This window comes from Campylobacter lari (assembly GCF_004357905.1).
In the GTDB taxonomy this organism is placed as follows: Bacteria; Campylobacterota; Campylobacteria; order Campylobacterales; family Campylobacteraceae; genus Campylobacter_D; species Campylobacter_D lari_D.
This window is the reverse complement of the sequence record NZ_SMTT01000010.1, coordinates 1-44,100: the sequence shown is the minus strand read 5'-3', so window position 1 is coordinate 44,100 and position 44,100 is coordinate 1. Positions and strand designations below refer to the sequence as shown.

Sequence of the window (44,100 nt, the reverse complement as noted above, 5' to 3'; positions counted from 1 at the left end):
ATCAAGATTATAATCATAAACATCATTATTATTAAATTTGTGCTGTTTAATAATATAAGCATTAGAAGTTTTATCATAATTTGCCTGGGTGGCAGCTTCTAAAGAGTTTAAGGAAAATATAGTGAGTAAGAAAAATTTTAATATCATGCAATATTTTCTCAAAATATGACTGAACAATATCCCCCCCCCTAAGGTTTAAATTAAAAAATAATCTTTTCATGGTATTTAAAATACCTCCTAGAAATTTTATATTTTCATAAAAAAGTTATACTACTGCTATGCATATAAATTTAAGCTTAAATTAAGAATAAGATATAAAATATCTCATTTTGAAAAAAATTATCAAAATGCTTGCTTATAGGCTTTTAGGTTAATTATTTTAATTGGGTATTTTTGTAACATACCAAACAATCAACATACAGCCTATCAATAACATTAACAATATATTTGCATTTTAGAGTACATAAAAAATCACTTAAAAAAATAATTGCAAATTTTATTTTTTAATTAAAAATAAACTTAAAAAAGTTAGCAGTAGTTATTGTAAAAATTTAATTTTATTTTCTAAAACACTTTTTGGAGTAAGTCCGATGAATTTTTCATTTATTTTGCCTTTTTCATCATAAAAAACTATCACAGGTACACCATAAATTCCACCCACGGCCTTAGACAAAAATGAGCTTGCTTTAGCTTCATACATAAGTGGTAAATTTAACTTTTTTTCCAAAAGAATTTTTTGGGCTTCTTCTTTTGATTTAGCTCCATTTAACACCGCTAAAATAGGAAAATTTCTTTCTCTATAAAGTTCATTTAGCATCGGAATTTGTGCATTACACGCACCACAATCTTGCGTGAAAAAAAATAAAGCATAAGCTTGATTTGCATTTTGTGTTTTTAAGGTTTTTTCAAAACCATCGTATTTAAAAGTATAGTTTTGACTTGAATTTAAGGTTTGAAATTCATTATTTGAGCATGCACTAAAGAAAAAAACACTTATTAAAGCCAAGAAGCAATAGAAGCTTTTAGTTGTGACCATGGTTTTTCTCCTATAATTTTATCTTGCACAACTCCATCTTTAATGACAAAAGTTGTTGGTACTGCAAAAATGTTAAATCTTTGCCATGATATATCTAAATCATCTTGCAAAAATATAATATTTTTATAATCATATTTTGTAGCAAATTCTTCAAAATCTTTCCCCTTATCCACAGAATCAAGTGCTAAAATAGTGATTTTTTTAGGGTATTCGTTAGCTAGTTTTTCCAAGAGTGGTAAGTCTTTTAAACAAGATGCACAACCTTGCTCTACAAAGGTTAAAACAATGAGATTATCAAAATCAGCTAGTTTGATTTTCTTACCTTCTAAATTTTTAGCTGCGATTTCTGGTGCTTTTAAGCCTACTTTGCCGCCATTTTTATTGTTGTTTTCAAAACATGCACTTAAAAAAACTAAACATAAACAAGCTAAAATTATACTCTTAATTTTCACTTTTCATCACTCCATGGCTTAAAATGATAGTTCTATCAGCAAAAGTAGCTAAGTCTGGATTGTGAGTGATTAAAACTATGGTTTTACCATCTTGTTTTAATTTACAAAAAAGCTCTAGAATATTTTTTTCATTTGCCTCATCTAAATTTCCAGTTGGCTCATCTGCTAATAAAATTTCAGGATCATTCACTAAAGCTCTTGCTATACATAGCCTTTGTTGCTCCCCGCCACTTAATTGGCTAGGTAAATGCGTAAGTCTGTGTGAAAGCCCTACTTTTTCTAGTGCCATTATAGCGTCTTTTTGTTCTATACTTGAGTGATAAAACTGAGCTAGCATGACATTTTCTAAAGCATTTAAATAAGGTATTAAATGAAATTGTTGAAAAATCAAACCTATTTTTTCTCTTCTAATTACGCTTTTTTCTTCTTCACTTAAATTTCCAACTTCTTTATCATCTAAAAAATACTCCCCACTACTTTGAGTATCCATTAAAGAAAGTATATTTAAAAGTGTTGATTTACCTGAACCTGATGGGCCCATAATGGCTAGCCATTCGCCTTGCTTTACTTCTAGGTTGATATTTTGCAAAGCTTTAACTTCATTAAAATTACGATTTAAATTTGAAATTTTTATAATATTTTTCATCACTCACCCTTTAAATTTTCACAAACATTGATTTTTAAAGCTTTTTTTAGCGGTAAGATACTTGCAAAAAATGCAAATACTAAAGAAACAAGCACTGCAAAAAACACCGAAAGCAATCTAAAATCTATACTTGCATTAAAAATCAAATACCCAAAAATATTTGCTAAAAAATATCCGCAAAAAGCGCCGAGCAAACTCGCACTCAAGCTTAAAATAAACACTTCAGCTCCAAAAAGTTTAATAACTTCTTTATACTTAGCTCCTAGTGCAAGGTGCAAGGCTATTTCTTTTTTTCTTGAAAAAATCACTGCACTAAGAGTGGTATTTACACTCAAAGAACTAATGAGCAAAATAGTTAAACTAATCAAAGCCATCAAAGCCTTGATCTTTTCTAAAATCACACCTTCACTAATGGATACTGAAGCTATGACTTTGGCTTCTACATTAGCCTTGCTAAGTTCTTTTGCTTTTTGATCTAAGCTTTCATAATCACCTAGTAAAATAGCTTGAGCATAATTTATCACTTCTTTAGCTGCTAACTCTTGAGCTTTTTTTAAAGAGATGATTAAAACCCCATCTTGCTCATCATTGCTTCTTAAAATAGCTTTGATTTTTACTTTGACTATTTTAGATATACTTGGGTTATAAATTTGCAATTCTTGTCCTATTTTAAGCTCTAATTGTTTAGCTAAATCAGCCCCCACAAAGGCACTATCTTCACTAAAATCACTCAAAGAAAAGCTTCCTTTTAAAACCTCCATAAAAGGCTTGGTAAGCTTTAAATTTGCAAAATCAACCCCAACAACTACCGCACTTGAACTTTCAAGATTATAAAAACCATATAAAAATGGGGTTAAAGCCTTTGCTTTCAAGTTTTCTTTGGCTTGATTAAATTCATCCATGCTTAAAAACTCATCATCTTTTGGCGTGATGATAAAATTAGCTCCATAAGCTTTTAATTCTTTGGATAATTTTGTGTCAATATCAAAATAAATATTAAAAAACGAAGCACTTACCATAGCACCCATGAACACAGCTATAAAAATAATACAAACTCTTTTATAAGAAAAAATAAGAGATTTAAAAACCTCTTGCATAAAAAAATTATTTCCCATATAAAACCTCTGAAGTAGAAAGTTTAGAAATTCCTTTGATAGAAAACAAGCATCCTAAAAATACTATAAGCACTGCAAAAAATAAACAAATTGGTAGGATAATCCAAGAAATTTCAATGGTATGTTCAAATATACTCAAGGCGATAATCTCTGACATACCTATACCAAAAGCAAAACCCAAAACAGCCCCAACTAAAGCTACCACAACCCCTTCTAACGCAAAAATCATATAAATTTGCAAAGTGCTAGCACCTAAAGCTTTTAAAAGCCCTATTTCACTTTTTCTTCTAAAAATATCCGCACTCATTAAAGATGATATAGCTATGGAAGCTACGATTAAGCATATAATGCTAACTACTGCCATTAAAGATTGAATTTTAGATACTATCAAACTTTCTGCATCTGAAATCGCACTCACTACTTTTGTGCTTGCACCTTTAAAATCTTCTGCAATTTGATAGGCAATAGAACTTACATAAGCAGTGCAATACCACTGATCATACTCAAGCTGATCAAGACTATCTACATCGCGTCTTGCTTTTTGCGCTAAATCATTTTCAGGTATAGTCAAAGCTGAAACTTCTGCTTTTGAGAATAAACCTTCTTTTTTAGAAAGCTTTTGTGCTAAAAGTAAAGAAGTGATGATTTTATTTGAAAAAGCTTGAGTTAAATCCATAATACCAACAATTTTTACTTTAAAAATTTGATCATTTTGCACAAGGGTGATTTCATCATCTATTTTTAAATCATACTTTTGTGCTAAATCTATTCCTAGCATTATTTCATCTAAACTATCATCTTTTGGGTAATTTCCTTTGATTTGACTATATTTGTATAATTCTTTAATACCTGCATAAAAATCATCATCATCTTGAATCTTTATAGCCTTATCAAAATAAGTTCCCACTAAAGAGATATTTTCATAATTTGCATTTGGAGTTTGAATTTTTACCTGAGTATCTAAAAATGGCGCAAAGGCATTGATATTATTTCTCCAAAAAATTTCTTTTATAGTATGGAGCTTGTTTTCTTCTAAAAAATTTTGATTTTTCAATGGCTCATAAATTTTATTACCCACTTCTACACTCAAACTTGCACCTTTAGGTAAAACTAAAATGTTTGATCCATAACTTCTTAATTCTTTTGTAATTTCATTACCTATACCCAAAGTAAGATTTAACATAGTAGCCATAAGTAAAGTAGCTAAAAAAATCGTTAGTAAGGCTAGAGATTTTTGGATTTTATTTTGAAAAATAGAGTTTTTTACAATCTTAACTTGCATAGTCATTTCCTAATAAATTATGAATTCTATATTTTGAAGATTTATTCATATCAATGTATTTTAAAGGATCGTTTTTAAACTCTTCATAATTTTTTTCATTAGCAAAAAAATATGTTCTTCCTTTATAAACATAAGATCTTGGTGCTTTTAAGTTAATAAGCTCGGTATGATCAATAGGATCATAAACTTTCTTTTCTACTACTTGAGTGAAAAAATTTACCCCATCTAAAATTTCTGAAAAAGGTATGATAACTTTACCATTTTCAAATTTATATTTCATAGGGATAGGATTACACCCACCTGCCTTACCTACACTTGGTAAGAAAATTCTAACATTACATGAAATACAAATTAACTCTCCACCTTTTTTAACATACCCCATATCTCCACATATACTACAAGCATCAAAAACTGCTACTGGAGAGTCTTTATCTTCTCTTTTGTTAATTAAGAAAAATCTTACCACTTTACCCTCATCGCTAATATAAGCAAAGCGATGTAAGTTATTATCTCTTAATATTGCCACATCAAAAACAAATTCATTATTTTCATTTGGCTCTACATAGGTTGGCTCGTCTATGGTGATTGGTCTTGAAGCATGCAAGTCATAAAAGAGAAAAATACAAAGACTTAAAATCATAGCACTAAAAATACTTGCACTAAAATTAGTTATAGTTGAATTTTTTGCTTGATTTTTTCTAAATTCTATATCAAAATCTTTTTTCTTGCTGTTTTCACTCACTCTTTGCTTTAAAGCTAAAACTATACAAATTCCTAGCAATAAAAACCATATATATGTATAGAATTTAGCATAATATACACTTTTTGCCACATAGCTTAAATATAAACTTTCTGTTTCTATCACACCTTCTCTCATAAGGTGCAATAAAATTTGTGCTAAAGCTTCATTTAGATAAAAAATCACGATAATGAGTAAAAATAAATTTAAAAACTTAAATTTAAATTCCCTTAGCCATCTTGTAAAAAGATAAACCCCAAAACACATCACAAAAGCAAGCAAAATAAGCCCAAAAGAACTAATCGCTAAAGAATCTAAAAAATTAGTGCTTAATATAGGAAAGTCGATAGAAATATGTAAGTATTTTATACCAAAAGCAAAAGATAATAAAAAAAGCAATATTGCTTGAATTTTTTCTTTTAAAAAATTATTTTTTATAAAAGAAAAAATGATAACACTTAAAAACAATAAAACAAATAAAACATCATTAGAAAAATACAACAAATCATAACTTAGTGTTTTAGCGCTAATAAAAAAAGCAAAATAAGAAAAAACAAAACCCACAAAAGCAAGTTTAAACACTAAAGAATTTTTTAGATTATAAAAAAATAAAGCACTTAAAAGTGCGTAAGAAAAAAATACTCCAAAAAAATGTACAAAATAAATCGACATAGGCTCTTCTTTGATAGAATTTATTTATAAAATCAATAATTTTATAAATAAACCCTAGCAAAAAGCTAGGGAAAAAATCACTTAGGTTTTCCTGTGTATTTAAAGTTGTATTTAACTGAAAATGGCTCAAACCATTTACCAACACCCGTTTCTTTATCAACATGGCGTCCAAAACCTTGTTTTTCTGGGCTTTCTATTAAAAATACTAACTCGTAATTTCCAATACCTGTATCCATTTTTAAATTTGCACCATAGTGAGGGCCATCATCTGCTACCATAGGCATAAGAGTTCCTGTTTTTACTTTACCATTGTCAAGATTAGTTAGCTTATAAGCTATAGTTAAATAAGGAATCCAAAAACCTTCTGGAAAGCCGTTTTTATTGCCCTTTAATGCATGAATATCTGCTTCAAGGTGAATATCTGCTAAACTTGCTGCAAGATCAATCCCTCTTGGCTCCATTTCGATTGGCTGTAAATAAACTGCTGCTATTTCCATACCATTTAATTCATAAGGATCGCCAATTGGCACCTCTGCTGCAAAAACTGAACTAGCTAAAATACTAGCTGCTGCACCTAAACTTAATAAAGTTTTTTTCATATTTTTTCCCTTTTATTTGAAATTTGCTTTGTTATAAAAATACCCATAATGAGTAAGATTAAAACCATAAACTGAGGTATAATGCTCTCATAGTAAGGATAAATTCCAAGCCATAAAATTCCTTCAAAATCAAAAGGAAGCAAGCTTGGGGTAATAACCTTAGCTTCTATGAGCTCACCAATGCCTTTGCCTGTAAAGACAAAGACCATATAAAAAATAATGTATGAAGTTATATAGAAAAATTGTTTTACTGGTATTTTTAAAGCACCAGCTTTTAATAAATAATAAAGTATTATAAGTATAATTAATCCACTAGCTAATCCTATAAATATAAAACTATAATCTGTGCTTGTTTTTGCATCAAATAATAAAGCTTGATAAAAAAGAATAGTTTCAGCACCTTCTCTGTATACAGCTAAAAACACACTAAACCATAAAGTTTTTGCTGAATTATTTGAGATAGCTTCAACTGCTTGAGTTTTTACATAATTTGCCCATTTTTTATTTTGCGCATTTGATAAAAGCCAAAAACCGACATAAAATAGTAATACAACAGCCACAAGCATAGTAATGCCCTCTAAAAATTCTCTACTTTGCCCTGCTTGTTCTTTAAAAATCCATGAAATAAAAAATGCAGTTACAAAACTTAAAAATACTCCACTCCAAAGTGCTGAATATACTATACTTAAACGCTTTTTATTGCCACTTTGAACTAAATATGAAACTATGGCTACAACAATGATTAAAGCCTCTAAACCTTCTCTTAAGATAATACCCAAAGCCCATATAAATAAAGACATAGGTGAAGATTCTTGAATTTTATCCAAAGAATTTTCAATTAATGCACCAAGCTCATCAAAATTCTGTTTTAATTCTTCTTTAGAAGCACTTGCTTTAATAAGTGCAACACCTTTTGAAAAATAACTTTCTATTTTTAATTTTAAAGCACTATCAATAGCACCAATTTTACTTTCCATACCACTTGCTTCAAAAATATCCAAATAAACATTTTGTAAAGCATCTATGCTATTTAAATTAAAACCATCATAATTTTGTAAAATATTATTAAGTGCAATTTTTATATCATCATATACTTTAGTATAGTTTTTAGTACTCATAACACTTTCATTAAAGCCTTTAACCTGAAGTAAAGCTAATTCTTCTTTAGGTAAAGCTAGGAATGCTTCATATAATAAATCTGATATGTCTGAAATTTCATCTCTTATAGCTTTTTCATCCAAAGTGTTATTGTTGATTTTTCTTATTATAGTTCTAAGTTTTGTTTGAATTTTTTTATCCATACCCGCTTTTGTGTATCTTGCTACTAAAACTTCTACCTTTGAATTTCTATAATCTTCGAATAATGCTGATTGGATTAAATCTTTAGCTTTTTGGTAATCTTTATTTACAAAAGCCAATGCTGCTTGATCAAGTTTTGAAATCATTGAATCCATTAAAAATTGTAATCTTGCATCCATAGCTGAAGCTTCTTGTAAGGCTAATAATGTTTCGTCTTTTTGGATATTTTGCTCTTGAGTAGTTGAATTTTGAGTCAAATTTGATGATGTTTGTCCTTTAACATCCTCTCCAAGTAAAGATGCAAACATAGCTTCAGCTTGCGCTTGACGCTCTTTTTCTGCTTTTAAAGATGAGCTTTCAGCTGCTTTTTTATCATAATTTATATCACTAGCTTCAGCTTTTAATTGAAATCCTTTTTCTAATATAGGAACGACTTCATCTAAATCAAAATACAAGCTACTAATTAAAGCTTCTATCTTAGAAATATCTTCTTTATCTTTATACATTTTTCTTAAATTAATAAATTTACGCTCCATCACAATGACTTTTCTACCGACATTACGACCAATAGAGCCTTCCATGGTTTCAAAATGCTGAAAATATGCATCTTCAGCTTTTTTCTTAGCTTCTAAATTTTTATTATCTTTATATAACACCATGCTTTCATTCAAAATTTGCTTAATATTTTGACTTTCTTTTTGATAATCAATATCCCTAGCAAGTGTTAAAGAACAAAATAAAAAAATCATTAATAAACTTATTTTTTTAAACACTATTTTACTCCGAAATGATATTCATTTTTAAAATCATAGTCACAAGTATAGTACTAGCTTTCTTAAATTTAGATAAACATTATCATTATTTATTTCATAATAAATCATACAAAAATACTACAAAATGCTACTTTTATCTACAAAATAAGATAAAAAATTATTATTTTTAGCTTTTATATTTATTTTTTATTTATTTTAACAATAAAAATAAGTTTTTCTTTGCTAATATGTATCGTTTTTTAAAATTACAAGGAGTTTTTTATGCTAGTTATTACTCATGAAAAACCAAGCAAGCTCAAAAAAATGTTAAAAAATTTAGGTTTTTGGGTGATTATAGGAATTATAGCTGGTATTTGCCTTGGCTTATTAGATAAGGAATTTGCATTAGCTAGTAAAATCGGTGTAGATTATTTTATACAAGCTTTAAAAATTCTCATAGGTCCTATTATATTTTTAACTATTGTTTTAGGTGTTATTAGTCTTGAAAGCTTAAAACAAGTTGGAAGCATAGGAGCTAAAGCTTTGCTTTATTTTGAAATAGTAAGCACTTTTGCTTTAGCTATTGGCATTTTTATGGCAAACATTATGGGACCTGGTAAAGGAATGAACCTTGATCCAAGCACTCTAGATCAAGAAAGTGTAGCTCAATTTGTTAATAAAAATATAGAAATAAGTGCACAAAATGAAATTTTGCATATTTTAAAAGATGCTATACCTACTGATATCATAGCTGCTTTTAGCGAAGGAAAAACTTTGCAAATCTTAGTTATAGCTCTAGCTTGTGCTTTTATTATTTCGCTTATGAGAATTGATGAGAGAAAAGCTATACAAAAAACCTTAGAAATAATGCAAAGTTTTGTTTTTAAAATCTTAGAAATCATTATGTATTTTTCTCCCATCGCCGCTTTTTCTGCGATGGCTTTTTTAGTGGCAAAATATGGACTTGATTCTTTATTAAATTTGGGTTATTTGCTTATTGTTATGTTGCTTGCTTCTTTGCTTTTTATCTTTGGAGTTTTAGGGCTTATTTGTTTTATTGCTAAAGTCAATATTTTTAAATTTATGCATTTTATCTCAAGAGAAGTTTTAATAGTTTTTGCCACGAGTTCTAGCGAATCAGCATTAGCTCCGCTTATGAGAAAACTTGAAAAAGCAGGAATTTCAAAAGCCACTGTGGGCTTGGTATTACCAACTGGATATAGTTTTAATCTTGATTGTACTAATATTTATTTGGCTATGAGTTTAATTTTCCTTGCTCAAGCTTTTAATGTAGAACTTTCTTTAACTCATGAAATTAGCATTTTAATAGTGCTTATGATAGCCTCAAAAGGTGCTGTTGGTGTGACTGGATCAGGTTTTATTATACTAGGAAGTACACTTGCGGCTTTATCTAATATGCACATTGCAGAAGCTAACAATGGCTTAGGAGCAAGTTTGGGCGAGGTTTTACCTGTGGCTGCCATTTCTATACTTTTGGGCGTGGATAAATTTATGTCTGAAATTCGTGCTGTGGGAAATTTATGTGGTAATAGCGTAGCAGCTTTAATCGTAGCTATTTGGGATAAACAAATAGACTGGGAAAAGTTTCACTACGCTCTAGATAATCCTAAAGAATTTACTAATGCGGGTTTTGATTAAAAAACCTCTTTTTGAATTTTTTCTACATATTTTTCTCTTAGTTTTTGGGTATAAAAGCCCACCTTACCATCATTAATTACCTTACTATCTGCTTTTATAACACCTAAAATCAAAAAAGTAGCCGCAGAAATAAACACCTCATCAGCCTCATACACTTCTTTCATACTAAAAGCTCTTTGATCTACTTTAAGATCAAGTTCTTTTGCAAATTTTAAGATATTTTTACGGCGAATTCCTGGTAAGATTTCATTAGAAAATGGCTTAGTGATTAAAGTTTTATCTTTTATAATAAAAGCTGAACTACTAGAAGCTTCCGTTACTAAAGCATTTTCTACCATAAAAGCTTCAAAAACCCTAGCTTTAACAGCTTCTTCTTTTGCAAGACATTGAGCTAATAAAGAAATTGATTTTATATCCCTTCTTTTCCACCTTAAATCAGCTGTTGAAATAACACTTACTCCATTTTTAGCAAACTCATGCTCAATCACCTTGCATTCAAAAGCAAAGGCCATAATAGTAGGTTTTAACCCCTTTAAAAGAGCAAAATTTCTACTAGCAACCCCTCTGGTAATTTGCATATAAAGCCCGCCTTCTTTGAGAGAATTTTTAATGATTAATTGCTTTAAAATATTTTCAAATTCTTCTTTTGTATAAGGAATTTGTAGATCAATTTGGGCTAAACTACGCTCAAAACGCTCCCAAAATTCTTCCTTATCAGCTATTTTTGCATTTACCACAGGAACTACTTCATAAATTCCATCTCCAAAGATAAAACCTCTATCAAAAATACTCACTTTAGCTTCGCTAGCTTTTATAAATTCATCATTTAAAAATACTATTTCCATCTCTTGCATAAACTCTCCTTTTAATCAAATAAATTAATAATATCTTTTGGTAAATCAAGCTGATTAGAATAATAAAAATACTTAGCTAAAACTAAAATTCCTATATAAAATTCTATCTTTTCATCTAAAAATTGCTCTATATAAGCATGAGCATTTTGTATGATTTCTTTTGCTCTATGTGGATTAGCTAAATAATAATCAAGCAAAGCTTCTACATTTTCATAATCATCATCAATCAAAGCAAAATGCTCATTTGGAACTAACTTTCCTTCCATAAACCAAGTTTCATAACGCATTTTTGGGGCTAAAACTAAAGAATTTGTTTTCATCGCCCACTTTAAGTTGCTTGCTACATCATTACCTTCCAATGAAAGTAAAAATTTAAACTGCGTTTGATAGGCTCTGCTAATTTTAAAATTTAAATTTTTAATCCATTTTTCGGCTTGAATTTTTCTACCGCCAACATGAGCAATATCACAGCAAGGATTATCAAAATATTTTTCAAAAAATTTAATACGATGAGGTTGATAAATTGCACCTCTAAAAAAGAGTAAGTCTTTTTTATCTTCAAATTGGTTTTTATCTTGTATAAAATCAAAATGTCTGTTTTTGTCTAATTTTAAAATGATATTATTAAAGCCATTTTCAACTGGTCTTGATTTAGCTATGCTTGGATATTTAAGATTATAACTAATATCTCCAAAACCTTCAATCCATAAAAAATCATCATTAAAATATTTACTAATTGCATAAGCATCATAAGCATAAGAAGTTTTTTTAAAGGGAAATTTTCCTATTTTTTCATAATTTTGAAAATTTTTTATATCAAAAAAATCATTTTGCAAATTGTAATAATTTAAGCGAGTAATAATATTATCTATATTTTTTGATTTTAAAAGCTCTTTGAAAATATTTTGTAATTGATTTTGATAAATTTTTCTAGGTATAAAACTTTTAGCTATGCCTTTTACATTCATCATAAATCTAGAATCTGCCATCTTTTTCTTTCTTTATATGCAAAAATAATGTAAATTTTAACACAAGATTTCATTTACAAGACTTAAAATTTATCTTATTTAAAAACAAAAATGCTAAAATCACAAAAATCACATACTTACTAGGTAAAACAATGAAAATACAAGAATTTATTTTAAACTTTATTTTTAAAGTTTCAAATCAACCTGTTAATTTAAAAGATTTATTAGAAGCAAATGCCTTGTTAAATGAAGGTATGATGATAGATCCTGCGAAATTAAATTTTAAATTTAAGGTATTCAATTCTTATCTTATATATACCCTTTTTTGTATAGCTATTTTAGTTCCTATGCTTATCATCAGCCATTATTTTTTAACAATTATTGATTTTCATATTAGTATCTTAAGTGCTATTTTTGTTACCGCTTGTGTTTTTGTTGGCTATGATATTTTTAAAATTTATACTAGAAAAGTAATAAGCAAAAGATTATTGAAAAAAGCCTGGACTTTACATTTTCCATATTTTGCTTATGAAAAATATTCAAAAATAGCAGAAAATATTTATAACCAAGCCATTAAAGAAGAAATTCCAAAAAATCAACTTGAACAATATGTTTTGGAGAAAATCATTCAAACACAAGATTAATCTAAAAAGTCTAAAACTTGATTTTGAAAATACAATGCTTCAAGCTGTCTTTGAAGCTCTTTGTTTTCTTCATCTAAAACTAATTCTTGCGATCTTAAATCTGCTATTTCTCTACTTACATAATAAATTTGATTTCTAATATAAATTTGTGGGAAAAATATCAATAAAGCAAATGCTATCATCAAACCTGCGTATAATAAATTTTTAGGGGTTAAATTTTTATTTTCCTCACTTACTATGCTATCTAAAAGTTCGTATTTATCTTCTTGATTATATTCTTGGTTTTCTTCAAGCCTTACTTTTTCTTCTAAAATTTTTTGCTCTTGCTTAGCTAATCTTTCTTTTTCTTTTAATTCTTCTTGAGCTTTTTTTATTTTTTCTTGTTCGATTTTTTTTTGCTCTTTTAATTCTTGTTTGAGTTTGATTTTTTCTTTTCTTTTTTCTTTTAAATCTTGAAATTTTGAAGTAACAAAGACATTACTTTGAGTAAGAATTTTAGATATTTGAATAGAATCTTTTTTTTCTTGTTGTATTTTTTCTACTTTTTTTACTTCCTGCAAAGTTTTAACATTTTTAGATGGCTTAAGATTTTTATCATTTTTTTTATCAAATTTTTCTTTTTGCTTTTTGAAAAAATTGAGTTGTAATTTAAAAGGCTTTTTTTCTTCTAATTTAACATTTATCAAATCTTCTTTTAAATAAATAGCGGATTGTTTTTTAGGTTTTTCTTTATATTCTTCATCAAAGTCTGTAAATTTAGGTCTTTTTTTACGCTGTATTCTATTTTTTAATATGCGATCGCTTTCATTGAAATTGTGCTCATACTCTTCATAAGGTCTACCTTCTTTAATAGCCCTAGAATATTTCAACATTTTTTCGCGTATATTTTGTTTTTCTTTTAAAAAATCATCTTCAATCATTATTTACCTAAAATAAAAAATTCTCATTTTTGCACAACTTGATCTACTATTATAGCTTATTTCTTCTTTGGAGGCACTTATAGCTTTTTTACTTAAAATTTTACCAAGACTATGTCCTTTACCGCATTCGCATTTTATAGCTCTTTCATCACAAATGCAGTCTTTTTCCCATCTTTTAAAAGTATTTTTTACTATTCTATCCTCTAAAGAATGAAAGCTAATAATAGCTAATTTACAATCTTTTAATTTTGCTTTCTCTATATTTTCAAGTAAGGATTTTAACTCACCAAGTTCATTATTTACTTCTATACGCAAAGCTTGAAATACGAGCAAAGCTAAAGATACATTGCGTCCTTTTAACTTAGCATTTCCTATAATTTGACTTAATTCTTTTGCACTTGTAATCTCTTTTTGACTTCTTGCATTGATAATTTTTTGAGCGAGCATTGAAGCAACCGGCGCTAGATCTCCATAGTCTTTAAAAATTCGTTCTAAAGCTTCCTTGTTGTAAGAATTTACTACTTCTTTAGCACTTAAAGGATTATTTTGATCCATTCTCATATCTAAAAAATCAGAATTTAGTGAAAAACCCCTATCATTTTTATCAAGCTGCAAAGAAGATACACCAATATCGGCTAAAATTCCTCTTATGTTTTGCGTTGAAATTTGAGTTAAAATATCTTTAAAACCTATATGATTAAAACTTATTCTATCTTGAAAATTTTTTAAAAACTCTTTGGAAAAACTTAAAGCCTCTAAATCTTTATCGCAAGCAATTAATCTTAATTTTTCATGAGCTTGCAATAATGCTTTAGAATGCCCTCCATAACCCAAAGTACAATCTAAAAAATCTCCGCTATCAAAATCATCAAAAGTATTTAAAACTTCTTGTAATAAAACAGGAATATGTGGACTTTGCAAAATATACCTTTTAATATTTTTTAGTATAATACCTTAGCTAAGTTTAAAACAAGGTTTTTAATGAATAAAGAAAATATTATTTCCCAAATTCAAATTCTATCCTCATCAATGTTTAAAAAAAATTTTTTTGGAATTTGCCATGGTTCTGTTTCAGCAAAACTTTCACAAGGCTCATTTATTATCAACAAAAGCAATGCTTTTTTGAATCAATTAGATGAAAAAAATTTAAGTATCTTAAAATTTGCAAAAGATTATAGCTGGGATGAAGCAAGCAGCGATAGTGAAATACATAAAAGCATATATGAAAATATACCTGAAGCTAAATTCGTATGTTTTGCTTATCCAGCTTATACCTTATCCATGAGTTTAAATCATGATTTCATAACACCTCAAGATTATTTTGGAGAAATTTTTTTAGAAAAAATTCGAGTTTACAATCCTAAAAGTTATGAGGATTGGGATGATAGATCGCAAACTGAAATTTATCGTTATATGTTAGAACAAAAACAAAATTTTGTCGTTGTGAAAGGATATGGAATATTTGCTTATGGAAGAACAAGCTATGAACTTGGAAAAATAATAGATTTAATCGAAAATTCTTGTAAAATTATCCATTTAGCAGAGACAAATTTATCATAAAATCATAAAATTAATTTTTTATTAATCACAAATTACCTATAATTTATGGTTTAATTTAATTAATTATGGATTGGGGTAAAAATGCTCACTTGGATGCAGCATCATAAAAAATATTTAGTTATTACTATTTGGATTAGTGTTATTGCTTTTGTTGGAGCAGGTTTTGTTGGCTGGGGAAGTTATGATTTTAACACCGATAGATCAAATTCTGTTGCAAAAGTAGGCGATGAAAAAATAAGCTATGATGAATTCAATCTAAAATATTCTCAATTATTTAACTACTACTCACAATTAAACAATGGCAATTATACACAAGAACAAGCACAAAAAGATGGCTTAGATACTCAAGCTATCAATGAACTTATACAAGAAAAACTTCTGCTTTCTTATGCTAAAACTTTAGGTTTAAATGTAAGCGAAGAAGAAATTGCTTATGATTTAGCGCATCAAAAAATCTTTCATAATGCTTCAGGTGTTTTTGATAAAGATTTATATTATAATTTACTTGCAAGAAACAACTATACGCCAAAAGCTTATGAAAAAATTATCCATGATGAATTATTGCTTAAAAAAATCAATGCTATTTTAAATTTACAAATCAAACAAAATGAGTTTGATATGTTTGGTGCAAGTTTTTTAATGCAAGATAATTTAAAAATTCAAATAATAAAACTTGATAATAAAAATATTCCTATTGATGAAAAAGAACTAAAACAAACTTGGGAAAAAAACAAAAACCTATATAAAACACAAAAAAGCTATGAGCTTGCAACTTATTTTTTAGATCCTAATACAATCACAGTTGTTGATAAAGAAATTCAAGCTTACTATGAAGAAAATAAAAATGACTATAAAGATTTTGCAGGAAAAATTCTAAGCTTAGAACAAAGCAAAGATAAAGTTATAAAAGATTTAAAACTTTCCAAGCTTAAACTTAAAGCTAATGAAAGCTATGTTGCTTTGAGAAAAAACGAGCTTAGTTTTGACAAAAACATCACAATAAGCGATGCTGATATTTATTACCCTTTAGAAAACATACAAAAAGCTAAAGAAAATGATTTTATCAAACCTTTTAAATTTGAAAACGGCTATATGGTTGCAAAACTTATAAAAATAAATCCTATACAGACTATGACTTTTGAGCAAGCCAAAAATGAAGTGAGCAAACTTTACATCAGAGAAAAAACTAAAACTTTATTAGAAGAAAAAGCAAAGCTTGCACTAGATAATTTCCAAGGCATAGATATAGGAACTTATAGTCGCGACTCAAGTAAAGGAGCAAAAGTAGGTGAAATGATAAATGATGCTGAATTTAGTGAGTTTTTAATGCATGTATTTGACTCAAATAAAGCTAAATCTTATGTTTTATTTGATGATAAAGCAATAGTTTATGAAATTACAAAGCAAACTCTAGAAAACAAAGATAAAGAAGAAATTTATAAATTTATCATAGAACAAAGTGCCAAACAAACTAAACAAGCTTTACTTAAGGAAGAATTATTAAAAAAACTTATAGAATTATATCCAATCCAACGCTATTATAAAGGAAATACAAATTGAATATTTTAGGAATTGATTTAGGCTCAATACAAACTTGTGCTATTTTGGCACAAAAAAGTGAAGAAGGACTTAAAATCATTGGTTTTGGAAAATCAAAATCAAATGGTATAAAAAAAGGAGCAATTACCAATATAGAGCTTGCTTCAAAATCTATAGAAGAGGCAGTAGCCGATGCACAAATGATGTCAGGTGTGCATTATGATAAAGTAATTGTATCTATTTCAGGTGCTTATGCAAAAAGTGTAGACAGTATAGGTGTAGTTAATATACCAAATCATGAAATAGGTATTAAAGAAATTCACAGAGCAGTAAGCACAGCAAAACATACCGCAAATATACCTAGTGGATATGAAATCATTCATGTATTGCCTTATAATTTTAAAGTAAATGATCTTGAGCATGTAGAAGATCCTTTGGGAATGAGTGGAAATCGTCTTGAAGTTTCTACACATATTGTAATCTCGCAAGAAGTGCATATTAAAAATCTAAAAAAAGCAGTTGAGCTTGCTGATCTTAGAGTAGATAATATCGTTCTTTCAGGATATGCTTCTTCTATCGCATGCTTTGATGATAGTGAAAAAGAACTAGGTGCTATTTTAATCGATATGGGTGGAGCGGTTTGTGATATGGTCATTCATGCGGGTAATTCTATACGATATAATGAATGCTTACAAATTGGTTCAGTAAATATCACTAATGATTTATCCATAGCTTTGCATACCCCACCAAAAGAAGCAGAAAAACTAAAATTAAATTATGCATCTTTAGCACAAAATGAAAACTCAATTATACAAATTCCATATATGGGGGATGAAAAAAGAAAAAATGAAGTTTCAGTAGAAGTTATATCTAATGTTATTTATGCAAGAATTGAAGAAACTATTATTATTTTGGCTAAAATGCTAAGTGATAATGCTTGTGCAAATCAAGCAGGAGCAGGCATAGTATTAACAGGTGGAATGACAAAATTTGCAGGACTTGACAAACTTGCTTCAGCTTATTTTGATAATAAAGCTGTTAGAATAGCGACCGCAAAAAAAGATACTATGGATGGCTTTAAAGAAATTTTTGAAGATGCAGAAAATAGCTGCGCTATAGGTCTTTGTTTATATGGTGGTGGACATTTTACTCCTTATGAATTAGATTCTAATGAAAAACTAAGATACAAAGGAGAGCCTGAATTTATCAACAAACAGATAAAACAAAATCTCACCATAAAAGAACATGAAGAAGAAAATAAAAATTTTGAAGAAATTTTTCAAGAACAGAGAGATTTTGAAGATGAAAAAACAGAATTAACAAAAGTTGAAACCAAAAAAGATAAAAAATCAAGTTTTATGCATAATTTTTGGAATAAATTAATAAACCAGTTCTAATAGGAGATACAATGAGCGAATATCTAGTAGAAGAAATGCAACACGCAAAAGGTGCAAAAATAAAAGTCATAGGCTGCGGTGGTGGTGGTGGTAATATGATAGATCATATGGTAAATATGGGCTTACATGATCTTGATCTTATCTCAGCAAATACTGATGCACAAGCTATAGCAAAATCTTTAGCAAAAACTAGAATTCAACTAGGTGAGAAAAAAACTAAAGGTTTAGGTGCTGGAATGCAACCAGAAATTGGAGCAGAAAGTGCAAGAGAAAGCTTTGAAGAAGTAAAAGCAGCTTTAAGTCAAAGTGATATAGTATTCATTTCAGCAGGACTTGGTGGTGGAACTGGTACAGGTGCAGCTCCTGTTGTAGCACAAGCTGCTAAAGAAGTAGGCGCATTAACTGTTTCGGTTGTAACTATGCCTTTTGCTTTTGAAGGAAAACAAAGAAAAAAATTAGCTGAAGCTGGCTTGGCTGAATTAAAAAAAGAAAGTGATTCTATCATTGTAATCCAAAATGAAAAACTTCTTAGCATACTTCCAAAAAAAGCAGGTATAAAAGAAGCATTCAAACTAGTTGATGATATCTTAGCTAGAGCTGTTAGAGGTATGGTGTCTATTCTTTTAGAAGATGGCGATATCAATGTTGACTTTGCAGATGTTAGAACTGTTATGAGCCATAGAGGTTTAGCTTTAATGGGTGTGGGTCATGGAGAAGGTGAAAATGCTATCATGGACGCATTATCAAGCGCTATAGAATCTCCATTATTAGATGGTATGACTATGAAAGGTGTTAAAGGCGTAATCATCCATTATAAAATTGGACCTGAATGCTCATTGATAGAAATTTCACAAGCTACTCAAAGCATTAGCGATATAGCAGATGAAAATGCAAAAGTAATCTTTGGCGCAACTACCGATGAAAGCATGGGCGATCGTGTTGAAGTAACTATTATTGCTACAGGTTTTGAAGATAAAGCTGAAATAGAAAGTGCTAAAGAACAAGAAGAAAGTAAAAAAAATAGCTATATGAATTTGCGCAAAGCTAGCGGTGGGTTTGATGAGGAAGTGATTTCTCAACTTGATGTTCCTGCTTTCTTGCGTCGTCAAATGGATTAATTTGTAAGTAAAAATCCTTATATGAATTCTTCATTATTATGTGATTTTTACGAACTAAGTATGGCTTATGCTTATTTTAAACAAAATATGCATAAGCAGATTGTTTATTTTGAAGTTTTTTTTAGAAAAGCTCCTGATAGTGCTTCTTATGCTATTTTTTGTGGATTAGAACAAATCATAAATCATATTAATCATTTTTCTTTCTCTAAAGATGACATAGATTTTTTGAAAAATACTAAAAAATTTGATGATGATTTTGTAAACTACCTTTCAACTTTAAAATTTAGTGGAGATATACTAAGTGTTAAAGAAGGTGAATGTATTTTTGCTAATACACCTTTAATGATCATCAAAGCACCTATAATAGAAGCTTTATTATTAGAAACTTTCATACTTTTAACCCTAAATCATCAATGTCTAATTGCCACTAAAGCTAGCAGAATTGCTCAAATTGCAAAAGAAAAATTACTCTTAGAATTTGGCTCTCGCAGAGCCCATGGAGAAAGCGCAGCTTTAAATGGTGCTAGAGCTGCTTTTATAGGTGGTTTTCATGCAAGTGCTTGTACTTTAGCTGGGAGAAAATTTAATATTCCTATTAGTGGAACCATGTCTCATGCTTGGGTACAAATGTTTGATGATGAGCTAAGTGCTTTTAGAGCATATTGTCAAATTTATAAAGATAATATAAGTCTTTTGATTGATACATATGATTATAAAAAAGGTATTGAAAATGCTATTTTAGTTTTTAATGAGTTAAATACGCAAGATTCTATGCAAAATTATTCCATCCGTATTGATTCAGGAGATTTGCTGAAAATCTCTAAATATATTAGAAAAAAACTAGATCTTGCTAACTTAACAAAATGCAAAATCATAGCTAGCAATGCCTTAGATGAGTTCATCATAGAAAAATTACTAAAAAACAAAGCTCCAATCGATGCTTTTGGTATTGGAGAAAAGCTTATTACTTCAGCAAGCTCGCCTATTTTTGGAGCTGTTTATAAGCTTGTTGCATTAGAAAAAAACAATCAAATCATCCCTAAAATAAAAATCAGCGCAAGCTCAAGCAAAACAACCTTGCCACATTTTAAAAAACTCATAAGGTATTATAAAAACAATAAAGCAAGTTTTGATATTTTATATACACATGATGAGAGTATCAAAAATTATCAAGGTTATACATATAAAAATTTACATGAGCTTATTTTTAAAGATGGAAAATTAATCTATGGGCTTCCTAACTTGAAAAATATTCAAGAGTATCATAAAAAAAGTGTTGATAGTTTGGATTTTAAACTAAAAAAACTTCAAAATCCAAGTATTTATAAAGTAAAAATTTCTAAAAAATTACAAAATATGCAAAAAACTTACTTAGAAAAAAATTAATCTTTTTCTCTAAGTTTTACTTCATCTTCTACTTCAAGTAAAAATCTATCAACAAGCTCATCTTCTTTTAATTTTGCCACCACTTCACCATGTCTTATAACTAAACCTTGATTTTTTCCAAAAGCAATAGCCACATCAGCACCCTTAGCCTCACCCAAGGCATTTACAACACAACCCATAACACTTATATTTAATGGTTCTTTTATATGTTTAGTTTTTTCTTCTACTATCTTAATCGCTTTAATCAAATCGCTTTGAATTCTTCCACAAGTTGGGCATGAGATGATATTTACTCCACTCTTTTGCACTCCACTATCTTGCAAAATAGCCCTTGCTACCTTAATCTCTTCTTCAAGCTCCCCTGTCATAGAAACTCTCATTGTATCGCCTATACCTTTTAAAAGCAAATTTCCTAAGGCAATCGAACTTTTAACAGTACTATGAAATTTAGTTCCTGCTTCAGTAACCCCTAAATGAAACGGATAATCACAAAGTGGTCTTAGAGCTTCATAAGCTTTTATGGTATTTTGCACATCTGAAGTTTTCATAGAAATTTTAATGTCAAAAAAGTCTAAATCTTCTAGTAATTTTATATTATATAAAGCGCTCTCAAGCATAGCCTCTATATTATAACCATATTTATCGCTAAATTGCTTTTCTATAGAGCCATGATTTACCCCTATTCTAATAGGAATTTTTCTTTGTTTACAAGCTTGCACCACTTCTTTTATATTTTCTTTTGAGCCTATATTTCCCGGATTAATTCTCACCCCATCGATAAATTCAGCACAAAAAACTGCTAGCTTATGATTAAAATGTATATCCACTATTAAAGGCAAGGGACTTTTTGCTTTGATTTCTTTTAAAGCTCTTGCATCTGCCATGTCCAAACAAGCTAAACGCACTATATTTGCACCGGCAAAATAAAGCCTATTAAGTTGCTCTAAACAACCTTCAATATCTCTTGTTTTAGTAAAAAGCATGGATTGCACAGAAATAGGTGCATCACCACCTATTAAAACATCGCCTACTTTTATTTGTCTTGTTTTATATCTTGTCATTAAAATCACTCTAAAAATATTTTTAGAGTATTATAGCCCAAAAATGGGCTATATCATTAATCTTTTTTATTTTTATTAAGAGATTTATATTTTACATCTGTATCTCTTGTTAAAAGGGTAAAAATTTGATTTGTTAAATCTTGGGTAAGTTTTTTAGCTTCCTTTTGATTTTGTAATGAAAAATCAACTAAAATTTGCTTTGCTTTATTCTTATCTTTTTGATAAAGACTTAAATATTCTTTTTCCATAGCTTCTTGTTTTAAAGATGTGTCTTTTTCAAATTTAGCATAAGCATTTTTTACAATAGGTGCATACTTATTATAATCACTCATTACAAGAGTTTGTAACTTGCGATAAATCCAATAAATTGATTCATCATCAGCTTCATTTGTTCCTTGTTGATAACCTGCAATAAATTCATCATTACCAAAATAATAAGGCAAATACACACTCAAATCGGCCATTCCTATTGCGACATAATTTAACCTGCCTATCTCTTTAGGAAGCCACGGTCTAACTTGCATGATATGAGATTCATAAGTTCTAAACACACTCACAACACGATAAATATTTTCATCTTCATTGAAATTTGAGTATGGATCATATTTTGTTCTATCATAGTGCGATCTTAAAGCTTTTTTTAAATCATCCACACTAAGTTTTTGTTCAGGTTCTAAAAACACATTAAAATTAGCACCATTTTTTACATCTTGATTTAAAGATGGATTAAACATTTTTTGTATCCACCAAACTCTAGGATAATTATAAGTTAAATCTCTATCATCATTTCTTGTGTAAACTTTAAAAAAATCAAAATCCTTATCTACTTTAGGATTATACGCTTTATGAATGACGGCAAAATTTATTAAATTTTTAGAATGCAAGGTATTTTCATCGTTAAATTTTAATTGCTTCAACCTACCCTGGTTTGCGCTAACAAAATACGAATTATTAGGAATTTTTACAGCCATCCACTGATGTGCTGTAGCACTTTCTAAATACCAAATTTCTTTAGAATCCACAAAAGCTACTCCAAAACCCTCAGCAGCACCTTGTTTTTCTATAATATCGCCTAATAATAGAACACCTTCTTTTGCACTTTTAATTCTTGGAAGCAAAACATCTAAAATATCATCTTCACTAATACCATTTTTCTCATTATAAGGATCAAATTTTAAAAGCTCATCTTTTGCATAAATTGATTCAGTAGCACTTATCCCAACACCCTTTTCATTAAAACCAGTAGCACCATGTAATTTACTTTGCCAATTAGCTATAGTGCTATATTGAAAAGATTTAGCAGGTAAAGGGTAAGTAAAATCATTCATTCCTTGATGTGCTTTAGTACTATAAATACCTTTTTGGTTTTCAACTCTTGGATGGATTAAAAAAATCTGTGCTTTATCTGCTTTACTATCAGCACTTCTTGCAACCAACATAGAGCCATCTTTGCTTGCTTCATTTGGTACTAAAATAGTAGTACAAGCTAAAGCATTATTAAGCAAAGCACCAAAAAGTACACAGTTTGTAAGAAAACTAAACTTTTTCATTTTCTCTCCTTTAAATTTAAGAAATTAAAAAAGTATATTCTTATCAAAATAAATTTAAAATTAAAAATAAAATATTGTTTTTATTATAAAATAATAATTATTTATAAATAAATATATTTTTTAAGAAAAATCAACTGGATCTATATCGCAAGTAATATTTTTAAAATTTAAGGCAAAATGCTCAAATTTTACAAGTTCTTGATGAGTATTAGCACGCAATAATACATAAAAACGCCATTTCTTATTTAGCATTTCAATGCCACAAGCACCATGTCCTACTAATTGCACTTGTTTTAATTCTTGAACTTTATTAGCTATAAATTCACATAAATTTAAAGCTTTGTTTTTATCCTCATCTTCAACAATTAGCCTTAAAAGTCTTTTAAATGGAGGGTAAAGCTCACTTCTAGAATTTAATTCATCTTTTAAAAAGCTATCATAATCTTGTATATATTTTTCAAAAAAAGATCTATTCTTAGTTTGTAAAAACACCCTACCCTCGCCTTTACGACCTGCACGACCTGCTACTTGCATAGCAAGAGCCAAAGTCTCTTCCAAAGCTTTAAAATTAGGTCTGAATAAATACTCATCAAGACCTAAAATCACACTCAAATCCACATTGTGATAATCATGTCCTTTAGCAAGCATAGAAGTGCCTACTAAAATATCAATTTTTTCTTGGTTAAAATCTTTTAAAATCATATCAAGCTTTTTTACACTGCTAATCTCATCACTATCAAATCTTTTTATGATAGGATTAAACTCAGCTAATTCTCTTTCTAAAAGCTCACAAAGCTCTGCTGTGCCCATTTTTTTAGCTTCAAGCATAACTCCATTGCAAGTTGGGCAGGTTTGATCGATTTCTTTAGTAAAATTGCAATAATGACATTTTAATGCATTTTTATTTTTGTGCAAACTCAAAGCAATAGAACAAAAAGGGCATTTAATGGTATTAGCACATTCTTTACATAAAATTTGTCTAAAATTTGCCCTTGTAGGTAAAAATACCACAGCTTGCTTTTTATTTCTTAAGCTAATTTTTAATTCTAAAAGTAATTTTGACGAGACACTAAGCTCGCTCTCATCATATAAAAACTGCTTTTTGCTTTCAAAAAAGGTTCCTTTAAGTCTAAAACAAGGATGTTTATAATAACTTACAACACTTGGAGTAGCCGAACCTAAAAGAACTTTTATATGCATTTTTTTTGCTACAAATAAAGCCAAATCTCTTGCATTGATTTTTGGATTATTAGAAGCTTTATAAGAATTATCATGCTCTTCATCAATAATAATCAAACCCAAATTCTTAAAAGGTAAAAACAAAGCCGATCTAGCTCCCACCACCAAAAGAGCTTTTGAATTTGTTAAATCTTGCAAGTATTCTTGCTTTTTTTTCTTAGTAATTTTAGAATGCCACAAGAAAAAATGCTCACCAAAATACACTTTTAATCTTTTTTGCATTTGCGGAGTTAGAGCGATTTCTGGCATTAAAAGCAAAACTTGCTTTCCTTGCTCTAGATATTCTTTTATCAAACTAATATAAATTTCAGTTTTACCACTTCCTGTATCGCCAAATAATAAACTAGTTTGTTTAGTTTTTATAAATTCCAAAGCCTCTTGCTGGTTTTTACTTAAACTAGGTGCTTTTTCTATATGAATTTTTTCATTTTTATACTCTTTAATGCTTTCAAACATACCCAAAACAAAAGCTATTTTACTAGCATAATAATAAGCAATAAATTGAGCAAGTTCGTATTGGTATTGCGTTAGTTTAAAACCTGTTTTTTCTTTTATAGCTTGGGTTTTAAAATCAGGCTTTGAACATTTTTGTAAAATTATAGCTTTGAGATTTTTTTTCCTTGCAAGATCAACTATCACTTCATCTAAAATTTCAATTTCTTCTTCACTTTCATAAATTAAGGTATCTAAATAATATCCTTTTATAGCAAGTTGATAAAAATTCAAAACCCATAATCCTTACAATTTAAACTCACACATTCTAAAAAAACTTTTTCACCATTATAAGAAAAATCTATGTAATTTTTAGCATTTATAAAAAATCTATATTGAGTATTTGCTATTTTCATCCATGATTTTTTACTTGAAACAATTGGCTTATCTAATACACTATATGTACAATGATTTGTTTTTTTGTAATTTTGCAAACTATCACAAAAAAATAATTTTTGATTTTCACTATTTATCAAAGCTTCATCTAAAATGGCTGGAAAATCCTTACTTTCTTTAAATAAAAACTGATTTTTGAGTAAGGCCAAAGAAGCATTGATGAGCTCTACCTCACTTTTTGCTTGGATAAGTTTAGCATCATTTTTTCCAAAAGAAAAATACGGATAAGCAATTGTGCTAAGAATAGCAATAATCATCATACAAAAAATAAGCTCTACTAAAGTAAAAGCTTTTTTTACTTGCATTTATTGTATTTCTTCATCGATAGTGTTTATAAGTTTGTTGAGTTCTTTTTTTAAGATATAGTTTTCGTAGCTAAGTTTTACAAAAGCATTAATGAAATTTGCAAGTTCTATCTTACCTGTGCCTCCAGAAATTAAAGCAATCTCATCTTCAAGATGATTTGCAAATTCATTACTGCATGTTACGACAAAGTCTTTTGCATAGACATTGATTGTAACTTTTCTTTGATTATTGTTTGCCAAGAACTGCCTCTATTTTTTTGATCACATCTTCACTTTCAATATTTTTATTTTTAAGCTCTTCTTCCAAACGCGCAATTTGATTGTTTTTAGCTTCATTTTGTGCTTTTACGCTCACTAATTCATTTCTTAAATTTTCATTTATTTCACATACTTCATTATATTTAGCCAAAAGCTCATTTACTTTATCTGTCATTGTGTTGATTATTCTTTCATCATACATAATTTTTTGCCTTTATTGATTTTATATTTTAGAGTATTTTAAACACGTATTGTAACAAAAAAAAATTTAATTTTGCATAGCTTTTTGTTTTAAAATTTAAATTTTTAGAAAAAATTTTGTGTAAAATTAGTAAAAATACAAGTTAGGAAAAATTATGTTTGAACTTACTAGCGAATTTAAGCCAAGTCCTGATCAAAAGCAAGCTATTGATGGTATAGTAAAAAGCATTAAAGCAGGCAATAAATACCAAACCTTGCTAGGTGTTACAGGTAGTGGAAAAACTTTCACTATGGCAAATATCATTAAAAACTTAAACATGCCTACTCTTATCATGAGCCACAATAAAAGCTTATGCGCGCAACTTTATAGTGAATTTAAAGGCTTTTTTGCAAATAATCATGTGGAGTATTTTATAAGCTATTATGATTATTATCAACCCGAGGCTTATATACCAAGAACCGATGTTTTTATAGAAAAAGACAGCTCTACTAATGAAGACTTAGAAAGATTAAGACTAAGCGCAAGTGCTTCGCTTTTAAGTTATGATGATGTTATTTGCATAGCTAGTGTTTCAGCAAATTATGGTTTGGGAAATCCAAGTGAGTATGTGGGTATGGTTTTGATTTTAGAGCTTAATATGCAAATAAATCAAAAAGAACTTTTAAAAAAACTTGTAGATATGGGTTATAAACGCAATGATAATTTCTTTGACAGAGCTGATTTTAGAGTCAATGGAGATATAGTAGATATATATCCAGCTTATTATGAGGATGAAGCTATTAGACTTGAATTTTTTGGCGATGAACTTGAGGCGATGTATCATTATAATATCTTAGAAAATAAAAAAGGTAAAGACTTAAAAAAATTTATACTTTATCCAACTAGTCAATTTAGCGTAGGTGAAGCTAGACTTAAAGAGGCTATAAAAGGTATAAAAGCTGAATTAAATAAACGCCTTGCTTATTTTGAAAATGAAAATAAACTCGTAGAAGCACAAAGACTAAAACAAAGGGTAGAATTTGACCTTGAAATGCTTCAAAGTACTGGTATGTGCAAAGGAGTTGAAAATTATGCCTTGCATTTAACAGGGCTTAAGAGTGGCGATACACCTTATACGCTTTTTGATTATTTTGCCATTAAAAATCAAGATTTTTTAGTCATTGTAGATGAATCTCATGTATCTTTACCACAATTTCGCGGAATGTTTGCAGGGGATAGAAGCAGAAAGCAAACTTTGGTTGATTATGGTTTTCGCTTGCCAAGTGCCTTAGATAATAGACCTTTGATGTTTGATGAATTTATTAATAAAAATTGTAAATTTTTATTTGTTTCAGCCACACCTGCACCTTTAGAACTAGAATTAAGCAAAGAAAATATTTTTTATCAAATCATGCGTCCAACAGGGCTTTTAGATCCTAAAATAGAAATCAAAGATAGTGAAAATCAAGTAGAAATTTTATACGATGAAGCTAAAAAAGTTATAGAGCGTAATGAAAGAGTTTTAATAACCGTTTTAACTAAAAAAATGGCTGAAGAGCTTAGTAAATACTACTTGGAACTTGGCTTAAAAGTAAAATACATGCACTCAGAAATTGATGCAATTGAGCGCAATGAAATCATCCGTGGCTTAAGAAGTGGTGCTTTTGATATTTTAATCGGGATTAATCTTTTAAGAGAAGGACTTGATTTACCTGAAGTTTCCCTTATAGCGATTATGGATGCAGACAAGGAAGGCTTTTTAAGAAGCACCACTGCACTCATTCAAACGATGGGACGCGCGGCTAGAAATGTCAATGGAAAAGTATTGCTTTTTGCTAAAAAAATCACAAAATCTATGCAAGAAGCTATCGATACTACCAATGAAAGAAGAACCCTACAAGAAGCTTATAATAAAAAGCACAACATCACACCAACCTCAGTAAAAAGAAACATAGAAGAAAGTTTAAAACATGAGCTTGAACAAGGAGAAATTTATCGTAAAGGCAAAGAACTTGAAAAAATGCCTGCGAAAGAACGCGCTAAAATAGTAAAAGAATTAAGAAAACAAATGCTAGAAGCAGCTAAAAATCTTGAGTTTGAGAAAGCGGCAATGCTTAGAGATGAAATTAATAAATTAAGAACTTTATAATCCCTTAAATAAGGGATTATTTATTTGCTCTTTCTATATACTCTCCACGCACAGTATCAACGCGGATTACTTCCCCTTCTAATACATGGAAAGGAATTTGCACTACTGCACCTGTTTCTAAAGTAGCTGGTTTTTTGTTTGAGCCTTGAGTATCGCCTTTAAAATTTGGTGCCGTTTCAATAATTTTAAGTTCCATTACTTGAGGTACTTCCACACCAATTGCTTTTCCATTGTGAAATAAAACATCTACCATGGTTCCATCAAGCATCCATTTTTTAGCTTCACCCACATCTTCATCGCTAATTGCAACTTGCTCATAAGTTTGGGTATCCATAAATTGACAATTTTCACCATCATCGTATAGATATTGCATTTGTTTTTCTTCTAAATTTGGAGATTCACATTTATCCCCTGCATGGAAAGTTTTTTCCAAAACCTTACCATCGATAAAAGATTTAATTTTAATACGAACAAAAGCAGGACCTTTTCCTGGTTTTACATGTTGATATTCTACGATTTTAAAAGGAATACCATCAATTTCTATTTTTAAACCTTTTTTTAAATCTCCCATTCCATAAGAAGCCATATATTTTCCTTAATTTTAAAATTAAAAAATAATTGTAACAATTAAGGCTTATAAAAAGCCTTAAATTTCTGCATATTCTGCAAAAATACAAGCATCAATAGCTCTTAATTCCTCAAGCAAAGCTTTTGAAATTTTCGTATCAAGCAAAATTACAGCCAAAGCTTTTCCAAAGCCATTTCTACCAAGTCTAAAATCAGCTATATTGACATTATTTTTGGCTAAAATTCCGCTAACATTAGCAATAACTCCTGGTATGTCATTGTTATTTAAAATTATCATTTTCCCTTTTGGTTTAAAATCTACATCAAAACCATTTAATTCTACTATTCTTTGTTCATTTTCACCAAAAATAGTTCCTGAGATAGAAAGGTTAGAATTATCTGTAATTACTTTTATAGTGATTTTATTACTATAACCACTACTTGGTAGAATACAAGAAGAAAGTTCTACGCCCTTATCTTTAGCTACAAAATGTGCGTTAATATAATTAATATTCTCACCTAAAATTCCTCTTAAAACACTCACTGTTGCAAAAGTTAGTAAAGACTCATTATACTCGCTAATTTGTCCTTCGCTCTCAAGTTTAATAGCCTTAATAGGAGTTTTATCAAGCTGAGCAGCCAAAAAGCCCATTTTGGAAATAAGCTCAATATAAGGTGCTACAAAACTTGGTAAATCTTCAGTTTTAATCGGTAAATTTAAAGCATTAGGATAAGAAATTCCTCTTGCAGCATTTAAAGCTTGCTCGCATGCTTGGATAGCGATATTTTCTTGACTTTCTAAAGTGTTTGCACCAAGATGAGAAGTAACAGAAACATTTTCAAAGTCTAAAAATGGATGATTAGTTGCTGGTTCTTTATTAAACACATCGATACCAAGCCAAGCTATTTTACCACTTTTTAAACCTTCACACAATGCATCTTCATTATAAAGACCACCTCTGGCACAATTTATCAATCTTACCCCATCTTTCATTTTAGAAATTTCTTCAAAAGAAATCATATCTGTTGTTTCTTTTGTTTTTGGCGTATGTATGGTAATAAAATCACTTTGAGTTAAGATTACATCTAAAGAATTCACACACTCTATACCCAAATCAGTCATTTTAGAAGCTACCACATAAGGATCATAAGCTATAACTTTCATACCAAAAGCTTTTGCACGTACAGCCACTCTTGAACCTATATTACCAAAACCTATAACTCCTAAAGTTTTATTCATAAGTTCAACACCATACCACTTTTCTCTTTCCCATTTTCTTTGTATTTTTAAAAAATTATGAGCATTTACAAAAGATCTTGCAGAGCATAATAAATGATTCATAGTAAGCTCAACTGCTGCTATGGTATTAGCCGTTGGTACATTCATTACTATAATGCCTTTTTTAGAGCATTCATCTATATCAACATTATCAACCCCAACGCCTGCTCTAACTAAAGCTTTTAAATTAGAACATGCATTGATAAATTTCAAATCCACATCCGTTGAACTTCTAGTAATAGCAACATCTACATCATTTAATTTTGTTAAAAGTTTATCTTTAGGCAAATGTGCTGCTTCGATAAGCTCAACATCATCAGCTTTTCTTAAAAGTTCTACGCCTTTGTCTAATATCGCATCACATACAATAATTTTTTTCATAACCAAACCTCCTTTAATTTTGCATTTATGTTATAAATTTTTAATTTGTCGATCAGTGTATTTAATACTTTTTCATTATTTGTATCTAAATAAATTGCCACTTCATCTTTACTCTGTGTTAAAGTGTATTTGATAAAAAAAGAATGCAGAGTTTGCTTTAAACAAAACATAGAATAAACATCATTTTTATTTACATCGAGCATATAAAATTTTTGTTTTGGCTTTACTACAGAATCATCCATATTAAAACTCATATAAAATTCATTTGCTGCTGGAGAAAAATCATTGATTTTAATATTTGAAAGTTTATCTTGCCAAGTTTGTGGTAACTCTTTTTTTATTTCATCAAAAGAATATTTAACATTTTGTGAGATAGGTAAATTCCCAATATCTACATATCTCACCATAAAAATAAAAGCAATAAATAAAATTAGGCTTAAAAAACCTAAAATACCATAAAGGGTATATTTTTTCATTTTTTATTATAAAAGTTGATCTTTGATAATATCACCTAAAGTTACTTTGTCATTATCATTGATTTCATTTAATGCTTCTCTTTCTTTCATTCTTGCAAGGCTTTTTACGCTTAAACGAATTCTATTTTTCTTTTCATCAATGAAAACAATCAAAGCTTCTATTGTATCACCTACTTTTAAACTTGAAAAATCAATATTACCTAAATCCTCTTTATGAATAAGCGCATCAACGCCTTCTTCAAGCTCTACAAAAACTCCAAAATCTTTAATATCTCTAATTTTACCAGAAATAACATCATTTACTTGGTGTTTTTGAGCATAAACTTGAACAGGACTTTTTTGTAATTCTTTAGTACTTAAAGAAATTTTTTGATTTTCTTTATCTAGTTTAATGATTTTAACTTCTACAACATCACCAACTTTATACATATCTTTACATTTATCACTTCTATTCCAAGAAGCATCTTCATTATGCAATAAACCTTCTAAATTAGCAATTTTTATAAAGGCGCCAAAATTAGTCACAGAAGTAACGCTGCCTTTTAGCACATCACCTACTTTATATGATTTTAAAAACTCATCAAAAGGTTTTGCTAATAAATTTTTTAAAGAAACTCTAAGTCTTCTTTCTTTAGCATTAATTTCAATCACTTCCACATCAAGCTCTTGACCTTCGTTAATATAGTCTTTTGGATTTTTAGCATTTTTATCCCAAGAAATTTCACTTATATGTAAAAATCCTTCTATATCATTTCCTAAATCTACAAAAGCACCATATGGTTCTATATTTGAAACCGTAACTTTAATAGTATCGCCAACTTCTAAACCATCTTTAATTTCATCCCAAGGATCAGGCATGGCAAGTTTTATAGATAAAGAAAGATGTTTTTTATCTTTATCATATTTAATCACTTTTACAGGAACTTTATCACCTTCATTATACAACGAACTAGGATTTACTGGTCCTTTATAAGAAATTTCGCTATAATGAACTAAACCATCAACACCACCTACATCAACAAACATACCGTAAGTAGTGATTTTTTTAACAACACCTTCTATAATTTCTTCTTGATTTAATACATTTGAAATAATTTCTTTGCGTTTTTTTCTTTCCTCATCTACTATTTTTTTTCTAGAAACTACTATACTCTGAGCTTCTTTATCTATTTTTATAATTTTAACTTTAAAAGTTTTATTGATAATATTGTTTGAATCTTTAAAACTGCTTTGTGATTTTGGTAGGAAAAACTCCACTCCATCTTCATCCACAGCTACAAAGCCACCTCTATTTTTACCAATGATTTTTACATCAAATATACTTTCATCATCTTTATAATTGTTAATAAATTCTTTAACTTTTTGTTTTCTTAAAGCTTTTTTATGAGAAAGTAAAGATCTGCCACCGCGAGAACCTACTATAGCAACTTCTAATGTATCACCTTCTTTGAAGATAAATTCGCCTTTTTCGTTTTGAATTTCTTCTGCTACTAAAATACCTTCTGATTTTTGTCCTACATTTACAAATACCTCATCGCCTTTAATCGCGACAATTATACCCTGTGTAGTTGCCTCCTCATCAGACTTAAAAGATTCTTCAAGCATTTGCTCAAAATCTTCTTCTATGATAATATCCTCTAGTCTGTTTTGAACTTTTTTGTTCACCTCGCTCATTGTGGTCCTTTGTTTTAAATTTTAATTGTTGATTATAGTATTGTTTTCTTTAAACTTAGTTAATTTTGGCGTATTCTTTGATTTTTTCCAAAACCAAATCAATCACCCAATCAGGTGTAGAAGCACCCGCACTAATGCCACATTTTTCTTTACCGCTAAACCATTCTTTCTGAATTTCTTTTTCATTTTCGATTAAATAACTATCTTCACAATAGTTTTTTGCTATCAAAAAAAGCTGTTTAGTATTGGCTGAGTTCTTCCCTCCAACTATTATCATTACATCACTTTTTTTAGCAAGTTCATTGATTGCTTCTTGATTTTTAAAAGTCGCATCACATATTGTATTAAAAACACGCACTTCCTTAACCCTAAGCATTAAAAAATTTACAATTTCCATAAATTTTTCTATCTTTTTTGTAGTTTGTGATACTACTGCAATTTTAGAAGGCAATTTAATATCAAGCAATTCTTTTTCATCAAGCACTACATAAGCTTTAGTACTTACATAACTTCTAACCCCTTTTACTTCAGGATGATTTTCATCCCCAAAAATAACAACTTCATAACCTTCATTGCTCATTTGCTCACAAATTTTTTGAGGTTTAGTCACAAAAGGACAAGTTGCATCAAAAATTTCTATATCTTTTTGCTTTAATTTTTCTAAATCTTGCTTTGTAATACCATGGGTTCTAATAATGGCTTTTTTTTCTGCGTTTAATTCATTGATATCATTTAATGTTTTAACATTATAATTTTTCCAAAGTCTTGTGATTTCTTCATTATTATGAATTAAAGGTCCTATAGTAGCTGCATCTTTAATCTGCTCGGCTTTTTTAATAGCTCTTTTTACTCCAAAACAAAATCCATAACTTTTTGCTAATTCAATCTCCAATCTTAGCTCCTATTTGCTTTAAAATCTCAATAAAATTTGGAAAAGAAGTTTTGATGCATTCACTATCATCTACTTCCATTCCACATCTTAAACCTAAAATTAAAAAACTCATCGCAATTCTATGATCTCCAAAGCTTTCTATTTTAGCATTTTTAACTTCGCCGCCTTCTACTTCAAAGCCATCTTCAAATTCTTTTACTTTTATGCCACATTTTTGCAAATTTAATACAATTGATTTGATTCTATCACTTTCTTTTACGCGCAATTCTTTAGCATTTTTTATAATGCTTTTTCCTTTTGCACAAGCAAAAGCTATAGCCAAAGCTGGAATTTCATCAATCAACCATGCGATATTTTCACTCACATTTACCGCCTTTAAAGGCGCACTTTCAACACAAATTTCTCCAATACTTTCAAAATCTTTATTAGTAATATTATAAGTGATCTTTGCACCCATTTTTTCTAAAATTTTAAAGGCTTCAATGCGTGTTTTATTTAACAAAACATTTTTTAAGACTACTTTTGAATGAGGTAAAATACAAGCAGCTAAGGCAAAGTAAAAGGCTGATGATGGATCATTTGGTACACATACTTCAAATGCTTTTAATTTTTCTTTTAAAGGATTGATTTTGATAAAAGTTTTATCCTCATTTAAATACTCAATGCAAGCTCCCATTTTATTAAGCATAATCTCACTATGATCTCTTGAAAGCTCAACTTCTTTAAAATAACTTTCTTTTTTGGCAAATAAAGCTGCTAAAATTAAAGCTGATTTTACTTGAGCTGAAGCAATATTACTACTAAAGTCAAAACCATCTAACTTAGCCCCTTGTATGCAAATAGGCGCTAAATTTGCATTAGCTCTTCCAAAAATCTTAGCTCCTAAACTCATCAAAGGCCCACTCACTCGCTTCATTGGCCTAGCATTTAAATAACAATCTCCACTAAGAACAAAAAATTCATCTTCAATAGCACTTAAAAAACCTATTAAAAGTCTCATAGCTGTACCTGAATTTCCACAATCTAAAACGCAATTTGGAGATTTTATATATTTTGGAGCTTTAATATAAATTAATCCATCAATTTCTTCAACTTCAGCTCCTAAAGCTTGAATGATTGCTAAAGTATGTAAAGTGTCTTGTGCTTTTAGATAATTTTTAATCTTACAAGTTCCTTGAGTAAGCAAAGAAAAAATAGCAAAGCGATGAGATATAGACTTATCAGAAGCTATATCTTCAAGCTCTACTTTAAAAGAATCAATAGGACTTATCTTCATCGAAGTTTTAAACCATGCTCATCATCTAAAGCTTTGATGATTTTATCAATATATTCAAGGATAATATTATCTTCTAAAGTTTTTTCAAAATCTCTAAATACCAAATTAATAGTCAAGCTATAAAAATCGCCTAAATTTTCATCTGTATATAAATCTACCACTCTAAAGCTTTCTAATCTTTCGATATTTAATTTAGCAATAGTGTGTTTGATTTTTTCATATTCAAAACCCTTAGGTATTACTATACTTAAATCCCTGCTCATAGATGGAAATTTAGAATATGCTTTAGCGGTTTTAAAGTCTTGTTTTAAGCCTTCCAAATCAAGCTCACAAATATAAGTTTTAACCAAATCCCTTTCATTTTCTATACTTAAATGTACTCTACCTACAAAACCTATACGCTTGCCATTTTTATATACATTTGCTTGTTCATATGGGCTTAAAAATGCATATTCTGATTTTTGTAAACTAAACTCACCTATAATGCTTTTTAATTCTACTAAAAAGGTATAAAAATCTACCAAAACAGGTTTGGCCTTATTTGTGATTTTAGCTTCTTCTTTGTAACCACTAAAGATCATCGCAAATTTAGCATGCTCGTTTGAAAACTCATCAAAAACACTACCACACTCAAAAAGCTTGATTTTCTTTTTTGAATTTCTTAGATTAAAGCTTACTGCATTTAAAAGATGATTTATTAAAGTACTTCTTAAAGTATTAAGTTCGTTAGTAATAGGATTAATGAGTTTGTTTTTAATACATTTAAATCCTAGCTGACTTAATTCTTCTTCATTATCCAAAACATAATGCACACTTTCAAAATATCCATTATTACTTGCTTTTAATCTTAAATTTTTAAGCTCTTGATAATCAAAATATACTTGATTTAAGCGATTTTTTTCTCTAAATTCTAAAGCTTTTGATGGGATATTATCAATACCGATAATTCTTACTATTTCTTCACTAATATCAGCTATATTTACTATATCACTACGGTGAAGTGGAATTTTAATATTAAATTGTTCATCATTTACCACACTTATTTCAAAGCCTAGTTTTCTAAGAATTTTGACTAAATTATTTTTATCTATAGGCATACCAATGATTTTATCAATCTCTGTACCAAAAATCCCAATAATATTTGCTTCATTTTCTTTAAAAACTTGTTGGCTTCCTGAAAAAACACCCATTGCACTAATTTTTAAGCACTCATTAAATAAATACTCCATTCCCAAAGAAAGCTTAGGCTCACTGCCTCTTAAAGAACGATATATAGTATCATTTTTCTTTTTATAAAAGGCTATTGCATTTGCTATAGTTTGAGGATGAGTATAGTTTGCTTCTATAATGATGATTTTACTCTCATCATTAATTTTAAATTTATCTTCTTGCTCTATACCTGCTAAAGCAATCAACTCATCTTTATAATAAACCCCATACTCTCCATGCTCTTGAGTTTTAATCTCTAAAACAATCTTTTCATCAATTTGACAATCTTGACAAAGCTTATGAAAATCATAAGCACAAAAAATCACTCCACTTGCATGAGTTGCATAAGTTAAAAGATTTTCTATGTTGTTATTTTTATATGCTTCAATCAAAGCAAGACGAATTTGTATCGTGATATTTAACTTAAATTCTTCTTTAATCTCTAGTGCCTTATAAGCAAAAAATCCTTCAACATCACTTTGATTTTTAACACTTAGTATTCTTCCTATACCTACGCTATTTTCACTTTCTTTTAAAGGGTTTAATTCTTTTAAATTTAAATCAAGTGCTGCACTTAAATCTCTAGCAACACCATATAAACTCAAGCAATCCCCGCGATTTGGAGTAAGTTCTATTTCAATTAATTCATCATTAAACAAATCATATTCATTAAGAGCTTTTCCTAAAACTAACTCTCCCATACTTTCATCTAAAACCATAATGCCTTCATTACTTTTTCCAAAACCAAGCTCACTAGAAGAGCAAATCATACCCATAGATTCAACCCCTCTAAGTTTGGCAGGTTTTATCTCAAGTCCGCTAGGAAGCACTGCACCTACTAAAGATACGGCTACAAATTGATCTTTATCAACATTTTTTGCACCACAAACAATTTGTAAGATTTCATTCCCAACATCTACTTTACAAATATTCAATTTATCTGAATTTTCATGTTTAACTTTTTCTAAAACCTTACCTATTACAACTTTTTGGGGAGCTTTAACACTTTTGAAACTATCAACCTCTAATCCTATGGAATTTAAAGTATTTACTATAGTTTGTGTTGATATTTCACTTAAATCAATCCATTCATTTAACCAATTTCTACTAATAATCATCTAAATTGCTCCAATAATCTTAAATCACCTTCAAACATAGAACGCAAATCAGGAATTTTATGTAAAAGCATAGCAAAACGCTCCACACCCAAACCAAAAGCATAACCACTTACATTTTTATAACCAACAAATTTATAAACATTAGGGTCAACAACGCCACATCCTAAAACTTCAAGCCATCCTGTTTGCTTACAAACCCTACATCCACAACCTTTACAAAACACACAAGAAATATCTACTTCAGCAGATGGCTCTGTAAAAGGAAAAAAGCTTGGTCTAAAACGCACTTTTACATCGCCAAACATATGTTTTAAAAAATGCTCTAGCATATCTTTTAAATTTGCAAAATTTACCTTATCGCCTTCTTCTACCACAAGTCCTTCTACTTGATGAAACATAGGGGTATGAGTAATATCAAAATCTCTTCTAAAAACTGCACCTGGTGCTATCATTCTAATAGGTGGTTTTTGAGATAGCATAGTTCTAATTTGAACTGGAGAAGTTTGAGATCTAAGCAAGGTTTTATCTTCAAAATAAAAAGTATCTTGCATATCTCTTGCAGGATGATTTTGTGGTAAATTCAATGCTTCAAAATTATGAAAATCATCCTCGATCAAAGGCCCTTTTTCTATACTGAAATTTAAAGCTGTAAAATATTCTATGATTTTATCCATAGTTTGCATGATTGGGTGCAAAGCACCTGCATTTGAAGTTTCATCAAAAAAGCTAAAATCTTGCACATCTTGTTTCATTTTTTCATTTAAAGCTTTTTCTTCTAATTCTTTTAATTTTATTTGATAAGCCTCATTAAATTCATCTCTTGTTTTATTTAAACCATTGGCAAATTCTTTTTTTTCTTCACCTTGCAAATCTTTTAACTTTGCAAATTCTAAAGTCAAAATACCCTTTTTTCCTAAAACACTTACTTTTATATTTTCAAGCTCTGCTAAAGTATTTACAGAAGCAATTTTTTCTATCATATCTTGCAATTTTAGCTCCAACTAAATTTTTTTTAAACATTCTAATGTAAAATTATTTAAAATTAGCAAAAAATAACAAAAAAAGGATTACTAAATGAGAGAAAAAACCGTATTTGAACTAATCGTAGAAGGAAAAATCCCTGCTAATAAAGTTTTAGAAAGTGAAAAATTTTTAGCTTTTCATGATATCAATCCTAAAGCACCTATTCATATTTTAATCATTCCAAAAGAGCATTTTGAAAACTTTCAAGAATTAAGACCTGAATTAATGAGTGAAATGACACAATTTATCCAAGAACTAGCTACTCTTTTAGGACTTGATAAAAGTGGGTATAGATTAATCACAAATTGTGGAAAAAATAGCGGACAAGAAGTTTTTCATTTACATTTTCATATGTTAGGTGGATTTGAGTTTCCAAAAAATAAAGAAACCCAAATCAATCCTCAATCTTTATTCTAAAAAGAGCTAACTCTTTTTAGATAGCAGGACCAGCTAGTTTAAATTCTGCTCCTTCTTTTACATCTTCATACCGTTTGAAATTTTCTATAAACATTTTTGCAAGCTTTAATTTAGTTTCTTCATAAGCTTTTTTATCCTCCCAAGTATTAACAGGGTTTAATAACTTACTTTCTACACCCGCTAATTCTTTTGGAACTGCAAGATTAAATAAATCATAGTTTTCAAACTCACAATTTTGTATACTACCATCTAAAATCGCATTAATGCAAGCTCTAGTAGCTTTAATACTCATTCTTTTGCCTACACCATAAGCTCCACCGCTCCAACCGGTATTTACCAGATAAACATTTACATTATGCTTGCTGATTTTTTCGCCCAAAAGTTTTGCATAAACAGTTGGGTGTAATGGCAAAAACACTTCTCCAAAACAAGCTGAAAAAGTCGCAACAGGTTCGGTAATGCCTCTTTCAGTACCTGCTACTTTAGCAGTATAACCACTTAGAAAATAATACATTGCTTGTTCTTTACTGAGCTTACTAACCGGAGGTAAAACACCAAAAGCATCCGCTGAAAGGAAAATGATATTACTAGGATGACCTGCACTAAGGCTTGGCTCGTGATTTAAAATATGCTCTATCGGATAAGAAACTCTAGTATTTTCAGTTTTAGAACCATCATTGAAATCAACGCTTAAATCATCTTTTAAAACTACATTTTCTAAAAGTGCATTTTGCTTTATAGCTCCATAAATTTCTGGTTCACTTTGAGGATCAAGGTTAATACATTTTGCATAACAACCTCCTTCAAAATTAAACACACCCTCATCATCCCAACCATGCTCATCATCGCCTATTAATTTTCTTTTTGGATCAGTTGAAAGAGTAGTTTTACCTGTACCACTAAGCCCAAAGAAAAGCGCTACATCACCTTTTTCTCCAACATTAGCACTACAATGCATAGAAAGTTTATTTTCTAGTGGAAGCCAATAATTCATCATAGAAAAAATTCCTTTTTTCATCTCTCCACCATACCAAGTTCCACCAATTACTGCTATATTTTTTTCTATGTTAAAAATGACAAAAACCTCTGAATTTAAACCATCTTTTTTATAATCTTCATTAATACATTTGCAAGCATTATACACCACAAAATCAGGTTTAAACTCACTAAGTTCTTCTTCTTTTGGACGAATAAACATATTTTTTACAAAATGTGCTTGCCATGCAATTTGAGTTACAAAACGCACAGCTTTACGACTTTTTAACGAAGCTCCACAATATGCATCTTGGATATAAATATCACTATTACTAAGCTGTTTTTTAGCTTTTGCTAAAAGCTTTTCAAATAATTTCTCACTAATAGGCTGATTAATCTTACCCCAAGCAATGTATTTTTGCGAAGGATCTTGTTTTACAAAATATTTATCTTTAGGACTTCTTCCAGTAAAAATCCCTGTATCTACACTAAAGGTACCATTTTTAGTACATACACCTTCATTATTGTTTTTTTCGTGCTTTAAAAGCTCATCATAGCTAAGATTGTGAAAAACTTGTCCGATATTTTCTAAGCCTAAATTTTCTAAACCTTTCATCTTTACCTCCTTATTTATAAGTCATTAAAGCTTGACCTTCACTTACGCTCTCACCAGCATTTACTAAAAGTTCTGCAATTTCTCCATCTTTACTTGCACTAATCTCAATTTCCATTTTCATAGCTTCAAGTACAGCTACAACTTGACCTGCCTTTACACTATCATTTTCTTTAACTAAAATTTTAAATACATTTGCATTCATACTTGCAACAATAGCATTATCACTTAATTGAGTTTTTGCAACTTTTGCATTATCTGCACTTACTTTTACAGCACTTTTAACATTAACATCTCTATCAAAACCTGCACTTACTTCTACATGGTATTTGTTACCATTAACTGAAACGGTAAATTGATTTTCATCGATAAGACTTGATTTTAATTTGCTATTTTTTCTAACATTAACCTTAGCTTCGCCTTTTAAGAAAGCTATGCCTTTTTCTTTACAAGCTGCAACGATAAAAATATTTTCTTCACTTGTTTCTAAATTTTCTTTTTCTAATAAGTTTTTAATATAAGCTATACTTTTGCTCTCATCAGCATCAGCAATATCTGTGGCTAATTTTGTAGTTGGTTCTAGTTTTAATTGCTCACTTGCAAGCTTAATTACTTCAAGATCTGGAGCAACGGGAGTTTTTCCAAAATATCCTAAAACCATTTTTCCATATCCATCTGCAATTTTTTTCCAAGGACCAAACATTACATTATTAAAAGCTTGCTGGAAATAAAACTGCGATACAGGAGTGACAGAAGTACCATAACCACCTTTTTCTACTACTTCTTGCATAGCTTTTATAACTTGAGGAAATTTATCTAAAATATTATTATCTCTCATCATTTGCGTATTAGCAGTTAATGCTCCACCTGGCATAGGTGAAAAAGGTATTAAAGGATTTACCGCCGTTGCTTCAGGTGGTAGAAAATAATCTTTTAAACAATCTTTTAATACTTCTTCGTATTTTAAAATTTTTTCTTCATCTAAACCAAGATCAAAATTGCTTCCTTTTAGAGCATGAAGCATTGTTAAAATATCAGGTTGAGAAGTACCACCACTAACAGGAGCTGCAGCTAAATCTATACCATCAACACCTGCTTCTAAAGCCGCTAAATAGCATGCTATGCTTACCCCTGCGGTTTCATGCGTATGTAATCTTATATGCATATTTTCAGGCAGGTTTTTTCTAGCCATTTTAATAACTTCATAAATTTTATTTGGATTTGAAGTTCCGCTTGCATCTTTAAAACAAATACTATCAAAAGGAATTTGAGCTTGTAGAATTTCTTTTAAAATTCTTTCATAAAATGGCACATCATGCGCACCTTTACATTTTGGAGGTAAATCCATTAAAGTAATGGTAATTTCATGTTTTAAACCATGTTTAACTATACATTCTCCACTAAATTTTAAATTATTTACATCATTTAATGCATCAAAATTTCTTATTGTAGTTGTGCCGTGTTTTGCAAACATTTTTGCATGCAAATTGATAATTTCTTTACTACCTGTATCAAGTGCTACGGTATTAACCCCTCTTGCAAGAGTTTGTAAATTTGCATCTTTTCCAACGATGGCTCTAAATTTGTCCATCATTTCAAAAGCATTTTCATTCAAATAAAAAAATAGACTTTGGAATCTAGCTCCACCACCAAATTCAAAATGCTTAATATCTGCTTCTTTAGCTGCTTCTAGGGCAGGAAAAAAATCATTCATTAAAACTCTAGCACCATAAACAGATTGAAAACCATCCCTAAATGTGGTATCCATCACATCAATTAACTTTTTAGCCATAATTTTTCCTTATTTTTACATCTTTGCAATTATAACTCTACTTTCTTAAAAAATAAATTTATAAAATTTGATTTAACATAATGATAATAATCGCAATAGGTGCAACAAATCTAAGTAAAAAATACCATACTTCAAAAATACTTCTACTCATAAACTTAGAAAATAAATTGTAAATTTTTATTTTTTCCACAAAAAATCCTACGAAAATAGCACTTGCAATAGCTCCAAGTGGGAGCATAAAATTAGAAGTTAATTTATCTAAAATATCAAAAAAACTTAAACCAAAAAAACTAAAGCTAGCCCCATAATTAGCACTAAAAGATAAAATACAACTCATTCCCAAAAGAAAGACTACAAAGCCTATAAAAACCAAAGCTTTTTTTCTTGAAATTTTATATTCATTTACAAGATAAAAAGTAAAAGGTTCTATCATAGAAACTGCTGAAGTAATCCCTGCAAAAAATAAAGCTAAGAAAAAATAAAAAGCTAAAAAATGTCCAAAGATAGCACCTAAATTAGAAAATAAAGTTGTTAAAGATATAAATACAAGCCCAGCTCCTTCTGCAGGATTAGCATTAAATTTAAATATAAAAGTAAATACAATAAGTCCCATCATCAAACCTATACTGATATTTAAAAGCACAATTATGGCCGAACTTGTAATTAAATTTGTATCGTCTTTTAAAGAGGCTGCATAAGTGGTAATACAACCTATACCTAAACATAAAGTAAAAAAAGCAAGACCTAAAGCTGTTAAAACAGAGTTTAAACTAAGCTTGGTAAAATCAGGATAAAACAAATAAACAAAAGCTTCCTTAAAACCATCTTGAAAAAAACAATATACTAGCATTAAAACAAGCATAATAAACAAACTTGGCATAATCCAAACATTAAGTTTTTCTATACCGCTTTTAACCCCTCTTGAAACAACAAACAAGGTAAGAAAAAAAGCAATTAAAAAATACAAACTACTTTCTAAAATACTATTTTGTATTAAATTTCCAAATAAAGCTCCTGCTTCTTGAGTATTGCTAGGTAGATAATAAATCGAAGTTATCATGTATTTTAAAACCCAACCCATAATAACAAGATAAAAAGATAATACAAAAATTCCACCGAGCATAAAAAATCCAGCAAATTTCCATTTTTGAGCATATTTAGTTGCTAAGCTTTTATAAGCATTTACAGGATCACTCTGACTTAATCTTCCCATAGCAATTTCAGCCAAAAATACACAAAATCCTATACTAATAGTCAAAAGCAAATACAAAAGCACAAAAGCAAAACCACCATTTTGGCCTACTAAGGTTGGAAATTTCCAAGCATTTCCAAGCCCTATAGCTCCACCTGCTACTGCTAATACAAAACCTATTTTAGAAAATTTATCATTCATTTTAACACCTTAGAAAAAAAGCTGTCTGGCCATGATTAAAATAACCGCTAATGGAGAAATGTATCTTAAAAAGATATACCAAATTTCAAAATATATCCCACGCATAAATGGGTAAAATAAAGTTTGTAAAGCTTCTTTTTTAAGCACAAAACCCACAAAAAATGCTGTAATTAAAGCAGAAATTGGCATTAATAAATTTTGTATGAAAAAGTCTAAAATATCAAAAAAACTTTTCCCAAAGAAATTTAAACTTGATGCACTTACATGATAAAAAGAAAGTATAGATAAACTTCCAAGAAAATAAACAATCATACCCACAAAAACCAAAGCTTTTTTTCTTGAAATTTGATAACGATTTATAAGATAAAAAGTAAAAGGTTCTATCATAGAAATAGCCGAAGTAATCCCTGCAAAAAATAAAGCTATAAAAAAGGCTATGGCTAAAACATTTCCCAAAAATCCTAACTTTGCAAAAAGCGTTGTTAATGATATAAATATAAGTCCTGGACCTTGTTGAGTAGGATCAGCTCCGAATTCAAATATAAAAGTAAATACAATAAGTCCCATCATCAAACCAATGATAGTATTAATAATGATAATATTTAAAGCACTACTTATAAAATTTGTTTTATCGGGCAAACTTGCTGCATAAGTTAAAATCACACATACACCTAAAGACATACTAAAAAATGCAAGCCCTAGTGCATCTAATATAGAATTAACACTTAATTTTGAAAAATCAGGTAC

Annotated in this window: 39 protein-coding genes; 9 read left to right on the top strand and 30 right to left on the bottom strand. The window is 29.3% G+C overall.

Going from position 1 to position 44,100, the window contains the following annotated elements; all coding sequences use genetic code 11:
* Positions 1–538: 538 nt before the first annotated feature.
* From E2O22_RS07320 to E2O22_RS07285, 8 genes are all read right to left on the bottom strand, one after another.
* The gene (locus tag E2O22_RS07320) at positions 539–1,036 is read right to left on the bottom strand and encodes a TlpA family protein disulfide reductase (protein ID WP_133319913.1); all 498 of its coding nucleotides are present in this window, start codon (positions 1,034–1,036) and stop codon (positions 539–541) included.
* The gene (locus tag E2O22_RS07315) at positions 997–1,488 is read right to left on the bottom strand and encodes a TlpA family protein disulfide reductase (RefSeq protein WP_133319912.1); all 492 of its coding nucleotides are present in this window, start codon (positions 1,486–1,488) and stop codon (positions 997–999) included. The genes E2O22_RS07320 and E2O22_RS07315 overlap by 40 nt, the downstream gene beginning before the upstream one ends.
* Positions 1,478–2,134 carry an ABC transporter ATP-binding protein gene (locus tag E2O22_RS07310; RefSeq protein ID WP_012661870.1) on the bottom strand — a complete coding sequence of 219 codons (657 nt, stop codon included), beginning with the start codon at positions 2,132–2,134 and terminating at the stop codon, positions 1,478–1,480. Before E2O22_RS07310 ends, E2O22_RS07315 begins: the two co-directional genes overlap by 11 nt.
* Positions 2,134–3,249, bottom strand: a complete 1,116-nt coding sequence (locus tag E2O22_RS07305) for an ABC transporter permease (RefSeq protein WP_133319911.1) — start codon at positions 3,247–3,249, stop codon at positions 2,134–2,136. The genes E2O22_RS07310 and E2O22_RS07305 overlap by 1 nt, the downstream gene beginning before the upstream one ends.
* Positions 3,239–4,531: an ABC transporter permease gene (locus tag E2O22_RS07300; RefSeq protein ID WP_133319910.1), complete on the bottom strand. Its 1,293-nt coding sequence runs from the start codon at positions 4,529–4,531 to the stop codon at positions 3,239–3,241. The genes E2O22_RS07305 and E2O22_RS07300 overlap by 11 nt, the downstream gene beginning before the upstream one ends.
* On the bottom strand, positions 4,521–5,942 hold the full coding sequence (locus E2O22_RS07295) for a Fe-S-containing protein (protein WP_133319909.1): 1,422 nt from the start codon (positions 5,940–5,942) through the stop codon (positions 4,521–4,523). The genes E2O22_RS07300 and E2O22_RS07295 overlap by 11 nt, the downstream gene beginning before the upstream one ends.
* 77 nt (positions 5,943–6,019) lie before the next feature.
* Positions 6,020–6,541: a ferrirhodotorulic acid transporter, periplasmic binding protein gene (locus E2O22_RS07290; protein ID WP_012661874.1), complete on the bottom strand. Its 522-nt coding sequence runs from the start codon at positions 6,539–6,541 to the stop codon at positions 6,020–6,022.
* The gene (locus E2O22_RS07285; protein ID WP_133319908.1) at positions 6,538–8,589 is read right to left on the bottom strand and encodes an FTR1 family iron permease; all 2,052 of its coding nucleotides are present in this window, start codon (positions 8,587–8,589) and stop codon (positions 6,538–6,540) included. Before E2O22_RS07285 ends, E2O22_RS07290 begins: the two co-directional genes overlap by 4 nt.
* Positions 8,590–8,874: 285 nt before the next feature.
* Between E2O22_RS07285 and E2O22_RS07280 the strand changes: the two genes are divergently transcribed.
* Entirely contained in the window at positions 8,875–10,251 is a 1,377-nt protein-coding gene (locus tag E2O22_RS07280; protein WP_243705662.1) for a cation:dicarboxylate symporter family transporter, read from the top strand.
* On the opposite strand, the gene E2O22_RS07275 is transcribed toward E2O22_RS07280, so the two are convergent.
* Positions 10,248–11,105 carry a D-amino acid aminotransferase gene (locus tag E2O22_RS07275; protein WP_133319907.1) on the bottom strand — a complete coding sequence of 286 codons (858 nt, stop codon included), beginning with the start codon at positions 11,103–11,105 and terminating at the stop codon, positions 10,248–10,250. The two genes, E2O22_RS07280 and E2O22_RS07275, sit on opposite strands and share 4 nt — an antisense overlap.
* Before the next feature lie 11 nt (positions 11,106–11,116).
* On the bottom strand, positions 11,117–12,094 hold the full coding sequence (locus E2O22_RS07270; RefSeq protein ID WP_133319906.1) for a glycosyl transferase family 90: 978 nt from the start codon (positions 12,092–12,094) through the stop codon (positions 11,117–11,119).
* A gap of 131 nt (positions 12,095–12,225) precedes the next feature.
* Here E2O22_RS07270 and E2O22_RS07265 point away from each other — a divergent pair, with 131 nt between their 5' ends.
* Positions 12,226–12,717 (top strand): hypothetical protein, encoded by a 492-nt coding sequence (locus tag E2O22_RS07265; RefSeq protein ID WP_133319905.1) that lies wholly within the window; start codon positions 12,226–12,228, stop codon positions 12,715–12,717.
* Here the strand turns inward: E2O22_RS07265 and E2O22_RS07990 are convergent.
* Both E2O22_RS07990 and rsmH read right to left on the bottom strand, forming a co-directional pair.
* Positions 12,714–13,637, bottom strand: a complete 924-nt coding sequence (locus tag E2O22_RS07990; protein WP_207921006.1) for a hypothetical protein — start codon at positions 13,635–13,637, stop codon at positions 12,714–12,716. The genes E2O22_RS07265 and E2O22_RS07990 overlap by 4 nt on opposite strands.
* Before the next feature lie 3 nt (positions 13,638–13,640).
* Entirely contained in the window at positions 13,641–14,558 is a 918-nt protein-coding gene (gene rsmH, locus E2O22_RS07255; RefSeq protein ID WP_133319904.1) for a 16S rRNA (cytosine(1402)-N(4))-methyltransferase RsmH, read from the bottom strand.
* A gap of 60 nt (positions 14,559–14,618) precedes the next feature.
* Between rsmH and E2O22_RS07250 the strand changes: the two genes are divergently transcribed.
* The 5 genes from E2O22_RS07250 to E2O22_RS07230 all read left to right on the top strand — a co-directional run bounded on the left by E2O22_RS07250 (position 14,619) and on the right by E2O22_RS07230 (position 20,637).
* Positions 14,619–15,197: a class II aldolase and adducin N-terminal domain-containing protein gene (locus E2O22_RS07250; RefSeq protein ID WP_133319903.1), complete on the top strand. Its 579-nt coding sequence runs from the start codon at positions 14,619–14,621 to the stop codon at positions 15,195–15,197.
* Positions 15,198–15,278: 81 nt separating this feature from the next.
* Positions 15,279–16,757, top strand: coding sequence for a peptidylprolyl isomerase (locus tag E2O22_RS07245; RefSeq protein ID WP_133319902.1), 1,479 nt, complete (start codon positions 15,279–15,281; stop codon positions 16,755–16,757).
* Positions 16,754–18,133 carry a cell division protein FtsA gene (ftsA, locus tag E2O22_RS07240; protein WP_133319901.1) on the top strand — a complete coding sequence of 460 codons (1,380 nt, stop codon included), beginning with the start codon at positions 16,754–16,756 and terminating at the stop codon, positions 18,131–18,133. The genes E2O22_RS07245 and ftsA overlap by 4 nt, the downstream gene beginning before the upstream one ends.
* 11 nt (positions 18,134–18,144) lie before the next feature.
* Entirely contained in the window at positions 18,145–19,251 is a 1,107-nt protein-coding gene (ftsZ, locus tag E2O22_RS07235) for a cell division protein FtsZ (RefSeq protein WP_039626779.1), read from the top strand.
* Between the two features lie 21 nt (positions 19,252–19,272).
* Positions 19,273–20,637, top strand: a complete 1,365-nt coding sequence (locus E2O22_RS07230) for a nicotinate phosphoribosyltransferase (RefSeq protein WP_133319900.1) — start codon at positions 19,273–19,275, stop codon at positions 20,635–20,637.
* On the opposite strand, the gene ispG is transcribed toward E2O22_RS07230, so the two are convergent.
* The 6 genes from ispG to E2O22_RS07200 form a co-directional block, all read right to left on the bottom strand.
* Positions 20,634–21,698, bottom strand: a complete 1,065-nt coding sequence (gene ispG, locus E2O22_RS07225) for a flavodoxin-dependent (E)-4-hydroxy-3-methylbut-2-enyl-diphosphate synthase (RefSeq protein ID WP_250322407.1) — start codon at positions 21,696–21,698, stop codon at positions 20,634–20,636. The two genes, E2O22_RS07230 and ispG, sit on opposite strands and share 4 nt — an antisense overlap.
* A gap of 56 nt (positions 21,699–21,754) precedes the next feature.
* Entirely contained in the window at positions 21,755–23,248 is a 1,494-nt protein-coding gene (locus E2O22_RS07220) for a C69 family dipeptidase (RefSeq protein WP_133319899.1), read from the bottom strand.
* Positions 23,249–23,368: 120 nt separating this feature from the next.
* A complete protein-coding gene (locus E2O22_RS07215; RefSeq protein ID WP_133319898.1) occupies positions 23,369–25,213 on the bottom strand; it encodes a primosomal protein N' in 1,845 nt (614 codons plus the stop codon).
* Entirely contained in the window at positions 25,210–25,680 is a 471-nt protein-coding gene (locus E2O22_RS07210; RefSeq protein WP_133319897.1) for a type II secretion system protein, read from the bottom strand. Before E2O22_RS07210 ends, E2O22_RS07215 begins: the two co-directional genes overlap by 4 nt.
* Positions 25,681–25,920, bottom strand: a complete 240-nt coding sequence (locus E2O22_RS07205; protein ID WP_133319896.1) for a hypothetical protein — start codon at positions 25,918–25,920, stop codon at positions 25,681–25,683.
* On the bottom strand, positions 25,907–26,140 hold the full coding sequence (locus E2O22_RS07200) for a hypothetical protein (protein WP_012661890.1): 234 nt from the start codon (positions 26,138–26,140) through the stop codon (positions 25,907–25,909). The genes E2O22_RS07205 and E2O22_RS07200 overlap by 14 nt, the downstream gene beginning before the upstream one ends.
* A 154-nt stretch (positions 26,141–26,294) precedes the next feature.
* Here E2O22_RS07200 and uvrB point away from each other — a divergent pair, with 154 nt between their 5' ends.
* Entirely contained in the window at positions 26,295–28,268 is a 1,974-nt protein-coding gene (uvrB, locus tag E2O22_RS07195) for an excinuclease ABC subunit UvrB (RefSeq protein WP_133319895.1), read from the top strand.
* A 16-nt stretch (positions 28,269–28,284) separates the two neighbouring features.
* Here uvrB and efp read toward each other — a convergent pair whose 3' ends face one another.
* From efp to pheS, 8 genes are read right to left on the bottom strand one after another with little or no spacing between them, the layout of a single operon-like run.
* Positions 28,285–28,854, bottom strand: coding sequence for an elongation factor P (efp, locus tag E2O22_RS07190; protein WP_039618934.1), 570 nt, complete (start codon positions 28,852–28,854; stop codon positions 28,285–28,287).
* A 60-nt stretch (positions 28,855–28,914) separates the two neighbouring features.
* Complete coding sequence (gene serA / locus E2O22_RS07185; RefSeq protein WP_133319894.1) at positions 28,915–30,495, bottom strand: phosphoglycerate dehydrogenase; 1,581 nt, start codon at positions 30,493–30,495, stop codon at positions 28,915–28,917.
* Positions 30,492–30,971 carry a hypothetical protein gene (locus E2O22_RS07180; RefSeq protein WP_133319893.1) on the bottom strand — a complete coding sequence of 160 codons (480 nt, stop codon included), beginning with the start codon at positions 30,969–30,971 and terminating at the stop codon, positions 30,492–30,494. Before E2O22_RS07180 ends, serA begins: the two co-directional genes overlap by 4 nt.
* 6 nt (positions 30,972–30,977) lie before the next feature.
* The gene (locus E2O22_RS07175; RefSeq protein WP_133319892.1) at positions 30,978–32,645 is read right to left on the bottom strand and encodes a 30S ribosomal protein S1; all 1,668 of its coding nucleotides are present in this window, start codon (positions 32,643–32,645) and stop codon (positions 30,978–30,980) included.
* Between the two features lie 55 nt (positions 32,646–32,700).
* Positions 32,701–33,537 carry a 4-hydroxy-3-methylbut-2-enyl diphosphate reductase gene (locus E2O22_RS07170; RefSeq protein WP_133319891.1) on the bottom strand — a complete coding sequence of 279 codons (837 nt, stop codon included), beginning with the start codon at positions 33,535–33,537 and terminating at the stop codon, positions 32,701–32,703.
* The gene (aroA, locus tag E2O22_RS07165) at positions 33,527–34,813 is read right to left on the bottom strand and encodes a 3-phosphoshikimate 1-carboxyvinyltransferase (RefSeq protein ID WP_133319890.1); all 1,287 of its coding nucleotides are present in this window, start codon (positions 34,811–34,813) and stop codon (positions 33,527–33,529) included. Before aroA ends, E2O22_RS07170 begins: the two co-directional genes overlap by 11 nt.
* Entirely contained in the window at positions 34,810–37,140 is a 2,331-nt protein-coding gene (pheT, locus tag E2O22_RS07160) for a phenylalanine--tRNA ligase subunit beta (RefSeq protein WP_133319889.1), read from the bottom strand. Before pheT ends, aroA begins: the two co-directional genes overlap by 4 nt.
* Positions 37,137–38,129, bottom strand: coding sequence for a phenylalanine--tRNA ligase subunit alpha (gene pheS / locus E2O22_RS07155; RefSeq protein WP_087699975.1), 993 nt, complete (start codon positions 38,127–38,129; stop codon positions 37,137–37,139). The genes pheT and pheS overlap by 4 nt, the downstream gene beginning before the upstream one ends.
* Before the next feature lie 85 nt (positions 38,130–38,214).
* Here pheS and E2O22_RS07150 point away from each other — a divergent pair, with 85 nt between their 5' ends.
* The gene (locus E2O22_RS07150) at positions 38,215–38,580 is read left to right on the top strand and encodes a histidine triad nucleotide-binding protein (protein ID WP_133319888.1); all 366 of its coding nucleotides are present in this window, start codon (positions 38,215–38,217) and stop codon (positions 38,578–38,580) included.
* A 16-nt stretch (positions 38,581–38,596) separates the two neighbouring features.
* Here E2O22_RS07150 and pckA read toward each other — a convergent pair whose 3' ends face one another.
* From pckA to E2O22_RS07130, 4 genes are all read right to left on the bottom strand, one after another.
* Entirely contained in the window at positions 38,597–40,171 is a 1,575-nt protein-coding gene (gene pckA, locus E2O22_RS07145) for a phosphoenolpyruvate carboxykinase (ATP) (RefSeq protein ID WP_133319887.1), read from the bottom strand.
* 10 nt (positions 40,172–40,181) lie between these two features.
* Positions 40,182–41,960: a biotin/lipoyl-containing protein gene (locus E2O22_RS07140; RefSeq protein WP_133319886.1), complete on the bottom strand. Its 1,779-nt coding sequence runs from the start codon at positions 41,958–41,960 to the stop codon at positions 40,182–40,184.
* 58 nt (positions 41,961–42,018) lie between these two features.
* Entirely contained in the window at positions 42,019–43,353 is a 1,335-nt protein-coding gene (locus tag E2O22_RS07135) for a sodium-dependent transporter (RefSeq protein ID WP_133319885.1), read from the bottom strand.
* A gap of 9 nt (positions 43,354–43,362) precedes the next feature.
* Positions 43,363–44,100 (bottom strand): sodium-dependent transporter (locus E2O22_RS07130; protein WP_165955281.1); only part of this gene is annotated, 738 nt, incomplete at its 5' end.

Excerpts from the sequence above, each read along its gene's own strand:
- E2O22_RS07295 (WP_133319909.1), bottom strand. The coding sequence starts at position 5,942 with ATGTCGATTTATTTTGTACATTTTTTTGGAGTATTTTTTTCTTACGCA.
- E2O22_RS07290 (WP_012661874.1), bottom strand. The coding sequence starts at position 6,541 with ATGAAAAAAACTTTATTAAGTTTAGGTGCAGCAGCTAGTATTTTAGCT.
- E2O22_RS07990 (WP_207921006.1), bottom strand. The coding sequence starts at position 13,637 with ATGATTGAAGATGATTTTTTAAAAGAAAAACAAAATATACGCGAAAAA.
- E2O22_RS07210 (WP_133319897.1), bottom strand. The coding sequence starts at position 25,680 with ATGCAAGTAAAAAAAGCTTTTACTTTAGTAGAGCTTATTTTTTGTATG.
- E2O22_RS07285 (WP_133319908.1), bottom strand. The coding sequence starts at position 8,589 with ATGATTTTTTTATTTTGTTCTTTAACACTTGCTAGGGATATTGATTAT.
- E2O22_RS07150 (WP_133319888.1), top strand. The coding sequence starts at position 38,215 with ATGAGAGAAAAAACCGTATTTGAACTAATCGTAGAAGGAAAAATCCCT.
- E2O22_RS07135 (WP_133319885.1), bottom strand. The coding sequence starts at position 43,353 with ATGAATGATAAATTTTCTAAAATAGGTTTTGTATTAGCAGTAGCAGGT.
- E2O22_RS07220 (WP_133319899.1), bottom strand. The coding sequence starts at position 23,248 with ATGAAAAAGTTTAGTTTTCTTACAAACTGTGTACTTTTTGGTGCTTTG.
- pckA (WP_133319887.1), bottom strand. The coding sequence starts at position 40,171 with ATGAAAGGTTTAGAAAATTTAGGCTTAGAAAATATCGGACAAGTTTTT.
- serA (WP_133319894.1), bottom strand. The coding sequence starts at position 30,495 with ATGAAAAAAATTATTGTATGTGATGCGATATTAGACAAAGGCGTAGAA.
- E2O22_RS07310 (WP_012661870.1), bottom strand. The coding sequence starts at position 2,134 with ATGAAAAATATTATAAAAATTTCAAATTTAAATCGTAATTTTAATGAA.
- E2O22_RS07270 (WP_133319906.1), bottom strand. The coding sequence starts at position 12,094 with ATGGCAGATTCTAGATTTATGATGAATGTAAAAGGCATAGCTAAAAGT.
- E2O22_RS07200 (WP_012661890.1), bottom strand. The coding sequence starts at position 26,140 with ATGTATGATGAAAGAATAATCAACACAATGACAGATAAAGTAAATGAG.
- aroA (WP_133319890.1), bottom strand. The coding sequence starts at position 34,813 with ATGAAGATAAGTCCTATTGATTCTTTTAAAGTAGAGCTTGAAGATATA.
- E2O22_RS07180 (WP_133319893.1), bottom strand. The coding sequence starts at position 30,971 with ATGAAAAAATATACCCTTTATGGTATTTTAGGTTTTTTAAGCCTAATT.
- E2O22_RS07275 (WP_133319907.1), bottom strand. The coding sequence starts at position 11,105 with ATGCAAGAGATGGAAATAGTATTTTTAAATGATGAATTTATAAAAGCT.
- pheT (WP_133319889.1), bottom strand. The coding sequence starts at position 37,140 with ATGATTATTAGTAGAAATTGGTTAAATGAATGGATTGATTTAAGTGAA.
- uvrB (WP_133319895.1), top strand. The coding sequence starts at position 26,295 with ATGTTTGAACTTACTAGCGAATTTAAGCCAAGTCCTGATCAAAAGCAA.
- E2O22_RS07140 (WP_133319886.1), bottom strand. The coding sequence starts at position 41,960 with ATGGCTAAAAAGTTAATTGATGTGATGGATACCACATTTAGGGATGGT.
- E2O22_RS07250 (WP_133319903.1), top strand. The coding sequence starts at position 14,619 with ATGAATAAAGAAAATATTATTTCCCAAATTCAAATTCTATCCTCATCA.
- E2O22_RS07245 (WP_133319902.1), top strand. The coding sequence starts at position 15,279 with ATGCTCACTTGGATGCAGCATCATAAAAAATATTTAGTTATTACTATT.
- E2O22_RS07265 (WP_133319905.1), top strand. The coding sequence starts at position 12,226 with ATGAAAATACAAGAATTTATTTTAAACTTTATTTTTAAAGTTTCAAAT.
- ispG (WP_250322407.1), bottom strand. The coding sequence starts at position 21,698 with ATGACAAGATATAAAACAAGACAAATAAAAGTAGGCGATGTTTTAATA.
- efp (WP_039618934.1), bottom strand. The coding sequence starts at position 28,854 with ATGGCTTCTTATGGAATGGGAGATTTAAAAAAAGGTTTAAAAATAGAA.
- E2O22_RS07300 (WP_133319910.1), bottom strand. The coding sequence starts at position 4,531 with ATGCAAGTTAAGATTGTAAAAAACTCTATTTTTCAAAATAAAATCCAA.
- E2O22_RS07320 (WP_133319913.1), bottom strand. The coding sequence starts at position 1,036 with ATGGTCACAACTAAAAGCTTCTATTGCTTCTTGGCTTTAATAAGTGTT.
- E2O22_RS07230 (WP_133319900.1), top strand. The coding sequence starts at position 19,273 with ATGAATTCTTCATTATTATGTGATTTTTACGAACTAAGTATGGCTTAT.
- E2O22_RS07175 (WP_133319892.1), bottom strand. The coding sequence starts at position 32,645 with ATGAGCGAGGTGAACAAAAAAGTTCAAAACAGACTAGAGGATATTATC.
- E2O22_RS07280 (WP_243705662.1), top strand. The coding sequence starts at position 8,875 with ATGCTAGTTATTACTCATGAAAAACCAAGCAAGCTCAAAAAAATGTTA.
- ftsZ (WP_039626779.1), top strand. The coding sequence starts at position 18,145 with ATGAGCGAATATCTAGTAGAAGAAATGCAACACGCAAAAGGTGCAAAA.
- E2O22_RS07305 (WP_133319911.1), bottom strand. The coding sequence starts at position 3,249 with ATGGGAAATAATTTTTTTATGCAAGAGGTTTTTAAATCTCTTATTTTT.